The organism is Acidovorax sp. (genome assembly GCF_027492855.1).
GTDB lineage: Bacteria > Pseudomonadota > Gammaproteobacteria > Burkholderiales > Burkholderiaceae_C > Acidovorax.
This window is the reverse complement of the sequence record NZ_JAPUDY010000061.1, coordinates 1-57,069: the sequence shown is the minus strand read 5'-3', so window position 1 is coordinate 57,069 and position 57,069 is coordinate 1. Positions and strand designations below refer to the sequence as shown.

Below are 57,069 nucleotides of genomic sequence, written 5' to 3'. Positions count from 1 at the left end.
GGTGGAGGCCAGCGTCAGCGCAAACCCGGCCGCCAGCTGCTTGCGGTAGGGGCGGGCGAAGCGCCACAGGCGCAGCAGCACCCAGGTGGAGGTCTGCGGGGGCTGGGCACGGGCGCAGGCCGGGCATTCGTCGGTGTCGGGCGGCAGGGGCGTGTGGCAGGTGGGGCAGGCGGGCTCTTCGTCCTCCTCGTCGGCAGCAATCCCCCCACGGGCGCTTTGCTGCTCGAAACGCTGCACCAGGCGCAGGGCCTGTGCATGGTGCGCCAGCGTGAAGCGCCACTGCGCCAGGCGGGCATCCGGGCCGTGCAGCTCGAGCGAGCCCACGCCTCCATGGTCGTGCAGGCGCAAGGCCAGGCCGTCGCTCAGGGGCCAACTGTGCCAGGTGGTGGTGCCCGGCTCGCAGGCCAGCAGCCGCTCGGAAGTCACCACCACCCACCCGGTGGCAAACCGCAGTGCGGCGCTCAGGTCAACCTGCAGGGCAGCCAGCACGTTCTCTTTGGAAGCGAGCATGGCCCGCAAATCAGCCCCCACAGGGCCAGACAAGACACCCGAGGCGTCCACAGAATGGTGATGTTGCATTTTTGGTTGGTATTTCCGTCACCGGCGGCCTGCGGTGGCCAAACTCGCGAAAGCAAGAATTCTCACCGATACTGCACGCCACGGTGCGACGGCATCCTCCTGTAACGTCTGCGGCTGCCATTTGGCTGACACCGCGTACAGTGCATACAGGCCCCGGACTGGCGCACAATCATCGTCCAGCAAAATCCCCTTTCGACCCCTTTTCTCCAGCAAGGCCCTCACAAGGCCGCGAACACACCCGCTGCAATCCATGGCGAAACTCAACGACATCCAACTGCTTCGCATCAACTACCTGCGGGGCCCCAATATCTGGACCTACCGGCCGGTCCTGGAAGTCTGGCTGGACCTGGGCGAGCTGGAGGACTACCCCTCCAACACGATCCCCGGCTTCAATGACCGCCTCACCACCTGGCTGCCCGCGCTGATCGAGCACCACTGCGGCGTGGGCGAGCGCGGCGGTTTCCTGCAGCGCCTGCAGGAGGGCACCTGGTGCGGCCATGTGCTGGAGCACATCGTGATCGAGCTACTGAACCTGGCGGGCATGCCCACCGGCTTTGGCCAGACCCGCAGCACCAGCCAGCGCGGCGTGTACCGCATGGTGTTCCGCGCCCGCGACGAAAGCGTGGCGCGTGTGGCGCTGGCCCAGGGCCATGCGCTCATCATGGCCGCCATCAACGACGAACCCTTTGACGTGGCCGCCGCCGTGGCCCGTGTGCGCACCGAGGTGGACGACCAGTACCTCGGCCCCAGCACCGCCTGCATCGTCACCGCCGCCACCGACCGGGGCATCCCCCACATCCGCCTGAACGACGGCAACCTGGTGCAACTGGGCTACGGCGCCAGCCAGCGCCGCATCTGGACGGCCGAGACCGAATTCACCAGCGCCATCGCCGAAGGCATTGCCAGCGACAAAGACCTCACCAAGGGCCTGCTCAAGTCCTGCGGCGTGCCCATCCCTGAAGGCCAGGTGGTCAACAGCCCCGCCGAAGCCTGGGAAGCCGCCCAGGACATCGGCCTGCCCGTGGTGGTCAAGCCCTCAGACGGCAACCACGGCCGGGGCGTGACACTGGATTTGCGCAAACAGGAAGACATCGAAGCCGCCTACCACGTGGCCTACCCCGAGGGCAGCGACGTGATGGTCGAGCGCTTCATCCCCGGCGACGAACACCGACTGCTGGTGGTGGGCGGCAAGCTGGTGGCCGCCGCGCGCGGCGAGGTGGTCAGCATCACCGGCAACGGCCGCTCCACCGTCAAAGAGCTGATCGACAGCCAGCTCAACTCCGACCCCCGCCGGGGCTATGAAGAGGAATACCCGCTGGAGATCATCGACCTGGCCACCGACACCAAGGTGCTGCTCGAACTCAAGCGCCAGGACCTGGACGCCAGCTCCGTGCCCGCCGCCGGCCGCCAGGTGGTGGTGCAGCGCAACGGCAACGTGGCCGTGGACTGCACGGACGACGTGCACCCCGAGGTGGCCTACATCGCCCAGCTCGCCGCCAAGGTGGTGGGCCTCGATATCGCGGGCATCGACATGGTGGCGCGGGATATTTCCAAGCCCCTGCACACCCAGGGCGGCGCGATTGTGGAAGTGAACGCAGGCCCCGGCCTGCTCATGCACCTCAAGCCCGCCGTGGGCGCGCCGCGCCCCGTGGGCCAGGCCATTGCAGAGCACCTGTTCCCTCTGGAAGGCGACGACGAAGGCCCCGTGGGCCGCATCCCCCTGGTGGGCGTTGCGGGCACGCGCAATACATCGACCATTGCCCGCGTGGTGGCCTGGCTGCTGCACCTGAGCGGGCACCACACAGGCCTGGCCTGCCGCGACGGCCTGTTCCTGGACCGCCGCCGCGTGGAAGCCACCGACTGCGCCCACTGGGAGGCCGCACACCGCCTGCTCATGAACAAAACGGTGCAGGCCGCCGTGATCGAAAGCGACGCCCGCACCATCCTGCGCGACGGCCTCGCCTACGACCGCTGCCAGGTGGGCGTAGTGACCGACATGGACGGCGTGGAAACGCTGGCCGAGTTCGACGTGCACGAGCAGGACCAGATGACCAAGGTAATGCGCACCCAGGTGGACGTGGTGCTGGCCGAAGGCGCCGCCGTGCTCAATGCCGCCATTGCCCAGGTGGCCGACCTGGCGCCGCTGTCCGACGGCGACGTGGTGCTGTATGCGCAAGACGCCACACTGCCCGCCATTGTTGAGCACCGCGCCAAGGACAACGGCCGCGCCGTCTTCGTGAAGAACGGCCGCGTGGTGCTGGCCACGGGCAGCGCCGAGCATGTGCTGGGCGCCCTGGCGGACCTCACCTTCGGCCGCAACGCCGTGGTGCCCGACACCGAGGCCCTGCTGGCCGCCGTGGGCACCGCCTGGGCGCTGGACATTGCCCCCGATCTGATCGGCGCGGGCATCAAGACCTTCGAGCCCGAACTGGCTGCCTGACAACACAAGCCTTCGACTGGAACGCGGCCCACGAGCCCCGACGACGACTACTGAAAGAAATCCCATGGATGTATCCCGCACCCGGGCCCTGCGTGGCCCCAATCTCTGGAGCCGCCACATGGCCATCGAAGCCGTGGTGACCTGCTCGGAAGCCGAACGCGCTGTGGGCCAGATGCCCGGATTCGAAACCAGGCTGCGGGCCCTGTTCCCCGCCATCGGCACCCTGCACGCCGAAGGCGGGGACACCGATATCTCGCTGGCCCACGTGCTGCAAGCCGCCGCGCTGGCGCTGCAGGCGCAGGCAGGCTGCCCGGTGACCTTTGCGCGCACCACCGCCACCACCGACGCGGGCGTGTACCAGGTGGTGGTCGAGTACAGCGAAGAAGCCGTGGGCCGCAAGGCTTTCGAGGACGCACAGCAGCTCATCCAGGCCGCGCTGGGCAACGGCAGTTTCGACGCCGCCAAGGTGGTGGCCGACCTGCGCGAGCTGGACGAGGACGAACGCATGGGCCCCAGCACCGGCTCCATCGTCGAAGCCGCCGTGGCCCGTGGTATCCCCTTTCGCCGCCTCACACGCGGCAGCATGGTGCAGTTTGGCTGGGGCTCCAAGCAGCGCCGCATCCAGGCGGCCGAGGTCGATTCGACCAGCGCCGTGGCCGAATCCATCGGCCAAGACAAAGACCTGACCAAACGCCTGCTGCACGCCGCTGGCGTGCCTGTGCCCCTGGGCAAACCGGTCGAGACCGTGGACGAAGCCTGGGAAGTCGCCCTCAAGGTCGGCCTGCCCGTGGTGGTCAAGCCCCAGGACGGCAACCAAGGCAAGGGCGTCACCGTCAACATCACCGACCGCGCCCAGCTCGAAGAGGCCTACAAGAACGCTGCCGACTACGGCACCGTGATGGTCGAGCGCTTTTTGCCCGGCCACGACTTCCGCCTGCTGGTGGTGGGCGATCAACTGGTGGCCGCCGCCCGCCGCGAGCCGCCCCAGGTGCTGGGCGATGGCGAACACACCGTGCGCGAGCTGGTGGACGTAGTCAACCAGGACCCACGCCGTGGCGAAGGCCACGCCACCTCGCTGACCAAGATCCGCCTCGACGACATCGCCGTGGCCCGCCTGGCCATGCAGGGCCTCACGCCCGACTCCGTGCCGCCCAAGGGCCAGCGCGTGATCCTGCGCAACAACGCCAACCTATCCACCGGTGGCACCGCCACCGACGTGACCGATGACGTGCACCCCGAAGTGGCCGCGCGCGCCGTGGCCGCCGCCCAGATGGTGGGCCTGCACATCTGCGGCGTGGACATGGTGGCCGAAACCGTGCTGCGCCCGCTCGAAGAACAAGGCGGCGGTTTTGTCGAAGTGAACGCCGCCCCCGGCCTGCGCATGCACCTGGCGCCCAGCTACGGCAAGCCCCGCAACGTGGGCCAGGCCATGGTCGACAAGCTCTACGCCCATGGCGACGACGGCCGTATCCCCACCGTGGCCGTCACCGGCACCAACGGCAAGACCACCACGGCCCGCCTCATCGCCCATTTGTTCACCGCGCAAGGCCTGCGCGTGGGCATGACCAACACCGACGGCGTGTACGTGAACGGCCGCCAGATCGACAGCGGCGACTGCAGCGGCCCCAAAAGCGCCCGCAACGTGCTGCTGCACCCCGAGGTGGACGCCGCTGTGTTCGAGACCGCCCGTGGCGGCATCCTGCGCGAAGGCCTGGGTTTTGACCGCTGCCAGGTGGCCGTGGTCACCAACATCGGCGCGGGCGACCACCTGGGCCTGAACTACATCACCACGGTGGAAGACCTGGCCGTACTCAAGCGTGTGATCGTGCAGAACGTGGCCCCCACGGGCTACGCCGTACTCAACGCCGCCGACCCCATCGTGGCGGCCATGGCCTCGGCCTGCCCCGGCAAGGTGATCTACTTCGCCAGCGACCGCCATCACCCCGTGATGGTCACGCACCGCGCCCAGGGCCACCGCACCGTGTATGTGGATGGCGACTCCATCGTGGCCTCCGAAGGCTCGTGGCGCGAGACCATCCACCTGCGCGACGTGCCCATCACCCGCAACGGCAAGATCGGTTTCCAGGTCGAAAACGTCATGGCCTCCGTCGCCGCCGCCTGGGGCGTGGGCATGCCCTGGCAAACCATCCGCCGGGGCCTGTCGGGCTTTGTGAACGACAGCGACAACGCGCCCGGCCGCTTCAACATCATGGATTACCGCGGCGCCACCGTGATCGCCGACTACGGCCACAACCCCGACGCCATGCGCGCCCTGGTGGCCGCCGTGGACGCCCTGCCCGGCAACCGCCGCAGCGTGGTGATCAGCGGCGCAGGCGACCGCCGCGACGAAGACATTCGCGACCAAACCGTGATCCTGGGCGCTGCGTTCGACGACGTGATCCTGTACCAGGACGCCGCCCAGCGCGGCCGCGCCGATGGCGAAGTGATGACCCTGCTGCGCGAAGGCCTGGCCGGTGCTTCACGCACCAAACACATCGAAGAAATCCGCGGCGAGTTCGTCGCCATCGACACCGCGCTGGCCCGCCTGCAACCCGGCGACCTGTGCCTGGTGCTGGTGGACCAGGTCGAAGAAGCCCTGGCCCACCTCGCCCAGCGCTGCACCGAAACCGGAGCCACCGCATGATGATGATGATCGCCGCCACAACAGGCACAAAAAAGGCCGCACGCATTGCGGCCACCGCGCTGCTCGCCTTCGCGGGCGTGGTCGGCACGGCCCATGCAGCATCGGGCGAAAAGGTCGGCACCGTGGACACCGCCTTCCAGTGGATCGGCCGCGATCACGACATCATCGTGGAAGCCTATGACGACCCCGGCGTGCTAGGTGTCACCTGCTACGTCTCGCGGGCGCGCGTCGGCGGCATCAAAGGCACCCTGGGCCTGGCCGAAGACCGCGCCGAGGCATCGATCGCCTGCCGCCAAGTGGGTCCCATCAGCATTCCAACGCCGCTAAAACAGCAAGAAGAAGTGTTCAGCGAGCGCATGTCCATTTTGTTCAAACGCCTGCGCATCGTGCGCATGGTGGACCCAGCGCGCAACACGCTGGTCTACCTCACCTACTCCGAAAAGCTCATCGACGGCTCCCCCCAGAACAGCGTGACCGCCGTGCCGGTAGACCGCGCCACGGCCATTCCGCTGCGCAAGTGATAGGGATGGATTCACGTTCGATCCGCCCAAACTCAACCCAACAACCCGTTCGGGCTGAGCCAGTCGAAGCCTTGCGCGGCGCTTCGACTGGCTCAGTCGTGAACGGATGGGTCGATATTTTTGAATGCATCCGGGTAAGAAGCGGCGAAAAGACTCTCCATAAAAAAAGGGGCTATCGGCCCCTTTTTTATGATCAAAACAGCCTCCACCGCCCTAATATAAAGCGCTGAAAGCTATCAAAATAATAGCAAAATTACCCCTGCACAGCAATCTGCCGCAGCGCCTGCTCGAACACCTCCACCGGCTGACCGCCCTGAATCAAATGGCGCTCGTTGACGATGATGGCGGGCACCGAATGGATGCCGTTTTGCAGATAGAACTGCTCACGCTCGCGCACCACGTCGGCATAGCGGTCTGATGCCAGCAATGCACGCGCTTCCGCTACATCCAGCCCCACCTCGCCCGCCACGCGTACCAGCACTTCGTGGTTGCTAGGGTCCTGCCCATCGGTGAAGTAGGCCTTGAACAGCGCATGCTTGAGCTGGGGCTGCAGGCCCTTTTCTTCGGCCCAGTGCAACAGCCGGTGCGCGTCAAAGGTGTTGTAGACGCGGCTGCGTTTGCCCTTGCCGAAGGTGAACCCCAGGTCCGCTCCACGCGCTGCAATGGCTTCGCGGTTGCGCTCCAGCTGCTCCAGCGTGGAGCCATACTTTTCCTGCAGATGCTCGTTGATCTCCTGGCCCTCAAGGCCCATCTGCGGGTTTAGCTCAAACGGCTGAAAATGCAGGTCCAGCGCCACCTCGCCTTGGAGCCGATCAGCAGCCTGCTCCAGCGCTTTGAGGCCGATGACGCACCAGGGGCAGGAGACATCGGAGACGAAATCGATTTTGAGGGTGGTGGGCATGGGCGGGGCTCCGGCGGACAAAGATGAGAATGGTAGGCCAGGTGGTTTAACCGTGGGGGTAGCGGGTTTACTGCCGTAGAGATTGGGTAAGTTTGGCTCGGAGGGACAGCGCATCAAAGCGCGCCCGCAGCCCCATTCATGACCATTGAAAAGCTATAGTTTGTCTGATTGAGGCCCGACAGATTTCACGAGCCTGTCAGATCATTTGAGTTCCCGACCTCTATCATCAAACTCCTCCAGCAATTCTCGCGGAGTTCCTACTTTAGACGACGCCAAATGCTCATTCGAAATTTCAGTCTTCCTATAGTCGTTGCTGCACTACTTACCACGGGATGCTCAACAAATCCGCCATCTGCATTTCCCCCTCATCCCGGTACTAGAGCGAATGGGTATGAGGGCGAGACCCGACCAGAGGACGAGGTTGCGACTGTGTTCATTCTTGACGGGCGCCCAAAAAGCGAGTCGGGATACATTTGCGCCGTAAACGGCAGGCCTGCAACGATCCAGGGCGGATGCGCCTCAGTCATCTACCTGCTGCCCGGAGCATACACACTCAACATTCGCTATCAGAGTCATTTCGAGCAAGGTTCAGGCGACTTCCCAATGGGTGTAGAAGCCGGCAAGCTGTATCAGCTAAACGCAACATCGTTTCGAAGGCAAGGCCGATGGATGATCGACGTTCTTTCAGTACAGGATCGTGGGCGCGTCACCCATCGAAACGTGGCGCCAGGTCTGTTCGTCGGCCCGCTTCTGGATCAACCTATGCCGTATGGCCCATCTCAGTAACCACGGACCAAAGGCTTCGTTCAACACGATACGCTGCAGCCTCCCCGGACTGCGTACGCTCTTGGCTCAATGCATCAGTCAACTTTACGCAAGCAATATCCGTCCCCTCAACTCCGTCTTCAACACCTTCCCATAACTGTTCTTCGGCAGCGCCTCCACCCACCGGTATTCCTTCGGCCGCTTGAACCGCGCAATGTGCTCCAGACACAGAGCATCCAGCACCACATCAGCCACCGCCCCACTCTCACTCGCCACCAGGAAGGCCACCACCACCTCACCCCACTCCGCATCCCGCTGCCCCACCACCGCAACCTCGCGCACCTGGGGGTGGAGCAGCAGCACCTCTTCCACCTCGCGCGGGTAGATGTTGGAGCCGCCGGAGATGATCACGTCCTTGGATCGGTCCTTCAATGTGAGAAAGCCATCGGCATCCAGCGCACCCATGTCGCCGGTGTAGAGCCATCCATCGCGCAAGGTCTGCGCCGTGGCGGTGGGGTTGTTCCAGTAGCCGGGCATCACGGTGTCGCCACGCACCACCACCTCGCCGGTTTCGCCCGGGGGCAGGGGCTGGCCTGCGGCATCGACCACACGCACCTCCACCAGCGACTGCGCCACGCCCACCGACACCATGCGTTCGGCCCAACGCGGATGGTTGCGGTCGGCCAGTTGCGCGCGTGAGAGGGCGGTGATGGTCATGGGGCTTTCGCCCTGGCCGTAGATCTGTGCGAAGCGGTTGCCCATCACGGCCAGGGCGCTGCGCAAATCATCCGCATACATAGGGCCACCGCCGTAGACGATGGTCTTGAAGCCCGATACGTCAGCGCCCGTGGCACGCACATGGTCTACCAGGCGGTGGACCATGGTGGGTGCGGCAAACAGGGTGAGCTGGCCTACGCTGGCCGCGAGCTGCACCAGCTCGGCGGGCTCAAACCCGCCTGACACCGGCACCACATGCCGCCCGCCACGCAGCACCTGGGCGTAGTTGTACAGGCCCGCGCCGTGCGACATGGGCGCGGCGTAGACCATGGCATCGCCGGGCAGCATGTCGTCCACATCGGTGAAGTAGCAGGCCGTCATGGCCAAGAGGTTGCGGTGGGTCTGCATCACACCCTTGGGGCGGCCGGTGGTGCCCGAGGTGTAGAACAGCGAGGCCAGGTCTCCCGGCGCGCGGTCGCACACCGGCATGGGTGCGTGCGACACGGCGGCTTGGTAGGCCATAGAGCCCAGCACCAGCGTGTGGACGGGGTCGGCACCCGCCTCTTGCGCGGCGGCCGTCAAAGCCTCGGACACCAGCACCACGCGAGCGCCGGAGTCGGCCAGCACATAGGCCAGCTCCTTGGCATGCAGCTTGTAGTTGACCGGCACCGACACGGCGCCCGCCCACAAAATGGCGTGCAGTGCCTCCAGGTATTCGGGCGCATTGGCGGCGTAGAGGGCCACGCAGTCGCCAGGCATCACGCCGTGGTGCTCTCGCAGGCAGGCGGCCAGCGCGGCGGTGCGTGCGCCCAGCGCCTGGTAGGTCCACAGCAGTTGGTCGCCGTGCAGCACAGCGGGTTGGCCGGGGTAAAGCTGTGCGCTGCGGCGCAGCAGGTGGGCGATGTTCATCGTGTGCCCTCCGCTGGATCTGGGTTGCCCGCACTGCCTTTGATCACTGCCACCCGCATGCTGTTGCTCCTTGTCGTCAGGCAATCACTGTAAGCAAACCCGGCAACGATGCACAGTCGCTCAACTACGCAAGGAAAAACCCGTATCGGTGGCAATCGGCCTTTCCGCCACCTGGGGATGCACCTGGTTACCAGATTCCGTCAATTCCCCACACTCCGTGGCGTTGAAAGCCTGCGGCCTAGACTGCATCTGGACACCAGCCCCGCAGTCGTTGTGCCACCGTTGCGCCTTCTGCGGAATCGCTCCTTCTATTTGGCCCCAGGCCCGCCCCGCATGAACACCGAACAGCAAAAATCCATCCTCACCATTGCCTTGCTGGCCGCCTTTGCGGACGGCACCAAGGACGATGCCGAGCGCGACGAAATCCGTCGCATCGCCCAATCACTGGCGGGCGACAGCGGCATGGCCGACCTGCCACACATTTACCAGGACGTGCTGCTCAAGCGCACCAGCGTGCAAGCCGCCGCTGCGGCGCTGAGCGACCCTGCGCACCGCCAACTGGCTTATGAGATGGCGGTGTGCGTGTGTGATGTGGATGGGCGGCAGACACCTGCAGAAGCGCAGTTTCTGGCCACGCTCAAGGCCGCACTGCAGTTGGGCGCCCAGCAGACGGCAGCGTTTGACCACGATGCCGATACATTGGTGGATGTGGCGGAGAAGTCCGCCCCCTCGGCTGCGCCCTGGGGCGTGGCAGGAACGGCTGCCGGTGCCGCTGCCTACGCTGCGGCCGCCACCCCAGCCCCTGCGGCAACCACCACAACATCCTTCGGCCCTGCCGATGCCGAACTCGACAAATCCATCCTCAACTACGCGCTGCTCAACGGTGCGCTGGAGCTGCTGCCCCAGTCCTGGGCGTCCATGGCCATCATCCCCATGCAGGTGAAGATGGTGTACGGCATTGGCAAGGCCCACGGCGTGGAGCTGGACCAGGGCCACATCAAGGAGTTCATCGCCGCTGCAGGCGTGGGCATGACCTCGCAATACCTCGAGCAGTTTGGCCGCAAGCTGCTCGGCGGCCTGCTGGGCAAGGCGGCGGGCCGGACCATCGGCGGCCTGGGCAGCGCGGCCACAGGCATGGCGTTTTCGTTTGCCACCACCTATGCACTGGGCCAGGTGGCCAAGCGCTACTACGCCGGGGGCCGCGTGATGAGCACGGCCATGCTGCGCGATACCTTCCAAAACCTGCTCGACCCCGCCAAGCAGATGCAGTCGCAGTACCTGCCACAAATCCAGCAGAAGGCCGCCACGCTGGACGCCGGCAAGATCATGGCCATGGTGCGCGGCGGCTGAGCAGGGGCAACATCCAAAGCACAAATGCTATATTTTTGATAGCTATTAGCGCTTATACATCAAGCGCTAGAGGCCAAAAATCATTCAAATTCATTCATCCACCCACCCGCTGCGCCCCAGCCACTGCACCAGCCGCCGGGCCACGGCGCCGGGCTGCTCCATGGTCAGCATGTGGCCGCAGCCGGGCAGCAGGTGGAGTTCAGCGCCCGGCACCAGCGCGGCGATCTCGGCGGAGCATTCGGGTGGCGTGAGCTGGTCGGCCTCGCCGCACAGCACCAGCACGGGGCAAGCCGCCTGGGGCAGGTGCAGGCGTGCATCGGGCCGGTGGATGACGGCGCGGTTCTGGCGCACCAGGTGGGCGGCACCCGCATCCAGCACAAAATCCAGGTAGGCCTGCACCAGCGCGGCGTTGGCGGCGTTGGCCGGGTGGAAGGCCAGGGCCACGTTGGGCTCGATCACTTCGCGCACACGGCCTTGCTCAAACAAGGTGATGGCGCCCTCGCGCAGGGCGCGCATGTCGGGCGTTTCGGGCCGTGCCGTGGTGCCCAGCAGCGCCAGGCCCGCCACGCGCCCGGGCGCCTGGCGCGCGGCCTCCATGGCGACCATGCCGCCCATCGATGCGCCCGCCAGCACCAGCGGCCCCGCGTGCTGCGCGAGCAGCCGGGCGGCGAAATCCTCGATGGTGTGCAGCGTCGCATTCTGGTGGGCCGTGGCCACCGTGGGGCGCAGCGCTGCAGGCAACAGCGGCAACACGCCGTGCCACATGCGTTCGTCGGCCGCCAGGCCGGGCAAAAGCAGAAGTTGGGGTGATACGGACATGGTGCAGAAGGTTATTACCCAATGGACGTGACAAGCGGCTAGTACAGCACCAGCCTCGGGAATTGTGCCCACTGTGGCTCGGGACTTGCTAGCATGGCCTGCATATGCCCATACACGCCGCACTCCACCACGTCACGCACTACCAATACGACCGGCTGGTTGCCCTGGGGCCGCAGACGGTGCGGTTGCGCCCTGCCCCCCATTGCCGCAGCAACGTGGTGTCGTATTCGCTCAAGGTCGAGCCTGCGCAGCACTTCATCAACTGGCAGCAAGACCCCTTCGCCAACTACCAGGCGCGGCTGGTCTTCCCCGAGAAGACGCGCAGCTTCAAGGTGACGGTGGACCTGGTGGTCGAGATGGCGGTGTACAACCCCTTCGACTTCTTCCTGGAGCCCGAGGCCGAGCACATCCCGTTCCAATACAGCAGCGATGTGCAGCAAGAGCTGACGCCCTACCTGGCCACCGAGCCGATGACGCCGCTGGTGAAGGCCTATCTCGGCAAGATCGACCGCAGCAAGCAACGCTCCATCGACTTCCTGGTCCAGCTCAACCAGCAGGTGGCGCAGGACGTGCGCTACCTCATCCGCCTGGAGCCCGGTGTGCAGACACCCGAGCAGACGCTGCAAAAGGCCAGCGGCTCGTGCCGCGACTCGGGCTGGCTGCTGGTGCAGCTGCTGCGTCACCTGGGGCTGGCGGCGCGTTTTGTGTCGGGCTATTTGATCCAGCTCACGCCCGACGTGAAGGCGCTCGACGGCCCGAGCGGCACCGACCACGACTTCACCGACCTGCACGCCTGGTGCGAGGTGTACCTGCCCGGCGCGGGCTGGATTGGCCTGGATGCCACCAGCGGCCTGCTCGCGGGCGAGGGCCACATCCCGCTGGCCTGCACGCCCCAGCCCTCGGGCGCCGCGCCCATCGAGGGGCTGATGGACGAGGCCGAGGTGGAGTTCGCCCACGAGATGCGCGTGACGCGCATCTACGAATCCCCCCGCGTGACCAAGCCCTACACCGAAGACCAGTGGCAGGCCGTGCTGGCCCTGGGCGACCAGGTAGACGCCGACCTGCAGGCGGGCGACGTGCGCCTGACCATGGGCGGCGAGCCCACCTTCGTGGCCGTGGGCGACCGCGATGCGGCCGAGTGGAACACCGACGCCCTGGGCCCCACCAAACGCGGCTACGCCACCGAGCTCACCCACAGGCTGCGCGCCGAATACGGCCAGGGCGGTTTTCTGCACTTTGGCCAGGGCAAGTGGTATCCGGGTGAACAATTGCCGCGCTGGGCGCTGTCGATCTGCTGGCGCGCCGACGGCCAACCGGCGTGGAACAACCCTGCGCTGTTCGCCGACGAGCGCGACCCCTCGCACTACACCAGCGACGACGCAGAGCGCTTTGTCCACCACCTTGCGCACACGCTGGGCATCACCGACCGCCACATCCAGCCCGGCTACGAGGACACCTTCTACTACCTGTGGCGCGAGCGGCGCCTGCCGGTCAACGTTGATCCGTTTGATGCGCGACTGGACGACGAGCTGGAGCGCGCCCGCCTGCGCCGCGTGTTCGAACAAAAGCTCGACAGCGTGGTGGGCTATGTGCTGCCGCTGCAGGCGGGTGAAGGGGCGGGCAGCGTGTGGAGCACCGGCCCCTGGTTCTTCCGCGACGACCGCATGCTGCTCATCCCCGGCGATTCGCCCATGGGCTACCGCCTGCCACTCGATGCGCTGCCCTGGGTGAGCGCGGCAGATGCCGACCACCTCATCCCGCCAGACCCCACCGCGCCCCAAGGCCCGCTGGCTGCGGCCCACACGCTGCGTGTGCGGTATGCCATGCCACAGGGCACAACAGGAACAGGTGGCGACCACGCACGCCAGCCGGGCCAGCCCGACCCGTTTGCAGGCCCCACGCAGCCGCCCGGCAAGTTCACATCGGCCGCAGGGCTGTCGCGCACGGCCCTGTGTGTGGAGGTGCGCGACCCGCGCCGTGCCAGCGGCCCCAAGGCCGAGAAGGTGGGCGAGAAGTACGGCGTTTTGTATGTCTTCATGCCCCCGCTGGCGCGCCTAGACGACTACCTGGACCTGCTGGCCGCCGTGGAGGCCACGGCCAAAGCGCTGGGCATGAAGATCGTGCTGGAAGGCTACCCGCCGCCACGCGACGCGCGCCTGAAGGTGCTCGCGGTGACGCCCGACCCCGGCGTGATCGAGGTGAACATCCACCCCACCAGCCACTGGCGCGAGCTGGTGGAGCACACCGAATTTCTGTACCACGCCGCGTGGGAGACGCGCCTGTCGGCCGAGAAGTTCATGACCGACGGCCGCCACACCGGCACCGGGGGTGGCAACCATTTTGTGATGGGCGGCGCCACCCCGGCCGACTCGCCGTTTTTGCGCCGCCCCGAGCTGCTGGCCAGCCTGCTGCTGTACTGGCACAACCACCCCAGCCTGAGCTATTTGTTCAGCGGCCTGTTCATCGGCCCCACCAGCCAGGCGCCGCGCGTGGACGAAGCGCGCAACGACCAGCTCTACGAGCTGGAAATCGCGCTGCGCGAGATCGAAGCCAACCGTGCCCGCTACGGCCAGGACATGCCGCCCTGGCTGGTGGACCGCACGCTGCGCAACATCCTGGTGGACGTGACAGGCAACACGCACCGCAGCGAGTTTTCCATCGACAAGATGTACTCGCCCGACAGCAGCACCGGTCGCCTGGGTCTTCTGGAGCTGCGCGCTTTCGAGATGCCGCCCCACGCCCGCATGAGCGTGGTGCAGCAGTTGCTGCTGCGCGCGCTGATCGCCCGCTTCTGGAAGACGCCCTACCGCGCCCCTGCCGCGCGCTGGGGCACCGAGCTGCACGACCGCTTCATGCTGCCCACCTTTATCCAGCAGGACATGCACGATGTAGTGGCCGAAATGGCCGAGGCGGGTTATGCCTTCGATGCCGCGTGGTTTGCGCCGCAGTTCGAGTTCCGCTTCCCCATGGTCGGCACGGTGCAATCGATGGGCGTGGAGCTCACCTTGCGCAGCGCGCTGGAGCCCTGGCATGTGATGGGCGAGGAAGGCTCCGCCGGGGGCACCGTGCGCTATGTGGACTCGTCGCTGGAACGCATCGAAGTGCGCGTAACCGGCCTCAACGAAAGCCGCCATGTGGTTACCGTCAACGGCCAGCCGCTGCCGCTGCAAACCACGGGCACCATGGGCGAGTTCGTGGCGGGCGTGCGCTACAAGGCCTGGAACCCGCCCTCGGCCCTGCACCCCACCATTGGCGCCCACGCGCCGCTCACGTTCGACATCGTCGACACCTGGATGAACCGATCGCTCGGCGGCTGCCAGTACCACGTGGCCCACCCCGGCGGGCGCAACTACACAACCTTCCCGGTCAACGCCTACGAGGCCGAAAGCCGCCGCCTGGCGCGCTTCTTCCGCATGGGGCACACGCCGGGGCCGCTGGCGGTGCCGCCCGCCACCATCGAGCTGCCGGGCAGCCGGGAGTTTCCGTTCACACTGGATCTGCGGCGCAAGATGAGGCCGTGACGTAGCGCCAGCAACCTCCCCACACGGGTTTTTGAAGCTGCGGGTTACCCGCAGCGCTCTCGGTGCCAAATGCCCGAAAATCCAGCGCAGTGAAAAACCCCAACGACAGCCTCTTGCCCACAGCCCTCACCGAAAGCGCGGCCCAGCTCGCAGCCGCGCTGGCGCCTGCCGCTGCGGCCGGGCACTTCGACGAGTTGCGCGGCACCCGCGCGGCCACGCCACCCGCCGCCAGCTTTGCCAGCGCCTCAAATGCTCCTGTTTCGATAGCTGGTAGCGCTTGTCTATCAAGCGCCTGGGCCGATTTCTTTGAACAATTGGGAACCGAGGGTTTTCAGGACCTGGACCGGCGCATGCAGAGCCTGCAGCGCCAGGTGCGCGACAACGGCGTCACCTACAACGTCTATGCCGATGCCGACGGCCCACAGCGGCCCTGGTCGGTCGACCTGTTCCCGCTCATCCTCCCGCAGGGCGACTGGGCGCACATCGAGCGCGGCGTGTTGCAGCGCACGCGCCTGCTCGACCGCGTGATGGCCGACGTGTACGGCCCACAAGAGCTGCTGCGCAAAGGCCTGCTGCCCAGTGCGCTGGTGCAGGGCCACCCTGGCTACCTGCGCGCCATGCACGGCGTGCAGCCCGTGGGCGGCACCCACCTGCACATTGCGGCGTTCGACCTGGCGCGCGACGCACAGGGCGACTGGTGGGTGGTCTCGCAGCGCACGCAGGCGCCGTCGGGCCTGGGCTATCTGCTGGAGAACCGGCTGCTCATCTCGCGCTTGTTCCCCGAGGCCTTTAGCCAGATGCATGTGCAGCGCCTGGCCGCCACCTACCGCGCCCTGCTCGACGGGCTGCGGCAGATGAGCCCGGCAGGGCCGGATGCACGCATCGTGCTGCTCACGCCCGGCCCGTACAACGAAACCTACTTCGAGCACGCCTACCTGGCGCGCTATCTGGGCCTGACGCTGGTGGAGGGCAACGACCTCACCGTGCGCGACGCCCACCTGTACCTCAAGACGCTGCACGGCCTGCAGCCGGTGCACGGTATCCTGAAACGCCTGGACGACGAGTTCCTGGACCCGCTGGAGCTGCGCAGCGACTCACGCCTGGGCGTGCCCGGCCTGCTGCAGGCGATCCGCGCGGGCAACGTCCTGGTGGCCAACGCGCCGGGCTCGGCGTTTCTCGAATCGTCGGCGCTGCTGGGTTTCATGCCCGCGCTGTCGCACCACCTGCTGGGCGAGGAACTCGCACTGCCGTCCCTGCCCACCTGGTGGTGCGGCGAGCGTGCTGCCATGCAAGCCGTGCTGCCGCAACTGGCGCACAGCGTGATCCGCCCCACCTGGCCGATGGCGCAGCAAGGCCCTGTGCTGGGCGGCGCGCTGCCACCGCAGGAGCTGGCCCAGTGGGCCGAGCGCGTGAAAGGCCACGGCGACGAATACACCGTGCAGGCCCACCTGCCGTTGTCGCAGATGCCCACGTGGCAGCCCGGTGCGCCAGGGCAGCCTGGCAGCCACATTGCCCCGCGCTCGGTGATGCTGCGGGTGTTTGCCGTGTGCGACGGCCCCGGCTCCTGGCGCGTGCTGCCCGGCGGGCTGGCGCGCATCGCCACCGGCGACAGCGAGATCACGTCCATGCAGCGCGGCGGCAGCAGCGCTGATGTGTGGGTGCAGACCGGCGGCACGGTGGACACCACCACGCTGCTGGCGCACAACCAGAGCGCCCCCGCCGTGGTGCACCGCAGCCGCCAGGTGACCAGCCGCGCCGCCGAAAACCTTTTCTGGCTGGGCCGCTATACCGAACGCACAGAAAACGTCACTCGCCTGGCGCGCGTTGCGCTGCAATGCCTGAACGGCGAAGACCAGTCGTCCCAGCCACTGCTGGCCTGGCTCAGCACCCTGGCCATGGGCCAAGGCCTGGTGCTGCCCACCGTGCCGCCCGCTACCCAGGCGCGGCGCGTGTTCGAGCGCTCGCTGATCGCGGGGCTCACCAACGCGGCGCAGGTCACCAGCGTGGGCTATAACCTGCGCGGCATCCTGGGCGCGGCCTCGGCCGTGCGCGACCGCCTGTCGCAAGAGCACTGGCACCTCATCGTGAGCACCGAGGCCGAGTTCTTCGCGCAGCGCCCGAACGACGACATCGAAGATGGCGACTATTCACCGCTGGAGGCGCTGCGCCAGCTGGAAACCCTGAGCGGCCGCACCGCCGCCATGACCGGCCAGCAGACCGACCGCATGACCCGCGACGACGGCTGGCGGCTGCTGTCCATCGGGCGGCACCTGGAGCGCCTGGGTTTTCTGGCCGCCGCGCTCGAAAGCGGCCTGCAGACCGGAGCGGTGTTCGACGAAAGCGGCTTCGAGGCCATGATCGCGCTGTTCGACAGCACCATCACCTTCCACGCCCAGTACCAGCAGCGGCGCGACATGCCCGCGCTGCTCGACCTCTTGGTGATCGACCGGGACAACCCCCGCTCGCTCGCCTGGGTGGCACAGACGCTGCGCGGGCGCATCGCCAAGATCGAGGCCGCCGCTGGAGCGCCAGGCGAGTCGGCGGGCCTGGGCATCCCCGATGCGTCCGACTTGTCGCTCGCGGACCTGTGCGCACAGGATGCCGAGGGCCGGTATGCCGCGCTGGAGCAATACCTGGGTCACTGCGTGCAGGGTGTGGCGGACCTGTCGGACGTGCTGGCCACGCGCTATTTCACCCATTCGGTGGACGCGCTCAGGCACAGCGTAGGAGCCTGAAATGGAACACCCCCTGAGTCGCCTTCGGCGCCTTCCCCCTCAAGGGGGACGCAGCCCTCGCTGCGGGGCGGCCCTTGCTCGGCTGCCCTGGCCTCGGGCGCGCCGGTTTCACACGCTGCCTTCGGTCTCAAAGCCTGGACTTCCATGAAGCTGCGCGTCATCCACGAAACGGTGTACCAGTACACCCCGGCGGTGCAGAACGCCCAGCACATGGCCCACCTGCGGCCACGCACCGGGCCGGCGCAGCGCGTGCTCACCCATGCGCTGCAGATCGACCCCGTACCTGCCCAGTGCGAAGCCACGCAGGACGTGTTTGGCAACACCCGCGCATTCTTCAGCCTGCCCTTCACCCACGAGGGGCTGCGCGTGCGCGCCGAAAGCCTGCTGGAAACCACCCCACAACCACCGGCACCGCCCGGCGAGCCCTGGGAGGCGGTGCGCGAACACCTGGCCTACCGGCGGGGCATGCCCTACCACCCTGCCGCCGAGTTCGGCTTTGCCTCGCCCTACATCCCCCGGCACGCCGACTTCGTGACCTATGCCAGCGAGAGCTTTGCGCCGGGGCGCCCGCTGATGGATGCGGCCCGCCACCTGATGTCGCGCATCCACGCCGATTTCAGCTACACAGCCCATGCCACGGATGCGGGCACGCCTGCGCTCGAATCGCTGCGGCTGCGCCGTGGCGTATGCCAGGACTTCGCCCACGTGATGATCGGCTGCCTGCGCAGCATGGGCCTGGCGGCACGTTATGTGAGCGGCTACCTGCTGACCGAGCCCCCACCGGGCCAGCCCCGGCTGGTGGGCGCCGATGCCTCGCACGCCTGGGTGTCGGTGTGGTCCCCCGCCGCCGTGGAGGGCGATGGCATGGACGACGATGCGGAGTGGTTCGACCTCGACCCCACCAACAACCGCGCTGCGGGCGAGGACTATGTGACCCTGGCCATCGGGCGCGACTACTCGGATGTCTCGCCGCTGCGGGGCGTGATCCACGGCGGCGACCACCATGTGTTGCAGGTGGCGGTGACGGTGGAACCCGTGGAGCAGCCCCTGGGCTTCAGCCCGGCGGCGGCGCCAGGCCAGCCCGGCTGATGGCGGGCGGTGGCGCGGCAACCGGGCGCTGCCCCGCAGTGCGCACCACGTCATGCACGAAACGCAGCTTGGCCAGCGCCTGTTCCGCCAGGGCGAAGGGGTAGGCGTCGGGCTGGCCCAGGCTGCGCGTGAGGCTGTTGAGCAGCAGCGTCAGGGGCACGAGGTGCTCCAGCATGGCGTCAAAACCGGGCGTCGGGGTGCCGAAGGGGTCGATGGCGCTGCTGCGCTGCGCACCATAGAGACCGGGGACCGTGACCTCGGTGGCGTAGCTGGCCGAGGTCTCCAGCAAGTCGATCATGTGCAGGTAGTGGGCCCAGGTCTCGGCCCAGTCCTCCCAGGGGTGGGCGGACGCATAGGCGCTCACATAGTGCGCGGCCCAGTCACCCAGATCATTGCCTTTGGCGTAGTGGGCCTCCAGCGCGGCGGCGTAGTCCTGGCGCTCGTCGCCGAACACGCGGCGGAAGTCGTCGATGCAGCCGCCGTCGCGCACCAGTTGGTCCCAGTAGAAGTGGCCGGACTCGTGGCGCAGGTGGCCGATCAGGGTACGGTAGGGTTCGCCCAGCGCGATGCGGCGGCGGGCACGTTCGTCATCGTCCGCCTCGGCCACGTTGAGCGTGATGGTGCCGCTGTGGTGGCCCGTCAGCACCGGCGGCCCGCCCGGCACTTCGGCTCGGAACTCGAACACCGGCCCGGCGCGCCCCGGCACGGGCTCCAGGCCCAGGCGGGCCAGGCTGTAGAACAAACGCCGCTTGGCGGCCTCGATCTGCATCCAGCGGCCCAGGTTGGCGGCTTCGGCCAGGTCGGGCATCACCCGCGTCTGTCGGCACGACACGCACAACTCGGCGTAATCGTTGGCGGGCACCGCGAAGTTGCAGGCCTGGTGCTCGGTGTGGTTGCGGCACATGCGGTACAGCCGCCCGCTGTAGTCCGCGCTGTCGCGCCCGCCCCTGCGCCGCCACAGGTCGGCGCCGTCCTGCGGCGCAGGCACCAGGGCCGCCATGGCCATCACATCGGGCAAAAAAGCCAGCGCGCTGCCGCAGTGCAGGCACTGCACGCTGTCGAAAAAGACCAGATGGCCGCAATGGTCGCAATTGAATACCCGCATGGTGTGTAGCTTATCCGGGGCGCGACAAGGGGCAAGGCACAGGGTGCGCCCGTTGCCGCGCCCGTGCAAAAGAAAGAGCAGGCACCAGGACACTGTGCCTGGAGCCTGCTCCACAAGTAGAGGCTGCACGCGGCGGGGCCATGGCCTCGCCGTGCACGGCGTCAAGTCATCCGTTCATCATCAGGGGCGCACCACAATGCTGTTGCGCACTTCGCGCACATGCTTGGTGTTGCGGGCAATGTTCTCTGCCTGGTTCTTTTCGGCCTGCGACTTGGCAAAGCCCGAAAGCTGCACCGTGCCGTTGAGCGTCTCCACGCTGATGGATGTGGCCGACACGTTCTTGTCTTCGGCCATCTTGGCCTTGACCGCGGTCGTGATGCCCGCGTCATCCACGTAGGAGCCCACGGTTTGTTGGTCGCGAGCCACCGAGCAGCCCGTGGCCGTGACGATGGTGATGCCAGCCACAGCGGCGAAAGCGAGGGCACGAGCGTATTTCATGGTGTTTTCCTTCATCATCAAAAATGGTTGGGAACGCGGTTGCTGGGACGGACAGTCTAGCGGTCCGTGCCCCCGCGTGGGCAGCGGACGGGAGGGAGACTCAATAAACGCCGCTGTTGCGACGGCGACGGGACAGCCACAGCACCAGGGTTGCCGCAGCCGCACCTGTGGCAGCGGCAATCACCAGCGACTTGCCGGGCTGCTCAGCCACATACTGGCCCGTGGCATGGGCAGCATGCTGGATCTGGCGGCGCGCACGGGCGCTGGTGTCGGCGCAATAGTCGATGCTGCGCGAGGCCAGCGCCTGGGCGCGGGCAGCCAGGTCGTCGATGGTAGGGTCGGCCCGGCGGCGCAGGTCGCGCACATGCCCTTCGGCCTGGTCCAGCGAATGGTCAGCCACCGCGCGGGTGGTTTGCAGGACGTCCTGCGCGCTTTGCAGGGCATCGTCGGCCAGGTGGCGGGCATTGCGGGTTGCGGTGTGGGCGGCGGTCTGAAGACTCATGAAGAAGCTCCTTGGTAGCGGGGGTAGTGAGGGCCGGAGGGGCGGTGCGCGCAGCGGCGCATGCGTCACCCCTTCTTGATCAGGCCGAGGACAAAGGTCACCACGGCCATGATCACGAACACGAAGAACAGGATCTTGGCGATGCCTACGGCCCCGGCGGCAATACCGCCAAAACCGAAGAGCGCGGCGATCAGCGCGATCACCAGAAAGACAACGGCGTAATGCAACATTTTTTCCATCTCCTTGCGGGGGCCGGAATGCCGGCCGACTGGCTGGCGCGATAGTCTCGGCGCCTGGATTCCACTGTAGGCAACAAGCCCCACGAGGGATGCCGGTGCCCTGCGCGCCCGCCTGTCGGCATCGCTGCGGCAGCGGTGTAGGACAGCGCGCCGCAGGCAGCGCCATGGCCCACAAGAGGCCATAGCGCATCAGTCGTCTCGGAAACGGAGTCAGCCGCCCTGGGCTGCAATCGCCGGCAGATCGACAGGCGCCCGCTGCAGCGGCAACACGGCCGACACCAGGGCGCCATCACCGGGGCGGGAGGTGAGCGAGAGGCGCCCCCCTGCCGCTTCGACACGGTGGCGCATGCCCGCCAGCCCGTGCGAGGTGGGGCGCACGGTGGCCGGGTCAAACCCCACGCCGTCGTCGCGCACCTGAACCGCCACATGGGTGGGATACGCATGCACCAGCACCAGCACCTTGGTGGCCTTGGCGTATTTGCCGATGTTGGTCAGGGCCTCTTGCACCATGCGGTACACCGTGAGCTGGGTTGCATCGGGTAGTTGCACGGCCTCCAGGCTGGTCTCGACCTCGATACCCGCACGCTCGGCGTATTCGCGCGTCAGGATTTCGAGCGCGGCCGTCAGCCCCAGATTGGACAAGGACGAGGGGCGCAGGTCTTCGATGATGCGGCGCTTGAGCGCAATGCCGCTGTTGAGGGTATCCGTGAGGTGCTTGAGGCGCTCGGCGATGTCAGGCGCCGAGGCGTTGATCTTGGATTTCAGGCGCGCCACATCGAGTTTGGCGGCCGTCAGCAAGGCGCCCAGCTCATCGTGCAGCTCGCGCGCCAGATGCCCTCGCTCTTCCTCACGCACCTGCTGCAGGTGGTTGGCCAGCTCCGACAACGTGGCGGTGCGCTCGCGCACCAGGCCCTCCAGGCGATCCCGCTCCTGCTCCAGCAGCACCTGTTCGCGCCTGCCCACCGCCTGCACGGCCTGTGTCTGGCGCAAATACATATAAAAGGCCAACAGGCCGATCACAGTGACCGTGGCAATGCCGATACGCGACAGCATCAGCGACTGCTCGATTTGCGCCCGCCCAACGGACAGCCGCTCGTCACTGCTTGTAATCAGCTTTTGCGCGTGTGTACGGATTGCCTCCATGTGCTCTTTGCCCACGTCGGTGCTCATGACGAACTTCCAGGCGTCCTCGTTGCCCTTGCGGCGCAATCGCAAGCTCAACTCCATCTCACCCAGCTTGCGCGATATTTGCCGCGATAGCAGCGCAAACTCCCGCATGTCGTCCGCATGCCCCATGAACTGCTGGCTCAACCGGTCCATGTTGGTCTGCACGGTGGCAACGGCCTTGTCGTAGGGCTCCAGATAGCTTTCGTTGCCGGTGAGCAGGTAGCCCCGTTGGCCGGTCTCCGCATCGAGCATGCTTTGCAGCAGCTTGTTGACATCCCCGCGGGTGGTCAGGCCCTCGGCCATTTGTTGCAGCGCGTCCAAAGAGCGCATGTGCCCCGTCTCGTTGATGCCGACCAGCACCAGCGCCGCCAGCAACGCCATGGGGAGGCTCAGCGCCATGGCGCGGGCCTTGGGCAACCAGCGCCGCGTACTTTCCTGAAGATTCATATACTTACTCTGGATAATGAGCTATCGCCTGCCAGCGGCCCCAGCCATTCAGCGGCATGCAGGCCCTCAGGCCCCAAGTTACAGACGCACCGGCAGCACAGCTGCCACCCCACGAAAGCAATATCAATGATCAAGATCGGCATTGTGGATGACCACGCAATTGTTCGCGCCGGGTTGCGACAGTTTCTGTCGGAACATGTGGACCTGCGGGTCGAAGGCGAAGCCGCCAATGGCCGCGAAGCCATCGACCTGGTGCGCAACAAGGAAATCGACGTGCTGCTGATGGACCTGTCGATGCCCGGCCAAAGCGGCCTCGATGCGCTGGCCATGCTGCGCGCCAAGGCCCCCGACATGGGCATCCTGATCCTGAGCGGATACCCCGAAGAGCACTATGCGATCAACCTGATCCGCCAGGGCGCGAGCGGCTACCTGAACAAGGAGTGCGAGCCTGCGGAGATTGCGGAAGCCATCCGCACCATTGCGCTGGGCCGCCGCTACCTGACGCCTGCCGTGGCAGAACTGCTGGCGCAGCAACTCAACCGCAAGGACGATGCGCCGCCCCACGAACAGTTGTCCGAGCGCGAGTTTCAGGTGTTCCTCAAGCTGGCCAAGGGCGAGACGGCTGGAGACATCGCGAAGGATCTGTCGCTGAGCGTCAAAACCGTGAGCACCTACCGCACGCGGTTGATGGAAAAAATGAGCCTGTCGTCCAACAGCGATCTGACCTATTACGCGCTCAAGAACCGCCTGATTGATTGACATTGATTGAGTGAGCGAGCGGGGCAGCGCCAGGCGTCACGACGGCGTGTTGTCCGCTGCCGAATCGCTGCTACCGTGCAAGACGCAGTAGTCCACCAAGGCATCGATTTCGTTGGACTTGTCGAACACCGCATCCACCCCCAACTGCGCGCAGCGCATGCGCACATCGGGGGTTGCGTAGTTGCTGAGCACCACCATCTTCTGACCGGGTCGGCGTTTGCGGCAGGCTGCCAGCACACCCAGGCCGCTGCCTTGGCGCAAAAACAGATCGACGATGGCCAGATCCCACTGCTCGCCGTGGGTGGAAAGCCAATGTGTGCCTTCATTCTCGGTTTCTGCCATACCCACCGCTTGTACAGACGCCAACTCTTCCAGAGTACCGATCAGGTTCTCACGGATGGTTGCGTTGTCTTCAACAATGTAGGTGCGCAGCTTCACAATCGGGTCCACTTTGGCGGTCAGCGTGAGGGACACGCTGCCTGAGCCTTGAATTTATGCCTGACGGCGCCAGAATTCTGCCAGCGACAACAGGCTGACCCTGTAGGAGGAGTCCTACCGCGTTGCACACACCGGGCAGTGGGGGGCGCGCTGCACGCGCATGGTGCTCCACTCCATGGAGCGCCCGTCCAGCATCAGCAACCGGCCCGCCAGCGATGTGCCGACGCCCGCCAGCAGCTTGAGCGCCTCGGCGGCCTGCATGGCACCCACCACCCCGACCAGCGGCGCAAACACGCCCATCGTGGAGCAGCGCACCTCTTCAAACGCGGCGTCTGGCGGGAAGATGCAGGCATAGCAAGGCGACTGCGTATCGCGCGGGTCCACCACGGTGATCTGCCCATCGAACTGGATCACCGCACCGGCCACCAGGGGCGTGCCGTGGCGCACACAGGCAGCATTGACGGCGTGGCGCGTGGCGTAGTTGTCGCTGCAGTCCAGCACCACGGTGGCTTGGCGCACCAGGTCGTCCAGGGCGGCGGCATCCACCCGCGCCTTCAGCCGGGTCACCCGCACCTCGGGGTTGATGGCCGCCATGGCCTCAGCGGCCGAATCCACTTTCGGGAGCCCCACCCGCGCCGTGGTGTGGGCGATCTGGCGCTGCAGATTGGTAAGGTCCACCACATCGTCGTCCACCAGCGTGATGTGCCCCACGCCCGCCGATGCCAGGTACAGCGCCGCTGGCGAGCCCAGTCCGCCCGCGCCGATGATGAGGGCGTGCGCTGCCAACACGCGCTCCTGCCCCTCGATGCCCATCTCGTCGAGCAGGATGTGGCGGGAATAGCGCAGGAGCTGGTCGTCGGTCATGGGGCGTCAGGCAGAAAAGACAGCAGAAACAGGTGCAGATGCAAAAAGGCTGGATTTCTCGCGAAATCCAGCCTGCAGAGCGGAGCGCGAAAGGCTCAATTCTCTTTCTTTTCTTCCTTGCGTTCCGTCAGCGTCTTGCTGACCAGCACGGGGCGGCCCTTGAGCTGGTTAAGCGCCTGCACCAGTTGGAAGTCCTTGTCGGTGCCGAACTCGGGTGCCTTGCGCTCGGACTCGGGCTTCTTGGCTTCTGCCTCCAGGCGCTTGCGGGCTTCCTCGCGGGCCTTTTCACGGGCCTCGTCCTTCACCTCTTCGCCCTGGCCGCTCCCCAGGTGTTTGTCGAGGTCTGCCTCGCGCATGCGCAGGGCGGCAAAAAGGTTGCCTTCTTCCGATTCATCGATCATCACGTCGGGCACGATGCCCTTGGCCTGGATCGACTTGCCGCTCGGCGTGTAGTAGCGCGCCGTGGTCAGCTTGATGCCTGTGTCCGGCCCCAGAGGGCGCACCGTCTGCACCGAGCCCTTGCCAAAGGTCTGGCTGCCCATCACGGTAGCGCGTTTGTGGTCCTGCAGCGCGCCCGCCACGATTTCGCTGGCGGAAGCGGAGCCTTCGTTCACCAGAATCACCAACGGCACCGACTTGAGTGCGGCAGGCAGGCGCTTGAGCGGGTCGCCGCCGCCCCGGCGTTGGTAGTAGTCGGGCGATGCCTTGTAAGTGGCCTTGCTGTCGGCCAGTTGGCCGTTGGTGGAGACCACCGTGACGTTTTCTGGCAGGAAGGCCGCCGAGATCGCCACGGCCGCGTCCAGCAGGCCGCCGGGGTCGTTGCGCAGGTCCAGCACCATGCCCTTGAGGTGGGGCTCCTGCTTGTACACCTCTTCGACCTTGCGCACGAAGTCATCCACCGTGCGCTCCTGGAACTGCGACAGGCGGATCCAGGCGTAGCCGGGCTCGACCACCTTGCCTTTGACGGACTGGGTCTTGATCTCTTCGCGCGTGATGGTGACGGGGAAGGTGCGGCTTTCGTCCTTGCGGAAGATGGTGAGCGTGACCTTGGTGTTGGGCTCGCCGCGCATGCGTTTGACGGCGTCGTTGAGCGCCAGGCCCTTGACCGCCGTTTCGTCGATCTTGGTAATCAGGTCGTTGGTCTTGAGCCCTGCACGGAAGGCAGGCGAGCCCTCGATGGGAGAAACGATCTTGATCAGGCCGTCTTCCTGGGTGATCTCGATGCCCACGCCCACAAAACGGCCCGAGGTGCCTTCACGGAATTCCTTGAAGGACTTCTTGTCGAAATACTGCGAGTGCGGGTCGAGGCTGGACACCATGCCCGAGATCGCGTCGGTGATGAGCTTCTTGTCGTCCACCGGCTCCACGTAGTCGGTCTTGACCAGGCCGAACACGGCGGACAGCTGCTGGATTTCCTCCAGCGGAAGCGGCGTCATGGCGCCGCGCGCCACGGTTTGCAGCGACACCGTGGTGAGCGCACCCGCCACCACGCCGATCGATACCCATCCTGCAATCTTGAGTTTCTGGCCCATACAACACCTTTACCGCTTCAAAACCAATATACACCTTGGAAGGGCCAAACCCGCCGCAGTTCCGCATGGATGCTCACTTTGGCGGCAATCAGCGGGGTTTTCCCCCGCCTTTACCTGCGATTTACGCTTTGCCTTGCGAAGCCACGGCTGCTGCAGCCTTCGCGGCAGCCTCGGCATCACCCAGATAGTAGTGACGGATGGGCTTGAGGTCTGCGTCGAGCTCGTATACCAGCGGAATCCCGTTGGGAATGTTCAGGCCCACGATGTCGGACTCGGAAATGTTGTCCAGGTATTTCACCAGCGCGCGGATGGAGTTGCCATGCGCAGCCACCACCACACGCTTGCCCGAGCGGATGGCGGGGGCCATGGCTTCGTTCCAGAACGGCAGCACACGCTCCACGGTGTCTTTCAGGCACTCGGTCAGGGGCACGTCGCTGGCCGCCACGTTGGCGTAGCGGCGGTCGCCGCGCTCGCTGCGGGGGTCGGCGGCTTCCAGGGCCGGGGGCGGCGTGTCATAGCTGCGGCGCCACACCAGCACCTGCTCGTCGCCGTACTGCTTGGCGGTTTCGGCCTTGTTCAGGCCTTGCAGGGCGCCGTAGTGGCGCTCGTTCAGGCGCCAGTCCTTCACCACGGGCAGCCAGGTGGAGTCCATGCCGTCGAGCGTGTGCCACAGGGTGCGGATGGCGCGCTTGAGCACGCTGGTGAAGGCCAGGTCGAACTCGTAGCCCTCGGCCTTGAGCAGTTGGCCAGCCGACATGGCCTGGGAGACGCCGGTGGGCGTGAGATCGACATCGGTCCAGCCCGTGAATCGGTTTTCAAGATTCCAGGTGGATTCGCCGTGGCGGATCAAAACGAGCTTGTACATGGTTTCCCCAGGAAAGGCAGGTCAAAAGAAAGCGGGCCAAAACCCAGCATTCTAGAATTACGCTGTTCGCCAACCCAAGGAATCTTCGTGAAATTCATTATCGACAACTGGTATCTGTTCTTCGTCGCACTGGCTTCGGGCAGCTTGTTGCTGTGGCCGGTCCTCAAGAACGCCAGTGGCGGCTCGCTGACACCCGCGCGCGCCGTGCAGCTCATCAACCGCGAAAAAGCGGTGGTCATCGACGTGTCCGAGACCGAGGAATTCGCCGCAGGCCATGTGGGCGGCGCCAAAAACGTGCCGCTCGGCCAGCTCGATGAGCGCCTGCCCACGGTGGTCAAAAACAAAGCCCTGCCGCTGGTGCTGGTATGCGCCTCGGGGGCCCGTGCCAACCGCGCGGTCGCCATGGCCAAAAAACTGGGCTACGACAACGCCCAGGCCATGGCCGGTGGCCTCAAGGCCTGGCGCGAAGCCAGCCTGCCGGTGGAAAAAGCCTGACCTGCCCCCACGTTACTGCAACAGCGTTAGGCTTATTGCCGGTTTTGTTGCCCCCGTCAGAAAGAGGAAGGAAAGATCGCCATGCAACCCGTGAAGATGTACACCACCGCCGTCTGCCCCTATTGCATCCGTGCCAAGCAGATTCTCAAATCCAAAGGCGTGGAGAAAATCGAGGAGATCCGCATCGATACCGACCCCGCTGCGCTCAAGCAGATGATGGAAATCACCGGCCGCCGCACGGTGCCGCAGATCTACATCGGCACCACCCACGTGGGCGGCCACGATGACCTGGTGGCGCTGGACGGCCGTGGCGAGCTGATGCCCCTCTTGGGCGCTGCCTAAGAACGTGTCTACGAACTCCCAGAGGCCGCGCAGTTCGTAAACACGTTCTAAGCAGAACGCTTTGCCGGGCGCTGCATAATGCAGCCCCATGTGCCCGCTGCGGGAGCTGCTCCCCGGCGGGTTTTGTTTTGCCAAAACCCTTTCGCAGAGAGACTTGTCAACCATGGCCGACCAAGAAAACCCCGTGTTCCAGATTCAGCGCGTTTACCTCAAGGACATGTCGCTGGAGCAGCCCAATTCGCCCGCCATCCTGCTCGAACAAGAGCAGCCCAGCGTGGACATCCAGCTCGGCGTGGAAGCCACCCCTGTGGCCGAAGGCATCTTCGAAGTGGCCGTGACCGCCACGGTGCAGACCAAGATCAAGGACAAGACCGTGTTCCTGGTCGAAGCCAAACAAGCCGGTATCTTTGAAATCCGCAACGTGCCCGAAGACCAGATGGGCCCCATCATGGGCATCGCCTGTCCCCAGATCGTGTACCCCTACCTGCGTGGCAACGTGGCCGACGTGATCAACCGCGCTGGTTTCCCGCCCGTGCACCTGGCCGAAATCAACTTCCAGGGCATGTACGAGCAGCAGCAAGCCCAGGCCGCTGGCGAGCCCTCGCCCATCATCACTCAGTAAGCATATACAGGCCCTTTTGCCTGACTATGTACAAGCCTCAGACGTCTCTCCCCCATCCGTTCGGGCTCAGGGCGAACGGGTCTCTCTGAGATAAGTACCTAATCAGGCTTTTTTGGCCTGTAGCGCTTGATCCATAAGCGCAAGCAGCTATGAAAATCATAGTATTGGGCGCTGGCGCCTGGGGTTCAGCGGTCGCCATGAGCGCGGCCCAGCACCCGGCCGGGCACGCGGTCACCCTGTGGGCCCGCGACGCGGCCCAGGCGCAGGGCATGCGTGTAGAGGCGCAAAACGCCCGCTACCTGCCGGGCATCGCCTTCCCCCCTTCCCTGTCCATGGCCGATGGCGACTTCGGCCCGCTGCTGCCCGGTGCCGACCTCGTCATCGTGGCCACACCCATGGCAGCGCTGCGCGGCATGCTGCAGGCATTGCGCGGCTGCACGGCACCCGTGGCCTGGCTGTGCAAGGGCTTTGAAGCGGTGCCGCCGGGTGCCAATTCAGCATCTTTTGGGCTGCTAGCGCACGAAGTACAAGCGCTAATAGCTCCTGATTTGATAGCAGGCGTATTCAGCGGCCCCAGCTTTGCGCAAGAGGTGGCGCTGGGCCAGCCCACGGCCCTGGTCGCGGCCAGCGGCCATGCCCCGGTGCGCGATGCGCTGGTGGCGGCCTTCCACAGCAAAAGCGTGCGCGTGTATGCCAACGAGGACATCGTGGGCGTGGAAGTGGGCGGCGCGGTGAAAAACGTGCTGGCCATTGCCACCGGCCTGTGCGATGGGCTCGCGCTGGGCCTCAACGCCCGCGCCGCGCTCATCACGCGCGGCCTGGCCGAGATGACACGGCTCGGGCTGGCGCTGGGTGCGCGGCCCGACACCTTCATGGGCCTGTCGGGCCTGGGCGACCTGGTGCTGACCGCCACGGGCGACCTCTCACGCAACCGGCGCGTGGGCATGCTGCTGGCCAAAGGCCACAGCCTGCAGCAGGCCGTGGAATCGTTGGGCCATGTGGCCGAAGGCGTTTACAGCGCCCGCACCGTGGCGCAGCGTGCGGCCCTGGTGGGTGTGGACATGCCCATCACCCGCGCCGTGGTGGCTCTGCTCGACGGCCAACTCACCCCCGCCGCCGCCGTGGCGCTGCTGATGGGGCGGGGCCCGGCGTCCGAGCTGATCGAGCCCTGAGCGGCCTCTTATACGTTCTGCACTCAACCCATGTAGATCCGTTCACGCTGAGCCCGTCGAAGCGCCGCGCAAGGCTTCGACGGGCTCAGCCCGAAGGGTTCTGATGGATCGAACGCGAATCCGTATCAAAAATTACAAACCCAGTTCCAGCGCCAGCAGTTCATCCACCGTCTGGCGGCGGCGGATGAGGCGGGCCTGGCCGCCATCCACCAGCACCTCGGCAATCAGCGGGCGGGTGTTGTAGTTGGAGGACATGCTGGCCCCGTAAGCCCCCGTGTCGTGGATCACCAGCAGGTCGCCCACCTGCGCGGCGGGCAGATCGCGTGGCAGCACCACACCACCGTCGCCCTGGGTGAACACGTCGCCCGATTCGCACAGCGGGCCCGCCACCACGGTGGGCTGTTCTGCCGCCGTGACGCCGTCGCGGCGCAGCACGCTCATGGCGTGGTAGCTGCCGTACATGGACGGGCGCATGAGTTCGTTGAAACCGGTATCGACCAGCACGAAGTGGTTGTTGCCCGCGTTTTTGGTGGCACGCACCTCGCCCAGCAGCACGCCCGATTCGGCCACCAGGTAGCGGCCAGGCTCGATCTCCAGGCCCAGCTTGTGGCCCACGATGGCCTCGGCCTGCTGGCGCGCGGCGTCCCACAGGCCGTGGTAGTGCTGGGTATCAACCACCGGGTCGCCGCTGCGGTAGGGGATGGACAGGCCGCCGCCCGCCGAGATGGCGTGCAGGTCATGCCCCGCAGCGTGGGCCGTGCGCACCAGGTTGACCATGGCGCCGCAGACCTCCTGCAAATGGCTGTAATCGACGCCCGAGCCGATGTGCATGTGCAGGCCCACCAGCTTCAGTCCATGCTGCTTGATGGCGGCCAGTGCCGCAGGCAGGTCGGTGTGCCAGATGCCATGTTTGCTGTGCTCGCCACCCGTGTTCGTCTTGTTGCTGTGGCCGTGGCCAAAGCCGGGGTTGATGCGCAGCCACACCGCATGGCCGGGCGAGCGCGCGCCCAACTGGTGCAGCATGTCGATGGAACCTGCGTTGACGGGCACGCCCTGCTCCACCACGCAGTCGAGCGTGGCGGCGTCGAACAGGTCGGCGGTGAAGACGATCTCGGACGGCTCGCCACCGGCTTTGTAGCCCGCCGCCAGCGCACGCAAAATCTCGCCGCGCGAGACGGCATCCACCTTCACGCCCTCTTCGCGCATGAGCTTCAGGATGTGGATGTTGGAGCAGGCCTTCTGCGCAAAGCGGATGGTCTCGAAGTTGGACACCTGCGCGATGCGCTGGCGGATGGTGGCCGCGTCATACACCCACAGCGGGGTGCCGAACTGGTCGGCCAGGGCCCAGAGCTGGGCGGCGGAAAAGGGGTTGGACATGCGGGCTCCGAAGGCAAAAAGGCTCGATAGAAGCCGGGATGATGCCTTCTTCCGAGTATTTGATCGAATACTTATATTTCCACCACCTATTCATTATGGATATGCTTTGGGCATGACCGACGCCCCCTTGGCCCACCGCATCACCCACCGCCATATCGAAGTCTTCCGCGCCGTGATGACGGCAGGCAGCGCCACCGGTGCGGCCGGCCTGCTGCACAGCTCGCAACCCACGGTGAGCCGCGAGCTGGCGCGGCTCGAATCGCTGCTGGGCTATGCGCTGTTCGAGCGCGCACAGGGCCGCCTGCGCCCCAACGCGCGGGCGCTGGCGCTATGGGACGAGGTGCGGCGCTCCTGGCAAGGCCTGGAACACGTGGTGGACCGCGCGGTGGCGCTGGGGCGGGATGCGGCCGCGCAGCTCTCGGTGCTGTGCCTGCCCGCGCTTGCGCACGCACTGCTGCCCGGCGCCACGGCCCGGCTGGCGCAGGGCCATGCACACCTGCGCCTGTCGGTCACGCCGCAGGAATCACCACTGCTGGAAGAATGGATGAGCGCCCAGCGCTTTGACCTGGGCCTGTGCGAGCAGACCACCGCCCCGCCCGGCACACACGCCGAGCCGCTGCTCACGCTCGACGAAGTGGCTGTGCTGCCCGCCAACCACCCGCTGGCACGGCGCGCCGTGCTGGGGCTGGAAGACTTTGCCGACCAGCCCTTCGTCAGCCTGTCCGCCGACGACCCCTACCGGCGCCAAATCGACACCCGCTTTGCCGAGGCTGGCATCGCCCGCGACCTGCGCGTGGAAACCCACAGCGCCGCCGCCGTCTGCGCCATGGTGGCGCATGGCCTGGGCCTGGCCATCGTGAACCCACTGACGGCCCTGGCCGAAGCCAGCGACCACCTGGTGCTGCGGCGCCTGGCTTTCTCGATTCCGTTCAGCGTGACGGCCCTGCTGCCACTGCACCGCGCGCCACTGCCTGAGGTCGAGCCCATGCTGGAGGCCTTGCGTGCCGAGACTGAGGCGATCGCCCGGCGCCTGGTGCGGGGTGCAAATTGAACAGGTTCCAAAGGTCGGCCCGTCCCACAGAAAACTATGATTTTGATAGCTGCTTGCGCTTTACCATCAATAGAAACGCCATTTATGCTCAAAGAAATAGGGGCCAAATCCGCTCCATGCAACCGCAGGCAGCACTACACGCCTGTTGAAGCCGCCAGGAGATACGCTTGGCACACAGGGGGTGACGTTGCACTACACCAGTGGGGATATCCGCTGAGAGGGTGAGCGAGGGGAACAGCCAGTGCCAAGCCCAGCTTTGTCCGGCCCGTGGATATTTGCGCTCCAGCGCATGGGGCAGATAGATAGACACCCGCCACTTCTGTGGCCCGATCACGGGTCCAAAGCGCCTTGGAGCAAGCCAACTGCTCGCGCAGCGACGCAACCAGCCATCGCGGCAGCATGACCACCCGGCCCCTGTCCAACCCTTTTCCGCTGCGCACCTCCGTGGTGACGCCTGCCGCCCAGGGGGCCAGACCAGCGCACACAAAGAAGCAAACCCAGTAGATATAGGCCTACTCGGTCTGAAGGCTATAGTGCATAGAGCGAAATGCGCTCGCGCAGTTGATCGAGTAACCGCTTGGAAGCAAGAGGCGGTGCGGCGGATTTGTCGGATTTGTTATACCTGTTTATTCATCCAGCATCTTGGCCTAACCTTATGATGTCAAATGTTTTTTTCGCAAACACGGCGCGATGTTATCCGCCGGAGACTTGGTCATATCCGGTGGTTTGCCGACTACATCAAAGTTAGGTCTCTCAATGCGCGCACTGCACATCTCAGAACTGCAGGGAAAAGTGGTCCTTGCATGGCACGGGACCGAGATGGCCCTTGGCGGGGGAGCAATGACCATGGCCGAAACTACGCCTGAGACTGGGGTGTGGGCTCAGACCCCGCTAGTCTGGGAGCATGACTCAATACCATTCCTTCAGCTTACGAACCTCGACGTGACTCTGGCTGGAGGCGAGGTGTACCGAGTGCTTTCCCAGCTTGATGACGGGCTGGGAAGGCATGGGATCTACCTAGTTCAGCTCCCGTTGGAGGCTGACGGAAGGGGTACCGAAATGTCGTCCGCATTTCGCACACGACAGCTCTCTGAATTTCCAACCGGGCGCGTTTCGGTCAACGTGGCGCCCGAGGACGGTCCGCGTGCAATCCTCGAGGTTCAACTCTCCGTTGGTGCCTCAGTGGTTCGCTTGGTTTCAGGCGAGGTTTACGAACGGGAGGCTGGCGTCTTTGAGATCTGCGGCCCAGATGAAACGCTACTGGTTCAGTTGGATGGGCAGAGACCTAACCAGTCGCTCGAGCCGACTCGCGTCGGCAGGCCGCCGCTCGCGGCTCAGCTTCAACGTTAGACCTCTATTGCACATGAGCTACGACGTATCCCTCTACGAGCCAAACTTCCTGCGTTCTGCGGTCGCATCGAGCCTTGGTGACTGGCGTGCGGCGCCTGCGTTAAACGCAAGAACGAAGGATGCAATTGTTCAGGCCGCCCAAAGCGAGGGGTTCGTCGCCACTCCACACCCTCCGGGGTTTGCTGAGTTCATGCGGTCGCAGGGCGCCGCGCCAAGCTCAGACTTTCGGCTCACCACACCTCAACTCAACCTCGCCCTGCAACTATTCGAAAACTCGGTCGTCTTGGCTGTGCAGCCATCGGAGGAGGCAAGCGCATCTGTATCCTTTGCGCGCGATTTCGGCCGGCGTCTCGCCAAAGAGCTTGGCCTCGGGTTTTTCGATCCTCAGGCGGGTGAAGTTTTACTCACCGAGGTCTAACATCTCATTGCAGCGGACGGCTTCGCCGCCCCCTGAACTCCTACAAGGGCTTCCCCATAAAAGTCAAACGGATTTCCAACCGTGATGCATCGCGCAGCGATGGATCACGGAATGTGTTCTTGACTTGATTTCATCGCCACCTTCTGCGCCAGCCCTGCGTTGCCCAATCGAGCAAAGGATGCGGACAGCGAAACTACAAACGGTCATTGATGCTGCTTGTCGCAGCGGACCCTGATGAAAGACGCGCGCGGGGGACCCATTCGTTAGCCGAGGATGGCCGCTGTTGCCAGCCGCCCTGATCTCCTTGAGTTAATCGGTCACGCCCCGCGCAGGTCCAACCTTGGCTCATCAACGTTGCTGGCTGCACGCGGTGGTGGAAATCGCAACAAACCTCTCCTGTGCCAGATGTATTTGGCGGTACTGCTCAAGTGCTCATGTCGGCAACCTGAATGCATCGCCTCGGCTGAGCACGGCCCAGCACATGCGAGCGTTCTTCGCGGCAATGGCCACAATGGCTTTCCAGTAACCGCGCCGCTGCGCCAGGCTCACGGCCCATCGGCTGAGCCGATCGCTCTTGTTCTTGGCCGCTGCCAGCACCGCTCGGGCACCGAGCACCAGCAGGCTACGCAGGTACGGATCACCTGCCTTGGTGATGCGCCCCAGACGCTGCTTGCCGCCCGAGCTGTATTGCCCGGGCACCAGGCCCAGCCAGGCGCACAGCTGTCTGCCGCACGTGAAGTCGCGCCCGTTGCCAATGATGCTCAGCAGCGCCGTGGCGGTGGTTGGCCCCACGCCGCTGAGCTGCATTAGGCGTTGCGCCTCAGTGTTCTGGCGCGCCATCAACTGGATGTGCTGGTCGTACTGAGCAATGCGTTCATCCAGATGGCTCACCTCGCTGAGCAGATCCCCGACGACGGTGTTGGCCCTGGCGGCCCTTGGGGGCATCTTCACGCGCCGCGCCCGCGGCACGGGGCACATGAAGAGCGCATGGCGAGGAGCCTCGCGCTAGAGCTCTTCAATTACTATCATTTCAATAGCTATTCGCGTTCATCCAGTCAGCGCAAAAAGCCTATTTGATACCAATTTCTAAAGCACTCAATCAGCCCGGCCCCGCCAGGCTGCTCACCTTCACGGCCAGCCGCTTCTCTACCGCTGGCGACACGAACTTGGTCACCTCGCCGCCCAACACCGCGATCTCGCGCACGAAGGTGCTGCTGATGAACTGGTATTTGTCGCTGGGCGTGAGGAACACCGTCTCCACCTGTGGCATCAGGCTGCGGTTCATGCCCGCGAGCTGGAACTCGTAATCAAAGTCGGTCACGGCGCGCAGGCCGCGCACCATGGCCTTGCCACCGCGCGACACCACAAAGTCGCGCAGCAAGCCCGAAAAACTCTCCACCTGCACTTGCGGGTAGTTCTTGACCGCCTCGCGGCACATGTCGATCCGCTCTTCCAGGCTGAACATCGTCTTCTTGTGGTGACCGGCCGCCACGGCCACGATCACCCGCTCGAACAACTGGGTGGCCCTGCGCACCACGTCTTCATGGCCCAGCGTGATGGGGTCAAAGGTTCCGGGGTAAACGGCGAGCACGTTCTGGGCCATGGCTGGTTGTCTCCTGGTATGGCGGAAGAGGCGTTGGCCCCAGGCCCTTTTAGACCATTGGGCCGCGTGCGGACATTATGCAGTGCAGTGCAACATGAGCACTTGGAGCAAAGGCTGCGCGACCGTTTGTAGCCCCAGTGCTACCACCGTCAAACACCATGGCCACAACAATTGCTGTTTGCCCAATTGCCAATAAAAATGATAGCAGCAAGCGCTTTATGAATAAGCGCAAAAGGTCAATTTGATTCAAATTACCAAGCGAGAAACAGGCCCATTGAGCACAGCGGCGTGCTCTCAAATCCACACAACCCCGGCAAAGCTACTGCGCACAGATGCCTGCCTGTCAGGGTTTTCCTGTCATCAGTTTTGAGGACATACAAAACCCGTCCCAAGTTCTAAAGTCGTCGCTGTTTTATGCGTCGCAGCACCCACTGACTTAAGAACGTGTTTGCGATCTTTGTGAAGCCGCGCACCAAGGACTCCATGACCCAAACTACCCTCTCTTTCAAGACTGGGCCTCGGCCCGGCCAATGCACCGACCAGGACACACGCCGCCGGTGGCTGGCAACGGGCATGCTCTGGCTCTTGCCCTTGGCCGGATTGCATGCCCAACCCGCCTGCGCGCCAGGAGAGACGGCGGCCAACTTCTCATTCACCGGCGCTGAGCAGAGCTTTGTCGTCCCCAGCGGCGTGAGCACCGCACGGTTTCATCTGCTGGGCGCACAAGGGGGCGACGGCATCGGCGGCGGCGGCGGCAACGGAACCGGCGGAACCGGCGGAACCGGTGGAGCCGGGGCCGCTGTGTCTGGCACCCACGCGGTGACTGTCGGAGAAACGTTGTCCATCTGGGTCGGCGGCCAAGGCTCGCAGGCCGTCAATCCCGGGGGGCTGGGCGGCCTCAACGCTTTGCCGGCTTCTTCCAGGGCTGGCAACGGTGGGGGGGCCACCGATGTTCGCCGGGGCGGCAATACCCAGGCCAACCGCATCGCCATTGCCGCAGGTGGTGGTGGCGGCGGCAACGGCGGCTGGGGAGGCACAGTCACCGTTGCGGGAGGTAACGGCGGCGCCAGCGCCAGTGCGGGCACCGCAGGAAACGATGTTGCATCCCCTTCCAACGACGGCCCCTACGGCGGCGGTGGTGGCGCTCCGGGCACGGGGGGCGCCCCAGGCGCGGGCTGTGCCACGTTCCCCGCAACCGCTGGCGCTGCCAGTGGCAATGGCGGAACCATCAATAACTTTCTCGGGAGTTTTTCAGGCGCCGGTGCTGGCGGCGGCGGTGGCGGCGGTGCCACAGTGGGCGGCGGCGGTGGTGGTAGTGGCGTCGGCTTCACAAGCTGTTCCACAAACTGGAATGGCGGTGGCGGTGGCGGCGCGGGGGGCGTGTCCGACGCGATGAGCCTGGGCAGCGCCACCATCACCCAAGGCAACAATATGGGCCACGGCAGCGTCCGCATCTGCTACATACCAGCACCAGCACCCGCGGCCATTCCGGCAGCGCAGCGCCAGTATCTGCTGGACCTGTACAACGCCACCACCGGAGCCGGATGGACGAATAGAACGGGCTGGCAGACGGCCATCCTCGGCTCCGAGTGCACCTGGTTTGGTGTGACCTGCGATGCGGGTGCCAACAACGTCACCCAGCTCAACCTGTCAGGCAACAACCTGGTCAGCTCTGCCCCCCTGCCCAACTGGGCGGCGCTGCCCAGTTTGCAAACACTGGACCTGGAGAACAACCGCCTGACAGGCTCGCCGCCCTCCATCGCCAGCCTGAGCGCGCTGCAGCGTTTCGAGATTTCCGACAACCAGTTCACGGGCAGCCTGCCCAACCCCGCGGGCCTTGCCGCCTTGACCCGCTATTCCGCCACCGACAACCAGTTCACGGGCACCATCCCGGCACTGGCGGGCCTGCCCGCGCTGCAGAGCTTCCACGTCCAAAACAATCAGTTGACGGGCCCCGTCCCTGCGCTGCCTTCCACGCTGCTGCGCATCACCGTGCAAGACAATCAACTCAGCGGCGCCGTGCCCGCACCGCCCGCCAGCCTGCTCGCCGGCCAATCCACCCTCTGCGCCAACCCCATCGCTCCATCCGTCAGCCTGGCCTGGGACACGGCCACCGGGCAGACGCCCTGGCACACGGGCTGCACCGGCGTGGCCAGCGCGACGGCCATCCCCACGCTCAACACGGTGGGGTTGCTGCTGACGGCGGCGCTGGTGGGGCTGGGCAGCGCGCTGCGCTTGCGCAAGCGGCGCTGAGAAAACTGCTGACGTGGCGCTACGCCGCCGCCAGCAGGTGCGCATGCACCGCGCCCGCCTTGAGGTGGCGGTGCACGCGCAGCGGCAGGCCGCTTTGGGCCAGTTCTTCATCCGTCCAGGCGCGGGGCGCCTCCAGGTAGATAAAACCCCCGGCCGCCACGGCCTTGGCGGCGGCTTGCAGGGCGGGTGCAAACAGGTCGCCGTCGAACGGCGGGTCGATCAGCACCAGGTCCAGGCTGGCGGGCGCGGCCTGCCGCAGGGCGGCCAGGCCGTCGCCGCGCTGCACACGCACGGCGCTGGCCTGCAGCTTGGCCTGCAAAACCTGCAATTGGGCCACCAAGGCGGCATCGCTTTCCACCAGTTGCACGGCTGCGGCACCGCGCGAGGCGGCCTCAAAACCCAGCGCGCCCGTGCCCGCAAACGCATCCAGGCAGCGCCAGCCCGCCAGGTCCTGCCCCAGCCAGTTGAACAGGGTCTCGCGCACGCGGTCGGGCGTGGGGCGCAGGCCGGGGCGTTGGGCCACGGGCAAGCGGGTGCGCCGCCATTGCCCGCCGATGATGCGGATCTCGCCCGCGCCTTTAGGGGCTACCGTGGGCTTGTCTTTAGGAGCGCCCTTCTTGGCCAACGGGGCAACTGGGGTGGCAGCGGCTGCCTGGGCCTTGCGGATTTCGGCGCTGATGGCGCTGCCGCGCAGGGTGGAGCGGCTCATGGCTGCTTGCCCCCCACCACCACGGTCACCATGCGCTCGGGCTGCAGTTTGCGGGCCATGGCGGCGCGCACGTCGGCCACGGTCAGGGCCTCGACCCGCTTCGTCCACTGGTCCAGGTAGTCGAGCGGCAGGTTGTTCCAGGCGATGTTGGCCACGTTGCCCAAAAGCTTCTTATTGCTGTCGATGCGCAGCGCAAAGCCGCCGATGAGGTTGTCCTTGGCGGCACGTAGCTCCGCCTCGGTGGGGCCTTCGGCCACGAAGCGGGCGATCACGTCGCGCGAGACTTTCACGGCCTCCGCCGCCTGGTCGGGGCGCGTTTGCAGTCCCACGGTGAAGGCGCCCGCATGCAGGCCCGACGCAAAGTAGCTGTACACGCTGTAGGAGAGGCCGCGCTGTTCACGCACCTCGTGGGTCAGGCGCGAGACAAAACCGCCGCCGCCCAGGATGTGGTTGCCCACCAGCAGTGCGACGAAGTCCGGGTCGCGGCGCTGGAAGCCTGGCTGGCCGATGAGCACATGGGCCTGGGCCGAGGCGAACGGGATGTTCTGCTCGGCGGACGCAGCCAGCGGCGCGATCTCGCCCACGGGCGGCAGCGGCGCGCAACCCGTGCTGGCGGGCAGGCGCGACAGCAGCGTGGCCACCAGGGTCTGCGCCTGGGCACGGGTGACGGCGCCCACGATGCTGACCTTGGCGCGGCAGGCGGCAATGGTCTGCTGGTGAAAGGCCTGCATGTCGGCCACGCCGATGCGCGCCAGCGTGGCCTCGGTGGTGCGCGCGCCATAGGGATGGCTGCCGTACACGGCGGTCGCGAACGCATGGTGGGCCACGGTGGCGGGGCGGGTGTCGGCCTCTTTCAGGCTGGCGCTCCAGCGGGCACGGTCGCGCTGCCAGACCGCATCGATCCAGCTGGGCTCGCCGATCTGGCGGGCCGCCAGACGGGCGGCCTTGTCGAGCAGTGGCGGGTCAGTGAGCGAGCGCAGCGAATAGTGCAGCGCGTCGTTGTCGGCCCCGGCCTCGAAGCTGGCGCCGAAGTCAGCCCAGGCTTCGCCCAGGCCGTTTTCGTCGAGCGCGGGCTCGGCACCCACGGCCTTCACGCCTTTGCTGGCCATGGCGGCCACGGCGCTGGCCAGGCCCGACTGGCCCGCCGGGTCGCGGCGGCTGCCCGCGTCAAAGTCGATCTGCACGTCCACCATGGGGATGGCAGGGCTTTCGACCAGATAGACCTTGGCGCCGCCCGGCTCCGTCCAGTGCTGGATGGGCAGGAGCGCCCAGGCTGAATTTGAATAAAAAACCACTCCAGCGCTTATTAATAAAGCGCGAGCAGCTATGTTTTTGATAGTAATCATGGAATGTGGCGCAAAGCGGGTTCAGTGGCGGGCCGCACCAGGCGCGGGCCGTGCGCGGGGGCGCGGGGCGTCCAGCGGCTGGGGCAGCAGCGTGGCCACGGTGAGCTGGTCGTCACCAAAATATTTGGCGGCCACGGCCTGTACCTCGGCGGGCGTCACGGTGCGCAGCAGGGCCAAAAGGCGCTCGTTGGCATCAAGCGGAAAGCCCTGCACCCAGTTGCCGCCCAGCTCCTGCGCCTGGTTCATCACCGAGTCGCGCTCGTACACGGTGGAGGCGATCCACTGCGTCTTGACGCGGGTCAGCTCGGCCTCGCTCACGCCATCACGCGCCACGCGGGCCACCTCGGCGCGCAGTGCGTCTTCCACCTGGGCTGCCGTTTTGCCCGCGGCGGGCACGCCGCTGAGCATGAACAGGCTGGGGCCGCGCCCCGTGACCATGGCAGAGCTGCTGGCGCTGTCGGCCACGCGGTTGTCGCCCTGGGTCAGTGCGCGGTCGAGCCGGGCGCCGTCGTAGCCGTTGAACACGGCCGACAGCACCATCAGCGCCAGCGCATCGCGGTCGCCAGCGGCAAGGTTCTCCACACGGTCCAGGCTGGGCGCACGGAAAGCCAGCGCCACATAGGCCTGCTCGGCCGGTGCCTTGACGGCGATGCGGCGCAGCCCCTGCTGCACGGGCTCGGTGCGCGGCTTGCGCGCGGGCAATGCGTGCACGGGCAGGCTGCCGTAGTATTTTTCTGCCAGCGTGCGCACCTGCGCCACGTCCACATCGCCCGCCACCACCACGGCGGCGTTGGTGGGCGTGTACCACTGGCGGTGGAAGGCGCGCACGTCATCGGGCGTCATCGCGTCCAGGTCGCTCATCCAGCCCACGATGGGGCGGCGGTAGGGCGCTGCATTGAAGGTGGCGGCAAAAAGCTGCTCGGCCAGCATGGCGCGGGGCTGGTCTTCGGTGCGCAGGCGGCGCTCTTCCTTCACCACCTCGATCTCTTTCTTGAACTCTTCGTCCGGCCACTGGTTGTGGGCAAAACGGCCGGATTCGAGTTTCATCACGTCTTCAAGCCGGTTGGACGGAATCTGCTGGTAATAACCGGTGTAGTCGCGGCTGGTGAAGGCGTTTTCGCGCCCGCCCAAGGCCGCCACGCGGCGCGAGAACTCGCCCGGTGGCAGCGTTTTGGTGCCCTTGAACATCATGTGCTCCAGCACATGGGCCACACCCGTGGTGCCATCGACTTCGTCCATGGAGCCCACACGCACCCACACCATGTGCACCGCCGTGGGGGCACGGCGGTCGGGCTGCACGATGAGCCGCATGCCGTTTTTAAGCGTGAACTCCTGTGCGCCAGAGGCGGTGGCGGGCGTTGCCGCGCCGGGTTGAATCAGCGGTGGCGATGCCGCAAAGGCAGCCCCGCACGAGAGGCAGGCCATGAGGCCCAGTAGGGTGAAAGCGCGTTTCATAGAATGGGGTGATTCTAAGAACCCTCCAATGTTCAGTTTTTTCAAGAAAAAACCCGCGCCCGTCCCCGTCGACGCACCCGCCGCCGCCTTGCCGGTGGATGCACCGCCGCCCGCCACCCCCACGGCCCCTCCCCTGGCCGCCCCTGAACCCACAGCCTCGCCTGCGCCTGCCGCACCAGCAGTCGCAGCGCCGGTGGCAGCCACCCCGGCCCCAGAAGCGGCGCCGGAGCCCCCCGCTGTGCCCGTGCCCATGCCTGCGCCTGCAGCTCCCGCACCCGCGCCTGCTCCAGCCGCTTCCAGCTTTGGCTGGCTGCGCAACCCGTTTGCGAGCAAGGCACCCGAAGTGGCCGCCCCGCCGCCCGCTGCGCCGGTGGCCCCTGTCACACCAGCTACGGAGCCCGTTGCAACACCCCCTGCCGCTACCGCACCGGTCGCGACACCGGTGGCCGCGCCTGTGGTGGAAACACCGCCGGTGGCGCCACCGGCACCCGTTGCCCCGCCACCAGCACCTGTCGCGCCGCCCATTCCGGCGCCCGCGCCTGTCGCCATCGCTCCCGCCCCTGAACCCGCAGCACCGGCCCCCGCTGAGCGCAAGGGTTGGCTCGACCGCCTCAAGGCCGGACTGCGCAAAACCGGCAGCAGCATCGCCACCGTCTTCACCGGCACGCAGATCGACGATGCGCTGTATGAAGAGCTGGAAGAGGCCTTGCTGATGGCCGACACCGGCGTCAAGGCCACCTCGCACCTGCTGGCCGACCTCAAGCGCCGCGTGAAAGAGGCCAAGGCCACCGACCCTGCCGCCGTCAAAGGCCTGCTGGCCGACGCGCTGGCCGACCTGCTGCGCCCGCTGGAGAAATCCCTCGTCATTGGCGAGCACACCCCCACCGTGATCATGGTGGCGGGCGTGAACGGCGCGGGCAAAACCACCTCCATCGGCAAACTCACCAAGCACCTGGCGGGCGAAGGCGCCGCCGTGCTGCTGGCTGCGGCCGACACCTTCCGCGCCGCCGCACGCGAGCAGCTCGGCGTATGGGCCGACCGCAACACCGTCGAGATCGTGAGCCAGGAGGGCGGCGACCCCGCCGCCGTGAGCTTTGATGCGGTGACCGCCGGCAAGGCGCGCGGCAAGGACGTGGTGCTGGTGGACACCGCCGGGCGTCTGCCCACGCAGTTGCACCTGATGGAAGAGCTCAAAAAGATCCGCCGCGTGGTCACCAAGGCCGACGCCACGGCCCCACACGAGGTACTGCTGGTCATCGACGGCAACACCGGCCAAAACGCGCTGGCCCAGGTGCGGTCATTTGACGACGCGCTGCAGCTCACCGGCCTCATCGTGACCAAACTCGACGGCACCGCCAAGGGCGGTGTGTTGGCCGCCATCGCGCAGGAGCGCCCCATCCCCGTCTATTTCATCGGCGTGGGCGAAAAGCTCGAAGACCTGGAAACCTTCAACGCCCGCGAGTTTGCCCAGGCCTTGTTGGCCTGATACCCGAAACACCAAGAGTTGCCATTTTGCTATTAAATATATAGCATTTAGCGCTTATAGAATAAGCGCCAGATCGCTATTTCATTCATATTCCTCCCCATACCCACAACGCCCAATCCCCTGGGAACTTTGGGCTTAGCACTCGATCAGACAGAGTGCTAATATCTTGGTTTAGAGGAAAGGATTCCTGGAATGAACATTCAATCTGGAACCGCGACGATGACCCTGGCCCCCACCAACCCCTGGGCGCTGGTGCCTGCGCTCGGTAATCTGGACGCCTACATTTCGGCAGTGAACCGCCTGCCCCTGCTCACGCACGAAGAAGAGCAGACCTACGCGCGCCAGCTCAAGGACAACAACGATGTGGACGCCGCCGGTCGGCTGGTGATGTCGCACCTGCGCCTTGTGGTGTCGATTGCGCGCCAGTACCTGGGCTACGGCCTGCCCCATGGCGACCTGATTCAGGAAGGCAATGTGGGTCTGATGAAGGCGGTCAAGCGTTTCGACCCCGATCAGGGCGTGCGCCTGGTGAGCTATGCCATGCACTGGATCAAGGCAGAGATCCATGAGTACATCCTGAAGAACTGGCGCATGGTCAAGGTGGCGACCACCAAGGCCCAGCGCAAGCTGTTCTTCAATCTGCGCTCCATGAAGCAGGGTTTCAAGGCCGATGCTGCAGCGGCAGATGCCGCCACGCACCGCGATACCCTGTCCGAGCACGAGATCAACGCCGTGGCCGAACAACTGAACGTGAAGCGCGAAGAGGTCATCGAGATGGAAACCCGCATGTCGGGTGGCGATGTGCTGCTGGACCCCAGCCCTTCGGACGATGGCGAGCAGGCCTTTGGCCCCATCGCCTACCTGGCCGATGCTTCGCACGAGCCCACGACGATGATCGAATCGCGCCAGCGTGATGCGCTGGCCTCCGATGGCATTGCCACCGCCCTGGCCAGCCTGGACGACCGCAGCCGCCGCATCGTGGAGGAGCGCTGGCTCAAGGTCAACGACGATGGCTCTGGCGGTATGACGCTGCACGAGCTGGCTGCCGTGTATGGCGTGAGCGCCGAGCGCATCCGCCAGATCGAAGTGGCTGCCATGAAGAAGATGAAGAAGGCCCTGGCCGAGTACGCCTGAGCCTGCGCAGAGGGGCGTTAATATTGCCCTCTGCAGAAGTTGCCTCGCGGGGCCCCAGTTCTGGGGCCCCGCGTCGTTTTGGCCCCTGATTGATTGTTTCTGAGGAGATCCCGTTTCATGTTGTCACGCCCCGTCGTTTTCCGCCGTGCCTCGTTGCTGATCGCTTTGGCTGCCGCCGCTTCCCCCTGGGCCATGGCCCAGAACACAGGCAAATCCACCGCAGCCGCCGCGGCGGCCCCTCTGGCATGGCCCACCAAGCCCATCAAGATCATCGTGGGCTTTCCGGCAGGCTCGTCGCCTGACCTCACGGCGCGCACGTTCTCGGAGCCCCTGTCCAAGGCCCTGGGACAGCCCGTGATCGTGGAAAACAAGGTAGGCGCAGGCGGCAACATCGGCGCCGATGCCGTGGCCAAGGCGCGCGACGACCACACCATCGGCCTGATGATCAATGGCAACCTGACCATTGCCAAGCTGCTCAACCCCGCCGTGCCTTACAACCCGACCAAGGACCTGGCGCCTCTGAGCCTCATCGGCACCTCGCCCCTGATCCTGACCGCGCCCGTGAGCCAGCCAGGGGTTCCCGCCACCGCCAACGCCCACGATTTCTTCGTGGCGGCGCGCAATGCGGGCGACAAGTGGAGCTATGGCACGCCTGGTGTGGGCACCGTGGGCCACATCGGCACCGAGCTGCTCAAGTCGCGCAGCAACATCAATCCGGTGCATGTGCCCTACCCCGGCTACTCGCAGGTGGCCACGGCCATGCTGGGCGAGCAGTTGCAGATGGCGCTGCTGCCCCCTGCCCTGGCACAAGCCCAGGTGCGTGCAGGCAAGCTGCGCGCGATTGGCGTGACCTCGGCCGGACGCAGCCCACTGGCTCCAGATGTACCAAGCCTGGCGGAAGCGGGCATCCGGGGCTTCAACCTGGAGATCTGGAACGCCTTTGCCGCGCCATCGACCATGCCCAAGCCCATCCAGGCCAAGCTGGCCGTGCTGATCAGCGAGATTGCCCGCAGCGAAGATGTGCGTGCCAAGCTCTTTCAGCAAGGCTGGCAAACCGTGGGCTCATCGCCCGAAGGGTTGGCCAACCGGATCAAGGCCGACACCAATCTGCTGGGTGGTGTGATCGCGATGCGGGGCATCAAAGTGGAGTGATTCAGCGCGGCTGAGCCTGCGGCATTCCATTTGTTGCCGCACATAACAAACCCGGGTAAGTTCTTAGAACCTGCCCGGGTTTTTGCGTTCCTGGGCGCCATGACTGTCTTCACTTTCCCGGCCAAATGTCCGTTGCCACCGCTCCATGAAACCCGAACCTCTGGCCCGAAGCAGCGGGTGTGCGCAGTGCGCGGGGCAGCAACAATGCATGCTGGGGCGGCAGAGCGAAGACCGCCGCAGCAGGTGGGCTCCCTTGTTGACCGAACGGCCCATGGGCAAGGGCGAGCTGCTGCTACAGCAAGGGGAGATGCCCCTCACTTTCAGGATCGTGAAAACAGGCATGGTCATGCTGCTGTGTGGTGGCGAAGACCGCGTGGATCGGCCTATCGGGCTGTTTGGCCCCGGGCAGCCGCTGGGCACCACGGTGCTGGTCCAGCAGCCCGCCGCAGTGTCTTGCCGCGCCTTGACGCAGGGGCGGTTGTGCGAAGTGCAGGTGGCGGCTGCCGGCCAACAAGGCCTTTTCGATGAAGTGTTTCTGTGGACGCTGGCGCAGAGCTATGCGCAAACGATTGCGGGTGTGGCTGAATGGGCCCGCATCGTTCGCATCCGGGGCGTGCCGGGCCAATTGGCGGCCACCTTGCTGCAACTGGCCCGCCTGCAGCGCAGCACGCTGGTGCGGCTGCCCAGCCATGTGGTGCTGGCCGATCTGCTTTCGACCACGCGGGAAAGCATTGCACGCGCGCTGCGCCAGTTGGTGCTGCACAAAGGGCTGGTGCGCCGCGACCGCTGGCATTGCGAGATTGAGCGGGATGCTTTGCTCGCTCTTGCCTGCGGTCAAAAATCCGTCAAAAAAACCAAGCGGCGCACCCCGGCGGCACTACACCAACCCATCGTCGGCTGAAGGGGTTTTGCCCTGCAGCAATTGCACCACCTGCGCGGGCGCCACTGCGCGGGAAAACAGCCATCCCTGGTAGGCATCGCACCGAAAACCCGTCAGCAGGCGCAACTGTTCTGCGGATTCCACGCCCTCGGCCACCACATGCAGGCCCAATGTTTGCGCCAGCACGATGATGGCCTGCACAAGGGTGGCGTCGGCGGTGGTCTCCAGCAAGGGGAGCACGAACTCGCGGTCGATCTTGATGCGGGAGATTGGCAACTGCTTCAGGTAGGCCAACGAAGAATGCCCCGTGCCAAAGTCGTCGAGCGCGATGCCAACGCCCAGCGCCTGAAGGCGACTGAGCACGCGCCGGGCCTGCTCGGGGTCTGCCATGGCTTCCGACTCGGTCACTTCGACCTCAAGCAGATGGGGCTGGGTCCCGTGCAATGACAGGCTGCGCTCGATCTGCTCGACCAGGTCCGTCTGGCGCAGCTGCTGCACGGACAGGTTGACGGCCACCCGCAGCGGCATCCCGGCCTCAGACCAGGTGGCGATCTGCTGGCAAGCCGTATCGAATACCCAGGCCCCCATCGCCAAGATGAGGCCCGTGGCCTCGGCCACAGGGATAAAGCGGTCTGGCGGTATTTCTCCGAGCAAGGGGTCGGTCCAGCGCAGCAACGCCTCGACCCCTTGTATACGGCCCGTGGCCACCTCGATCTGGGGCTGGTAGTGCAAGGACAGCCCGCCACAGGTCAGCGCCATTTTGAGACGCTCATACAGCTGCAGCTTCTCGGCCATGCGAAGCCCCAGGTTCGGCGCATAGAAGGCGTAGCGGGCGCGGCCCGACTCCTTGGCGTGGTACATGGCCATATCGGCATAGCGCATGAGCGTTTGTGCATCCTGCGCATCGGCGGGGTACAGGGCGATCCCCAGACTGGCGCCAAAATCCAGCTCGAAGCCATGCATCTGGTAAGGCTGGCACAAGGTGTCGAGCAGCTTGGCCGCTACCTGCTCTGCCTCTTGCGGCCGGTTGATTTGGGGGAGCAGCGCGGTGAACTCGTCCCCACCCAGCCGGGCCAACGCATCGCCCGCACGCAGCACGCTCTTGAGTCTGCGCGCTACCTCCAGCAGCAACTGGTCGCCTGCGGCATGGCCATAGCCGTCATTCACGGCCTTGAAGTCGTCCAGGTCCAGCAGCAGCAATGCAAAGGACTGGCCCGAGCGTGCCGATTCGGCAATGGCCTGTTCGAGCCGCAGGCTGAATTGCCAGCGGTTGATCAGGCCCGTCAATGTGTCATGGGTGGCCTGGAAGTGCATCTGTGCCTCCAGCCGCCGCATGTCGGTGATGTCGCGCACGAAGGCTACCGCCGTGCCGCCATGGACCTCGGTGTGCCCCAGTGCGATGTCCACGGGCACGGAGCTGCCGTCCTTGCGCACGAGCCAAAGGTCGCGCCCCATCCCCATGGGGCGGCGCGAGGGCGTGCAAAAGTAGCTCTCCAGATACTGGGAATGGGCACTGCGCATGGCCGCAGGCAAAAAGATGTTGACTGAATTGCCGCACAGCTCATCGGCCGAATAGCCGGAGATGGACTCCATCGCGGCATTGACCATCACGATGCGGCCGCTGCGGTCCACCAGCAGGATGCCGTCGGGGGCCGCACTCATGGCCGCCAGGATCAGGGAGCCATTGCCCCCCGCCGACCACGGACGGTCGCCCTGGGCTGCATATACGTTCGAACGCATGAAAGCGCGGGCCTTTCGCGGAGCGGGAGATGATCGGGCGCGGGAGCCGCTTGCGAATGCCGCACCCAGCGCATGGGCAAGCCATCTGCCCAAAGCTCCGGGTCGGACGGCTGAAACCAATCCCGATGATCAGACCAGAATCGCCGTGAAGAAAACCTGACAAGCACTGGCGACTTGCGGCCAATGTGACGCGCATCGCATTCTTGCGCCTCTGCATGCGGCAAATCCGCGACAAGCGCTGTGGCGCGCCTGCCTGCACAGGCAAGCGCCCAGGCGCCCTGGGCTCAGCCCGCTTCGCCGAGCAGCGCCTTGACGTCAGCGCCCAGGGCCTGCGCGCCGCTGCCGTAGCGGGTGTAAACGCGCAGGCGCCCCGCCGTGTCGTACACGTAGCTGCCGGCCGAATGGTCCATGGTGTAGCTGGTAGGCGTCTTGCCATCGACCTTCTTGAAATAGATCTTGAAGTCCTTGGCAACGGCCGCGAGCTGCTGGGGCGTGCCGCTGAGCGCCAGAAAGCTGGGATCGAAATTGGCCATGTAGGCCTTGAGCACTTCAGGCGTGTCGCGCTCGGGGTCCACGGTGACGAAGATGCCTTGCAGGCGGTCGCCGTCCTTGCCCAGCATTTGCTTGACCTCGGCCAGCTCCTGCATGGATGTTGGGCACACGTCCGGGCACTGTGTGTAGCCAAAGAACACCACCACCACCTTGCCCGCAAAGTCCGTGAGATGGCGCGCCTGGCCGTTGTGGTCGGTCAGGGGGATGTCGCGGGCGTAGTCCGCCCCGGTGACGTCCACGCCGCGAAACTCGGTCTTCTTTTCAGAACATGCACTAAAAAGGCCAGCAGCGCTTATAGATAAAGCGCTAATAGCTATTATTTTGATAGCATTTCGTTTGAACATGGTGTTTACAGCACGTAGTGATCCACCAGCAGGGCGGCAAAAAGCACGCTCAGGTGGATGAGGGAAAAGCGGAAGGTCTTGCGCGCCAGCGCATCCGAATAATTGCGCCACAGCGCAAAGCCGTAGCCGCAGAAGCCCGCAGAGAGCAGCACGGCGGCCGCCAGGTAGATCCACGAGCTCATGCCGTAGATGAAGGGCATCAGGCAGCCCGCGAACAGGATCAGGGTGTACAAAAACACCTGCAGCCGCGTGAACTCGTTGCCGTGTGTCACCGGCAGCATGGGCAGGCCGGATTTGCGGTAGTCCTCCACCCGGTACAGCGCCAGCGCCCAGAAGTGCGGCGGCGTCCACAGAAAGATGATGAGGAACAGAATGAGCGCCTCGGGGCCCACATCGTTCGTCATGGCTGCCCAGCCCAGCACCGGCGGCATGGCGCCCGATGCGCCGCCGATCACGATGTTCTGCGGCGTCAGCGGCTTCAAGATCACGGTATAGACCACCGCATAACCCACGAAAGTGGCAAAGGTAAGCCACATGGTCAGCGGGTTCACCCAAAAGTACAGCAGGGCCGAGCCCGCGCCGCACAACACGGCCGAGAACAGCAGCGTCTGCGCATTGGACAGCTCGCCCTTGGCCGTGGGGCGCCAGGCCGTGCGCTTCATCTTGGCGTCAATGCCCTGCTCCACGATGCAGTTGAAGGCGGCTGCCGCGCCAGCCACCAGCCACACGCCCAGGCAGGCCAGCGCCATCAGCCCGAGTTGTGCTGCGCTGGGCAGGCCGGGCACGGCCAGCACCATGCCGATCAGGGCACAAAAAACGATGAGCTGCACCACGCGGGGCTTGGTCAGCGCATAGAACTGCCGCAGGCGCGATGGCGCAACGGCAACGGCGGGGGGAGCAACACTCATGCAGATACTCTCGATGCGCCCGATGGCGCAGAAAACTCTTGGCGCGCGGGCGCCGCGCGGCTGGACACCAGGGCCCAGGTCAATACCACCACCAGGGCCGCAGCACCGCCGGTGTGCAACACGGCGGCCACCAAGGGCCAGTCCAGCACCACGTTCGATAGCCCTGTGACCAATTGCAAAGCTGACAGGCCCGCCAGCCACCGCGCCTGTGCGGGCAGCGCGCCGCTACGGTGCAAGCGCCAGGCCAGCCAGCCCAGCGCCGCCAGCACCACATAGGCCATCAGGCGGTGCACGTAATGGATGGCTGTGAGGCCTGCAAAACTGATGTGGCTGCCGTCCTGCAGCATGCCCAGCTTGCGCCAGACCTGAAACCCCTGGGCAAAGTCCATGGCAGGCCACCAACTGCCCTGGCAGGTAGGGAAGGTGGTGCAGGCCAGCACGGCGTAGTTGGTGCTGACCCAGCCACCCAACACCACCTGCAGCGCCAGCAGCAGCCCCGTCAGAACCACGCCCCAGCGCAAGGCGGACGAAATCACCGTGGACGAGCGGCCTTGTGCCGCATGCGCATGGCGCACCGCCTGCACGCACAACAGCGCCAGCAGCACGAGTCCGCCAATTAAATGCAAGGTGACGATGGCGGGAAACAGCTTCATCGTCACGGTGAGCGCGCCAAACGCCCCTTGCAGGCACACCCACAGCAGCGTCACCGTGGGCCACCAGGGGCTCAGGGGCGGCGCCTCGGCAGCGCCCCGCAGGGCTCGGCGCTGTTGCACCCAGGACGACACCGTGATCACGATGATGAGCACGCCCACGCCCGTGGCCAGGTAGCGGTGGATCATCTCGACCCAGGCCTTGCCGTGCGTGACCGGGCCGGTGGGCATGGCCTCTTGCGCCGCCGCAATTTCTGCCCGCGCGCCCACCGGGCTGGCGCTGCCGTAGCAGCCAGGCCAGTCGGGGCAGCCCAGGCCCGAATCCGTGAGCCGGGTAAAAGCGCCGAACAGCACCAGGTCAAAGGTCAGGAACAGGGTCAGCACCGTGAGTGCCTGCAGGCGCCGCATGGACGAACTGCGGCGGTTGCGCACCCACACCCAGGTCAGCGGGCCCAACGCAATCACCAGGCCCAGGAGCATGAGCTCCAGCACGGGCGCCAGGTCGTAAAGCGGCTGCGTATCGCTCATGCTCATGGCTTGGCGGGCCGCCCCGCCTCATCCCACGACGAGGACGCGCGCAGCAGGCGCTCCAGGTCGCGCTTGGCTTTGGCGGCCCCGCTAGCATCCATGCCGGCAGGAAAACGCATCATCCAGTTGCCCATGGGGTCCACCACATACAGGTGGTCGGCCAACTGCTGGCCTGCAGCAGGTGCCAGCCAGGCATTGAGCGCAGCGCCATCCACGCGCAGCACCGTGGCTTTTTGCAGCGCGGGCGCCAGTGCATCGGCCACCGGAGCGTTGTCGTTGACCAGCCAGACCCAGTCCACACGGTCTTTCTCCTTGCCCAGGCTTTCGCGCAACTGGCGCTGCAGGTACAGGTGCTTCTGGCAGGCCGCATCACAATCGCCGCCCGCCACGCTCACCAGCAGCCATTGGCCCTTGAGCGATTCCAGGGGCACCGGGGCACCACCCAGCGTGGTGGCCGTGAGCGCGGGCGCGGTGCGCTGGGGGTCGATCAGCTCCCCATGGTTGCGGCGGCCTTCGGGCCGGATCACGTAGTAGGTGAAATACGAGGCAATGACCGGCGCCGCACAGATCATCAGCACGCCCAGCATCTTCCAGCGGCCATGGCGTGCGCGCTGAGCGGTGGCCACGGCGTCGCCCGCTTCGGGCAGCGTGTGCACGGTCAGCCCGAGCGGGTGCTCGGCATGGGCACGGGCCTGCGAGTCAGGCGGCAGGCTGGCTGCGCGGGCGAATGAACCGTCGGACGATTTGGAACCAGACATAAAGAATTGCCATCAGGCCACAGAGCCCGAACCATTGAAATGCGTAACCGTAGTGTTTATCGACGCCTGCGCCCACCACGGGCCAATCGCGTTGCAGGCCTTCGCCAGCTTCGCCCGTCTGCAGCACCGTGAGAGGGGCGAGCGCCAGGCCGGTTTCGGTGCGAAACGCGGCCAGGTCGAGATTTTGCCGGATGCGGGAAGACCCCTCGGCACTATCGCCCCGCTCAAACTCGTACAGGCGTGACGGCGCGGCCGCCACACGGCCCTGCACCCGCACCACGGCGTCCTGCGGCGTCTGCACCTGGGGCAGTTGCGTGCGGTCCTGAAAATTGCGTGGCGCCCAGCCGCGCTGCACCAGCACCACACCGGGGCTGGTGCCGTTCAATTGCAAGGGCGTCAACACAAAAAAACCAGGCCGTCCCTGCATCTGGCGGTTGTCGAGGTAGACCGTGTGCTCTGGCAACCAGCGGCCTTCCAGAACCACTTGGCGGTGCACCTGGGCCTGGGCTTCGTCTGCAGGGCCTGCGGCCAGGGACAGCAGCGCACGGCCATCCATAGCAGGCATCTGGCCGCGTGCATCCAGCGTGGCCTGCAAGGTCTCTTTTTCCGCGGCGCGCGACAGTTGCCAACGCCCGAGCGACGCCGTGACCAGCATGCCCGCCACGGTCGCCAGCGTGATCAGCCAGAAGCGCAGGCCCACAGGACGGCGGAAAGTGGTCACGGGATAATGTGCTCCATGAAATACCTCGTAGTGCTGGCGTTCATCGCCATTTTGGCCAGTCTGGCGTCGGCCCTGTTCTTCATGATGCGCAATGGCCGTGACGACAAAGGCAAAGGCAACCACATGGCCAAAGCGCTGGCCGTGCGGGTGGGGCTTTCCATCGTGCTGTTCCTGTGTATTTTGATCGCCTGGCAACTGGGCTACATCCAGCCGACCGGACTGCCTGCAACATCCCGCTGAACCCTCTTACGCCGTACCGCCCAACAAAAAAAGCGCCTCGCGGCGCTTTTTTCATGGTGCCGTGCCCTGCTTACATCCAGTAAACCAGCACGTACAGGCCCAGCCACACCACGTCCACGAAGTGCCAGTACCAGGCGGCGCCTTCGAAGCCGAAATGCTTGTCGGCCGTGAAATGGCCTTTTTGCAGGCGCAGCGTGATCACCAGCAGCATCAGCATGCCCAGGAACACGTGGAAGCCGTGGAAGCCCGTCAGCATGAAGAAGGTGGAGCCAAACACGCCCGAGTTGAGCTTGAGGTTCAGGTCGGTGTAGAGGTGATAGTACTCATAGCCCTGTACCAGCAGGAAGACGAAGCCCAGCAGCACCGTGGCCCACATGAAGGCAATAGTCTTGCCGCGATGGTTTTCGCGCAGTGCATGGTGGGCGATGGTCAGCGTCACGCCCGAGGTCAGCAGCAGCGCCGTGTTGATGGTGGGCAGCCAGAAGGGGCCCACGGTCTGGAAGGGCTCCACGATGCCTGCGGGCGAAGCCGTGGCGCCGGCAGCGATGCTGGGCCAGACGGCCTTGAAATCGGGCCAGAGCAGTGCGTTGTCCAGGCTGCCCAGCGCAGGCACCGAGTGCGCGCGTGCCCACCACAGGGCTGTGAAGAACGCGCCGAAGAACATCACCTCCGAGAAGATGAACCAGCTCATGCTCCAACGGTATGAGAGGTCGATCTTGTGGCCGTACAGGCCGCCCTGGCTCTCGCGGATGGCATCACCGAACCACTGGTACAGCGTGAACAACCACCACACCAGGCCCAGGGCCAGGGAATACTTGCCCCAGTCATGCCCATTGATCCACTGGCCTGCGCCAAGGATGACAAAGAACAGACCAATGGCCGCCATCACCGGGTGACGCGACTCGGCAGGCACATAGTAGTACGGGGTTCCGCCGTGGGTTGATGCACTCATTTCAGCTCCTGACTCTCAAAATCTTTGTTTTTCAGCTTTGTTGTCGATACGGTTCCAACGACCCATTCATACCGGCTCAGACCACCCAGTTCACCACCGCGATCAACCCGACCACGATGAGAACCACGGCCATCAACCCCACCGCGATGATGTGCAGCGGGTTGATTTTCTCGACATCCTTCTGGTACTCGCTGCCCTTGCGCAAACCGATCAGCGACCAGGCCACGGCACGCACAGTGCGCAGCAGCGAGCCCTTGCGCTCCAGCGGCGTCGCCGCCACGGGTTGCTGCTCCACAGGGGTTTTCATGATCCGGCTCCCAGCTGGGCGGAGGAAGGCAGCACAACGGCCGCAGTGGATTCGGGGGCTGCGGGGGTCTTACCCCCTACCTCGAAAAATGTATAGGACAGCGTGATGGTCGTTACGTCCTTGGACAAGCGCGGGTCGATCACGAAGGCCACGGGCCATTCCTTCTTCTCGCCAGGCTCCAGCACATACTGGTTGAAGCAGAAGCACTCCAGCTTGTTGAAGTGGGCGGCTGCCTGGCGCGGCGCGTAGCTTGGAATGGCCTGCGCAGCCATGCGGCGGTTCTGCACGTTCTGGAACTCGTACATCACCGTGGTCAGCTCGCCAGGGTGCACCTGCACCGAGCGCTGCGCGGGCTTGAAGTCCCACGGGCCACGCGCATTCGCGTCAAACTCGACCGTGATGGTGCGGGTCTTGTCCACCTGCGTGTTCGCGGGCACCTTCACGTCTTTGCCTGCCACGCCGTTGCCCGGCACCTGCCGCTCGGACAGCGACAGGATGTTGATGCCCGTCAACTCGCAGATGTGCTTGTAGATGGGGATCAGCGCATAGCCGAAGGCGAACATACCAGCCGCAATCACGACCAGCTTGCCGACCATCTTGACGTTTTCGCGGTACAGGCTCATGGCGGTGGCGGGCTCAGCGAGACAGGAAAACCACCTTGACCATGAACCCGACAAAGAACACCACCGCGATGGACGCCAGGATCAGCGCCATCCGCAGGTTGCTCTTCTTTTGCTCGGGGGTCATGGACATGGCCATCAACCAATCACGCGGGTAGCGGTAGCGTCCAGCTTGGGCGGGTTCTCAAAGGTGTGGAACGGTGCGGGCGAAGGCACTTCCCATTCCAGGCCCTCAGCGCCATCCCAGGGCTTTTGCGGGGCTTTTTCACCCTTGCCACGCATGGCGGGCACAACCACAGCCAGGAAGAAGTACACCTGTGCCAAGCCAAAGCCCAGCGCGCCCACCGAAGCGATCGCGTTGAAGTCAGCGAACTGCATCGGGTAGTCAGCGTAGCGGCGGGGCATGCCGGCCAGGCCCAGGAAGTGCATCGGGAAGAAAGTGATGTTGAAGAAGATCAGCGACGACCAGAAGTGGATCTGGCCACGCGTTTCGGAGTACATCACGCCCGTCCACTTGGGCAGCCAGTAGTACACGCCCGCGAACATGGAGAACAGCGAACCTGCCACCAGCACGTAGTGGAAGTGGGCCACCACGTAATAGGTGTCTTGCAACTGGATGTCGATGGGCGCCATGGCCAGGATCAGGCCGGTGAAGCCGCCCATCGTGAACACGAAGATGAAGCCCACTGCGAACAGCATGGGGGTTTCAAACGTCATGGAGCCGCGCCACATGGTGGCGATCCAGTTGAAGATCTTCACGGCCGTGGGCACGGAGATCAGCATGGTGGCGTACATGAAGAACAGCTGGCCGGTCACGGGCATGCCGGTCGTGAACATGTGGTGGGCCCACACGATGAACGACAAGATGGCGATAGACGAGGTGGCGTACACCATGGAGGCATAGCCGAACAGCTTCTTGCGGGAGAACGCGGGCACGATCTGGCTGATGATGCCGAAGGCCGGCAAGATCATGATGTACACCTCGGGGTGGCCGAAGAACCAGAAGATGTGTTGGTACATCACCGGGTCACCGCCGCCAGCGGGATTGAAGAAGCTGGTGCCGAAGTGGCGGTCCGTCAGCGTCATGGTGATGGCGCCAGCCAGCACGGGCATCACGGCGATCAGCAGGTACGCGGTGATGAGCCAGGTCCAGGCGAACATGGGCATCTTCATCAGCGTCATGCCGGGGGCGCGCATGTTCAGGATGGTCACGATGATGTTGATCGAGCCCATGATGGACGAAGCACCCAGGATGTGCATCGCGAAGATGCCGGCGTCCATGGAGGGGCCCATCTGCAGCGTCAGCGGCGCATACAGCGTCCAGCCTGCGGCAGGCGCGCCACCGGGCATGAAGAACGATGCCACGAGCATGATGGCCGCAGGAATCATCAGCCAGAAGCTGAAGTTGTTCATGCGTGCGAAGGCCATGTCGGATGCGCCGATTTGCAGCGGGATCATCCAGTTCGCAAAGCCCACGAAGGCCGGCATGATGGCGCCGAACACCATGATCAGGCCGTGCATGGTGGTGAGCTGGTTGAACAGCTCGGGGTTGACCAGTTGCAGGCCGGGCTGGAACAGCTCGGCGCGGATCAGCAGCGCCAGGACGCCGCCCACCATGAGCATGGTGAAGGCGAACAGCAGGTACAGCGTACCGATGTCCTTGTGGTTGGTGGCGTACACCCAGCGGCGCCAGCCGGTGGGGCCGTGGTGGCCATGGTCGTCGTGTGCGTGGTCGCCAGCATGCCCATGGTTGTCGAGAACTGCGCTCATTTTGGATTCCTCAATACGATGGGGCGATGATTACTTGCCGCGCTGGGCCACGATTTCAGCCGGTTGCACCAATTGACCGGTCTTGTTGGACCAGGTGTTCTTGGTATAGGTGACCACGGCAGCGATATCGGTGTCGCTCAGTTGCGCCCATGCGGGCATCGCGCCATTGGCAGCGCCCTTGAGCACAACCTGGATCTGCTTGGCATGGTCGGCATCGACCACGATGGCCGAACCGTCCAGTGGCTTGATCGGGCCTGCACCCTTGCCGTTGGCCTGGTGGCAGGCCGCGCAGTTGGCGGCATAGACCTTCTCGCCACGCTTCATGATGTCGTCCAGTGTCCAGACCTTGGAGGGGTCGTCCAACTTGGCGGCAGCCTTCTTCTTCTGGTCAGCCACCCAGGCGGAATAGTCCTCGGCGGACACCACCTTCACGTGGATGGGCATGTAGGCGTGTTCCTTGCCACACAACTCGGCGCACTGGCCGTAGTAGTCGCCGATCTTCTCGGCACGGAACCAGGTGTCGCGCACAAAACCGGGGATCGCATCCTGCTTGATGCCGAAGGCAGGCACCATGAAGGCATGGATCACGTCATTGGCCGTGGTGATGATGCGGATCTTCTTGTTGACCGGCACAACCATCGGGTTGTCCACCTTGAGCAGGTAGTCGGCAGGCGCGTCCTTGACGTTGCCGCTGTCGGACATCACGCGGTGGCTGCTGTCCAGCGTGG

The 57,069-nt window shown here is 65.3% G+C and carries 50 protein-coding genes and 1 pseudogene (1 of these 51 only partly in view); 20 read left to right on the top strand and 31 right to left on the bottom strand.

The features are described from left to right. On the bottom strand, positions 1–579 hold the start of the coding sequence (locus tag Q0105_RS11945) for an ABC transporter ATP-binding protein (RefSeq protein WP_298212010.1). 1,728 nt of this gene lie to the left of the window's left edge; only the first 579 of its 2,307 coding nucleotides appear in the window; it begins with the start codon at positions 577–579; its stop codon lies off the left edge, out of view. Positions 580–829: 250 nt separating this feature from the next. Here Q0105_RS11945 and cphA (Q0105_RS11940) point away from each other — a divergent pair, with 250 nt between their 5' ends. The 3 genes from cphA (Q0105_RS11940) to Q0105_RS11930 all read left to right on the top strand — a co-directional run bounded on the left by cphA (Q0105_RS11940) (position 830) and on the right by Q0105_RS11930 (position 6,184). Then, on the top strand, positions 830–3,019 hold the full coding sequence (cphA, locus tag Q0105_RS11940; RefSeq protein WP_298212008.1) for a cyanophycin synthetase: 2,190 nt from the start codon (positions 830–832) through the stop codon (positions 3,017–3,019). A 64-nt stretch (positions 3,020–3,083) separates the two neighbouring features. Continuing rightward, positions 3,084–5,663, top strand: coding sequence for a cyanophycin synthetase (cphA, locus tag Q0105_RS11935; RefSeq protein WP_298212006.1), 2,580 nt, complete (start codon positions 3,084–3,086; stop codon positions 5,661–5,663). Further along, positions 5,663–6,184, top strand: coding sequence for a CreA family protein (locus Q0105_RS11930; protein WP_298212038.1), 522 nt, complete (start codon positions 5,663–5,665; stop codon positions 6,182–6,184). The genes cphA (Q0105_RS11935) and Q0105_RS11930 overlap by 1 nt, the downstream gene beginning before the upstream one ends. A 253-nt stretch (positions 6,185–6,437) precedes the next feature. Here Q0105_RS11930 and Q0105_RS11925 read toward each other — a convergent pair whose 3' ends face one another. Both Q0105_RS11925 and Q0105_RS11920 read right to left on the bottom strand, forming a co-directional pair. Beyond that, positions 6,438–7,085, bottom strand: a complete 648-nt coding sequence (locus Q0105_RS11925; RefSeq protein WP_298212004.1) for a DsbA family oxidoreductase — start codon at positions 7,083–7,085, stop codon at positions 6,438–6,440. An 870-nt stretch (positions 7,086–7,955) separates the two neighbouring features. Next, complete coding sequence (locus Q0105_RS11920) at positions 7,956–9,476, bottom strand: AMP-binding protein (protein WP_298212002.1); 1,521 nt, start codon at positions 9,474–9,476, stop codon at positions 7,956–7,958. 333 nt (positions 9,477–9,809) lie between these two features. On the opposite strand from Q0105_RS11920, the gene Q0105_RS11915 reads away from it, so the two are divergent. Beyond that, positions 9,810–10,826 carry a DUF533 domain-containing protein gene (locus Q0105_RS11915; protein WP_298212000.1) on the top strand — a complete coding sequence of 339 codons (1,017 nt, stop codon included), beginning with the start codon at positions 9,810–9,812 and terminating at the stop codon, positions 10,824–10,826. A 90-nt stretch (positions 10,827–10,916) separates the two neighbouring features. Here the strand turns inward: Q0105_RS11915 and Q0105_RS11910 are convergent, their stop codons facing one another. Then, entirely contained in the window at positions 10,917–11,645 is a 729-nt protein-coding gene (locus tag Q0105_RS11910) for an alpha/beta fold hydrolase (RefSeq protein ID WP_298211998.1), read from the bottom strand. 104 nt (positions 11,646–11,749) lie between these two features. On the opposite strand from Q0105_RS11910, the gene Q0105_RS11905 reads away from it, so the two are divergent. From Q0105_RS11905 to Q0105_RS11895, 3 genes are all read left to right on the top strand, one after another. Then, positions 11,750–15,166, top strand: a complete 3,417-nt coding sequence (locus Q0105_RS11905) for a transglutaminase family protein (RefSeq protein ID WP_298211996.1) — start codon at positions 11,750–11,752, stop codon at positions 15,164–15,166. 89 nt (positions 15,167–15,255) lie between these two features. Then, the gene (locus Q0105_RS11900; protein ID WP_298211994.1) at positions 15,256–17,901 is read left to right on the top strand and encodes a circularly permuted type 2 ATP-grasp protein; all 2,646 of its coding nucleotides are present in this window, start codon (positions 15,256–15,258) and stop codon (positions 17,899–17,901) included. Positions 17,902–18,045: 144 nt separating this feature from the next. Beyond that, positions 18,046–18,990, top strand: coding sequence for a transglutaminase family protein (locus Q0105_RS11895; RefSeq protein ID WP_298211992.1), 945 nt, complete (start codon positions 18,046–18,048; stop codon positions 18,988–18,990). On the opposite strand, the gene Q0105_RS11890 is transcribed toward Q0105_RS11895, so the two are convergent. The 5 genes from Q0105_RS11890 to Q0105_RS11870 form a co-directional block, all read right to left on the bottom strand. Next, complete coding sequence (locus tag Q0105_RS11890; protein WP_298211990.1) at positions 18,956–20,095, bottom strand: putative zinc-binding peptidase; 1,140 nt, start codon at positions 20,093–20,095, stop codon at positions 18,956–18,958. The genes Q0105_RS11895 and Q0105_RS11890 overlap by 35 nt on opposite strands. A 180-nt stretch (positions 20,096–20,275) precedes the next feature. After that, complete coding sequence (locus tag Q0105_RS11885) at positions 20,276–20,593, bottom strand: BON domain-containing protein (RefSeq protein WP_298211988.1); 318 nt, start codon at positions 20,591–20,593, stop codon at positions 20,276–20,278. Positions 20,594–20,693: 100 nt separating this feature from the next. Then, entirely contained in the window at positions 20,694–21,095 is a 402-nt protein-coding gene (locus tag Q0105_RS11880; protein ID WP_298211986.1) for a hypothetical protein, read from the bottom strand. Positions 21,096–21,160: 65 nt separating this feature from the next. Next, on the bottom strand, positions 21,161–21,325 hold the full coding sequence (locus Q0105_RS11875; protein WP_298211984.1) for a DUF1328 domain-containing protein: 165 nt from the start codon (positions 21,323–21,325) through the stop codon (positions 21,161–21,163). Between the two features lie 219 nt (positions 21,326–21,544). Beyond that, on the bottom strand, positions 21,545–22,948 hold the full coding sequence (locus Q0105_RS11870; RefSeq protein ID WP_298211981.1) for a CHASE3 domain-containing protein: 1,404 nt from the start codon (positions 22,946–22,948) through the stop codon (positions 21,545–21,547). A gap of 126 nt (positions 22,949–23,074) precedes the next feature. Here Q0105_RS11870 and Q0105_RS11865 point away from each other — a divergent pair, with 126 nt between their 5' ends. Next, entirely contained in the window at positions 23,075–23,707 is a 633-nt protein-coding gene (locus Q0105_RS11865) for a response regulator transcription factor (RefSeq protein WP_298211980.1), read from the top strand. Positions 23,708–23,743: 36 nt separating this feature from the next. On the opposite strand, the gene Q0105_RS11860 is transcribed toward Q0105_RS11865, so the two are convergent. The 4 genes from Q0105_RS11860 to gpmA form a co-directional block, all read right to left on the bottom strand. Continuing rightward, positions 23,744–24,145 carry a response regulator gene (locus tag Q0105_RS11860; RefSeq protein WP_298212036.1) on the bottom strand — a complete coding sequence of 134 codons (402 nt, stop codon included), beginning with the start codon at positions 24,143–24,145 and terminating at the stop codon, positions 23,744–23,746. 114 nt (positions 24,146–24,259) lie between these two features. After that, positions 24,260–25,009, bottom strand: a complete 750-nt coding sequence (locus Q0105_RS11855) for a HesA/MoeB/ThiF family protein (RefSeq protein ID WP_298211978.1) — start codon at positions 25,007–25,009, stop codon at positions 24,260–24,262. A 95-nt stretch (positions 25,010–25,104) separates the two neighbouring features. After that, positions 25,105–26,541, bottom strand: coding sequence for a S41 family peptidase (locus Q0105_RS11850; RefSeq protein ID WP_298211976.1), 1,437 nt, complete (start codon positions 26,539–26,541; stop codon positions 25,105–25,107). 121 nt (positions 26,542–26,662) lie between these two features. Beyond that, positions 26,663–27,406, bottom strand: coding sequence for a 2,3-diphosphoglycerate-dependent phosphoglycerate mutase (gene gpmA / locus Q0105_RS11845; protein WP_298211974.1), 744 nt, complete (start codon positions 27,404–27,406; stop codon positions 26,663–26,665). Between the two features lie 87 nt (positions 27,407–27,493). Here gpmA and Q0105_RS11840 point away from each other — a divergent pair, with 87 nt between their 5' ends. The 4 genes from Q0105_RS11840 to Q0105_RS11825 all read left to right on the top strand — a co-directional run bounded on the left by Q0105_RS11840 (position 27,494) and on the right by Q0105_RS11825 (position 30,037). After that, positions 27,494–27,901: a rhodanese-like domain-containing protein gene (locus Q0105_RS11840; RefSeq protein ID WP_298211972.1), complete on the top strand. Its 408-nt coding sequence runs from the start codon at positions 27,494–27,496 to the stop codon at positions 27,899–27,901. Positions 27,902–27,982: 81 nt separating this feature from the next. After that, on the top strand, positions 27,983–28,243 hold the full coding sequence (gene grxC / locus Q0105_RS11835; protein WP_298211971.1) for a glutaredoxin 3: 261 nt from the start codon (positions 27,983–27,985) through the stop codon (positions 28,241–28,243). A gap of 163 nt (positions 28,244–28,406) precedes the next feature. Beyond that, positions 28,407–28,865 carry a protein-export chaperone SecB gene (secB, locus tag Q0105_RS11830; RefSeq protein WP_298211969.1) on the top strand — a complete coding sequence of 153 codons (459 nt, stop codon included), beginning with the start codon at positions 28,407–28,409 and terminating at the stop codon, positions 28,863–28,865. 149 nt (positions 28,866–29,014) lie between these two features. Then, entirely contained in the window at positions 29,015–30,037 is a 1,023-nt protein-coding gene (locus tag Q0105_RS11825; RefSeq protein ID WP_298211967.1) for an NAD(P)H-dependent glycerol-3-phosphate dehydrogenase, read from the top strand. A gap of 132 nt (positions 30,038–30,169) precedes the next feature. On the opposite strand, the gene lysA is transcribed toward Q0105_RS11825, so the two are convergent. Next, positions 30,170–31,414: a diaminopimelate decarboxylase gene (gene lysA / locus Q0105_RS11820; RefSeq protein WP_298211965.1), complete on the bottom strand. Its 1,245-nt coding sequence runs from the start codon at positions 31,412–31,414 to the stop codon at positions 30,170–30,172. Positions 31,415–31,526: 112 nt separating this feature from the next. Here lysA and Q0105_RS11815 point away from each other — a divergent pair, with 112 nt between their 5' ends. Both Q0105_RS11815 and Q0105_RS11810 read left to right on the top strand, forming a co-directional pair. Continuing rightward, positions 31,527–32,465, top strand: coding sequence for a LysR family transcriptional regulator (locus Q0105_RS11815; protein WP_298211964.1), 939 nt, complete (start codon positions 31,527–31,529; stop codon positions 32,463–32,465). 1,363 nt (positions 32,466–33,828) lie between these two features. Next, entirely contained in the window at positions 33,829–34,233 is a 405-nt protein-coding gene (locus Q0105_RS11810; RefSeq protein ID WP_298211962.1) for a hypothetical protein, read from the top strand. Between the two features lie 432 nt (positions 34,234–34,665). Here the strand turns inward: Q0105_RS11810 and Q0105_RS11805 are convergent. Beyond that, positions 34,666–35,154 (bottom strand): annotated as a pseudogene (locus Q0105_RS11805) (IS110 family transposase); the annotation flags it as partial. Between the two features lie 178 nt (positions 35,155–35,332). Next, complete coding sequence (coaD, locus tag Q0105_RS11800) at positions 35,333–35,836, bottom strand: pantetheine-phosphate adenylyltransferase (RefSeq protein WP_298211960.1); 504 nt, start codon at positions 35,834–35,836, stop codon at positions 35,333–35,335. 483 nt (positions 35,837–36,319) lie between these two features. Here coaD and Q0105_RS11795 point away from each other — a divergent pair, with 483 nt between their 5' ends. Then, a complete protein-coding gene (locus Q0105_RS11795; protein ID WP_298211959.1) occupies positions 36,320–38,089 on the top strand; it encodes a leucine-rich repeat domain-containing protein in 1,770 nt (589 codons plus the stop codon). Positions 38,090–38,108: 19 nt separating this feature from the next. Here the strand turns inward: Q0105_RS11795 and rsmD are convergent, their stop codons facing one another. From rsmD to Q0105_RS11780, 3 genes are read right to left on the bottom strand one after another with little or no spacing between them, the layout of a single operon-like run. Next, entirely contained in the window at positions 38,109–38,798 is a 690-nt protein-coding gene (gene rsmD / locus Q0105_RS11790; protein ID WP_298211956.1) for a 16S rRNA (guanine(966)-N(2))-methyltransferase RsmD, read from the bottom strand. Next, the gene (locus Q0105_RS11785; protein ID WP_298211954.1) at positions 38,795–40,144 is read right to left on the bottom strand and encodes a pitrilysin family protein; all 1,350 of its coding nucleotides are present in this window, start codon (positions 40,142–40,144) and stop codon (positions 38,795–38,797) included. Before Q0105_RS11785 ends, rsmD begins: the two co-directional genes overlap by 4 nt. 21 nt (positions 40,145–40,165) lie before the next feature. Continuing rightward, positions 40,166–41,599 carry a pitrilysin family protein gene (locus Q0105_RS11780; protein ID WP_298211952.1) on the bottom strand — a complete coding sequence of 478 codons (1,434 nt, stop codon included), beginning with the start codon at positions 41,597–41,599 and terminating at the stop codon, positions 40,166–40,168. A gap of 250 nt (positions 41,600–41,849) precedes the next feature. Here Q0105_RS11780 and ftsY point away from each other — a divergent pair, with 250 nt between their 5' ends. From ftsY to Q0105_RS11760, 4 genes are all read left to right on the top strand, one after another. Further along, entirely contained in the window at positions 41,850–43,085 is a 1,236-nt protein-coding gene (ftsY, locus tag Q0105_RS11775) for a signal recognition particle-docking protein FtsY (RefSeq protein WP_366145925.1), read from the top strand. A 192-nt stretch (positions 43,086–43,277) separates the two neighbouring features. Then, positions 43,278–44,219 (top strand): RNA polymerase sigma factor RpoH, encoded by a 942-nt coding sequence (gene rpoH, locus Q0105_RS11770; protein WP_298211949.1) that lies wholly within the window; start codon positions 43,278–43,280, stop codon positions 44,217–44,219. Positions 44,220–44,336: 117 nt separating this feature from the next. Beyond that, on the top strand, positions 44,337–45,371 hold the full coding sequence (locus Q0105_RS11765) for a tripartite tricarboxylate transporter substrate-binding protein (protein WP_298211947.1): 1,035 nt from the start codon (positions 44,337–44,339) through the stop codon (positions 45,369–45,371). 145 nt (positions 45,372–45,516) lie between these two features. Continuing rightward, on the top strand, positions 45,517–46,272 hold the full coding sequence (locus Q0105_RS11760; protein WP_298211945.1) for a Crp/Fnr family transcriptional regulator: 756 nt from the start codon (positions 45,517–45,519) through the stop codon (positions 46,270–46,272). Here Q0105_RS11760 and Q0105_RS11755 read toward each other — a convergent pair. The 6 genes from Q0105_RS11755 to Q0105_RS11730 form a co-directional block, all read right to left on the bottom strand. Beyond that, complete coding sequence (locus Q0105_RS11755; protein ID WP_298211943.1) at positions 46,249–47,991, bottom strand: EAL domain-containing protein; 1,743 nt, start codon at positions 47,989–47,991, stop codon at positions 46,249–46,251. The two genes, Q0105_RS11760 and Q0105_RS11755, sit on opposite strands and share 24 nt — an antisense overlap. Positions 47,992–48,275: 284 nt before the next feature. Next, on the bottom strand, positions 48,276–48,887 hold the full coding sequence (locus Q0105_RS11750; protein WP_298211941.1) for an SCO family protein: 612 nt from the start codon (positions 48,885–48,887) through the stop codon (positions 48,276–48,278). 5 nt (positions 48,888–48,892) lie between these two features. Beyond that, entirely contained in the window at positions 48,893–49,795 is a 903-nt protein-coding gene (cyoE, locus tag Q0105_RS11745; RefSeq protein WP_298211939.1) for a heme o synthase, read from the bottom strand. After that, on the bottom strand, positions 49,792–50,973 hold the full coding sequence (locus tag Q0105_RS11740; protein ID WP_298211937.1) for a COX15/CtaA family protein: 1,182 nt from the start codon (positions 50,971–50,973) through the stop codon (positions 49,792–49,794). Before Q0105_RS11740 ends, cyoE begins: the two co-directional genes overlap by 4 nt. A 2-nt stretch (positions 50,974–50,975) precedes the next feature. Next, positions 50,976–51,731 (bottom strand): hypothetical protein, encoded by a 756-nt coding sequence (locus Q0105_RS11735; protein ID WP_298211935.1) that lies wholly within the window; start codon positions 51,729–51,731, stop codon positions 50,976–50,978. Continuing rightward, positions 51,673–52,452 (bottom strand): SURF1 family protein, encoded by a 780-nt coding sequence (locus Q0105_RS11730; protein WP_298211933.1) that lies wholly within the window; start codon positions 52,450–52,452, stop codon positions 51,673–51,675. Before Q0105_RS11730 ends, Q0105_RS11735 begins: the two co-directional genes overlap by 59 nt. Before the next feature lie 15 nt (positions 52,453–52,467). Between Q0105_RS11730 and Q0105_RS11725 the strand changes: the two genes are divergently transcribed. Continuing rightward, a complete protein-coding gene (locus tag Q0105_RS11725) occupies positions 52,468–52,692 on the top strand; it encodes a twin transmembrane helix small protein (protein WP_298211931.1) in 225 nt (74 codons plus the stop codon). A 70-nt stretch (positions 52,693–52,762) separates the two neighbouring features. Here the strand turns inward: Q0105_RS11725 and Q0105_RS11720 are convergent, their stop codons facing one another. The 6 genes from Q0105_RS11720 to Q0105_RS11695 form a co-directional block, all read right to left on the bottom strand. After that, positions 52,763–53,644 (bottom strand): cytochrome c oxidase subunit 3, encoded by an 882-nt coding sequence (locus Q0105_RS11720; protein ID WP_298211928.1) that lies wholly within the window; start codon positions 53,642–53,644, stop codon positions 52,763–52,765. A gap of 76 nt (positions 53,645–53,720) precedes the next feature. Further along, positions 53,721–53,951: a DUF2970 domain-containing protein gene (locus Q0105_RS11715; RefSeq protein ID WP_298211926.1), complete on the bottom strand. Its 231-nt coding sequence runs from the start codon at positions 53,949–53,951 to the stop codon at positions 53,721–53,723. Then, the gene (locus Q0105_RS11710; RefSeq protein WP_298211924.1) at positions 53,948–54,574 is read right to left on the bottom strand and encodes a cytochrome c oxidase assembly protein; all 627 of its coding nucleotides are present in this window, start codon (positions 54,572–54,574) and stop codon (positions 53,948–53,950) included. The genes Q0105_RS11715 and Q0105_RS11710 overlap by 4 nt, the downstream gene beginning before the upstream one ends. 13 nt (positions 54,575–54,587) lie before the next feature. Beyond that, on the bottom strand, positions 54,588–54,698 hold the full coding sequence (locus Q0105_RS11705; RefSeq protein ID WP_298212035.1) for a cytochrome oxidase small assembly protein: 111 nt from the start codon (positions 54,696–54,698) through the stop codon (positions 54,588–54,590). Between the two features lie 11 nt (positions 54,699–54,709). Next, on the bottom strand, positions 54,710–56,341 hold the full coding sequence (ctaD, locus tag Q0105_RS11700; protein ID WP_298211923.1) for a cytochrome c oxidase subunit I: 1,632 nt from the start codon (positions 56,339–56,341) through the stop codon (positions 54,710–54,712). Between the two features lie 30 nt (positions 56,342–56,371). Beyond that, on the bottom strand, positions 56,372–57,069 hold a 698-nt coding region (locus Q0105_RS11695; protein WP_298211920.1), incomplete at its 5' end, for a c-type cytochrome.

What these genes read in the sequence shown, in the direction of transcription:
- Q0105_RS11890 (WP_298211990.1), bottom strand. Translation starts at nt 20,095, where the DNA reads ATGCGGGTATTCAATTGCGACCATTGCGGCCATCTGGTCTTTTTCGAC.
- Q0105_RS11755 (WP_298211943.1), bottom strand. Translation starts at nt 47,991, where the DNA reads ATGCGTTCGAACGTATATGCAGCCCAGGGCGACCGTCCGTGGTCGGCG.
- grxC (WP_298211971.1), top strand. Translation starts at nt 27,983, where the DNA reads ATGCAACCCGTGAAGATGTACACCACCGCCGTCTGCCCCTATTGCATC.
- cphA (WP_298212006.1), top strand. Translation starts at nt 3,084, where the DNA reads ATGGATGTATCCCGCACCCGGGCCCTGCGTGGCCCCAATCTCTGGAGC.
- Q0105_RS11870 (WP_298211981.1), bottom strand. Translation starts at nt 22,948, where the DNA reads ATGAATCTTCAGGAAAGTACGCGGCGCTGGTTGCCCAAGGCCCGCGCC.
- ctaD (WP_298211923.1), bottom strand. Translation starts at nt 56,341, where the DNA reads ATGAGCGCAGTTCTCGACAACCATGGGCATGCTGGCGACCACGCACAC.
- Q0105_RS11880 (WP_298211986.1), bottom strand. Translation starts at nt 21,095, where the DNA reads ATGAGTCTTCAGACCGCCGCCCACACCGCAACCCGCAATGCCCGCCAC.
- Q0105_RS11710 (WP_298211924.1), bottom strand. Translation starts at nt 54,574, where the DNA reads ATGAGCCTGTACCGCGAAAACGTCAAGATGGTCGGCAAGCTGGTCGTG.
- gpmA (WP_298211974.1), bottom strand. Translation starts at nt 27,406, where the DNA reads ATGTACAAGCTCGTTTTGATCCGCCACGGCGAATCCACCTGGAATCTT.
- Q0105_RS11920 (WP_298212002.1), bottom strand. Translation starts at nt 9,476, where the DNA reads ATGAACATCGCCCACCTGCTGCGCCGCAGCGCACAGCTTTACCCCGGC.
- Q0105_RS11760 (WP_298211945.1), top strand. Translation starts at nt 45,517, where the DNA reads ATGAAACCCGAACCTCTGGCCCGAAGCAGCGGGTGTGCGCAGTGCGCG.
- Q0105_RS11795 (WP_298211959.1), top strand. Translation starts at nt 36,320, where the DNA reads ATGACCCAAACTACCCTCTCTTTCAAGACTGGGCCTCGGCCCGGCCAA.
- Q0105_RS11850 (WP_298211976.1), bottom strand. Translation starts at nt 26,541, where the DNA reads ATGGGCCAGAAACTCAAGATTGCAGGATGGGTATCGATCGGCGTGGTG.
- Q0105_RS11885 (WP_298211988.1), bottom strand. Translation starts at nt 20,593, where the DNA reads ATGAAATACGCTCGTGCCCTCGCTTTCGCCGCTGTGGCTGGCATCACC.
- cyoE (WP_298211939.1), bottom strand. Translation starts at nt 49,795, where the DNA reads ATGAGTGTTGCTCCCCCCGCCGTTGCCGTTGCGCCATCGCGCCTGCGG.
- Q0105_RS11875 (WP_298211984.1), bottom strand. Translation starts at nt 21,325, where the DNA reads ATGTTGCATTACGCCGTTGTCTTTCTGGTGATCGCGCTGATCGCCGCG.
- Q0105_RS11715 (WP_298211926.1), bottom strand. Translation starts at nt 53,951, where the DNA reads ATGAAAACCCCTGTGGAGCAGCAACCCGTGGCGGCGACGCCGCTGGAG.
- ftsY (WP_366145925.1), top strand. Translation starts at nt 41,850, where the DNA reads ATGCCTGCGCCTGCAGCTCCCGCACCCGCGCCTGCTCCAGCCGCTTCC.
- secB (WP_298211969.1), top strand. Translation starts at nt 28,407, where the DNA reads ATGGCCGACCAAGAAAACCCCGTGTTCCAGATTCAGCGCGTTTACCTC.
- Q0105_RS11705 (WP_298212035.1), bottom strand. Translation starts at nt 54,698, where the DNA reads ATGACCCCCGAGCAAAAGAAGAGCAACCTGCGGATGGCGCTGATCCTG.
- Q0105_RS11725 (WP_298211931.1), top strand. Translation starts at nt 52,468, where the DNA reads ATGAAATACCTCGTAGTGCTGGCGTTCATCGCCATTTTGGCCAGTCTG.
- Q0105_RS11765 (WP_298211947.1), top strand. Translation starts at nt 44,337, where the DNA reads ATGTTGTCACGCCCCGTCGTTTTCCGCCGTGCCTCGTTGCTGATCGCT.
- Q0105_RS11735 (WP_298211935.1), bottom strand. Translation starts at nt 51,731, where the DNA reads ATGTCTGGTTCCAAATCGTCCGACGGTTCATTCGCCCGCGCAGCCAGC.
- coaD (WP_298211960.1), bottom strand. Translation starts at nt 35,836, where the DNA reads ATGGCCCAGAACGTGCTCGCCGTTTACCCCGGAACCTTTGACCCCATC.
- Q0105_RS11810 (WP_298211962.1), top strand. Translation starts at nt 33,829, where the DNA reads ATGAGCTACGACGTATCCCTCTACGAGCCAAACTTCCTGCGTTCTGCG.
- Q0105_RS11865 (WP_298211980.1), top strand. Translation starts at nt 23,075, where the DNA reads ATGATCAAGATCGGCATTGTGGATGACCACGCAATTGTTCGCGCCGGG.
- rsmD (WP_298211956.1), bottom strand. Translation starts at nt 38,798, where the DNA reads ATGAGCCGCTCCACCCTGCGCGGCAGCGCCATCAGCGCCGAAATCCGC.
- Q0105_RS11825 (WP_298211967.1), top strand. Translation starts at nt 29,015, where the DNA reads ATGAAAATCATAGTATTGGGCGCTGGCGCCTGGGGTTCAGCGGTCGCC.
- Q0105_RS11915 (WP_298212000.1), top strand. Translation starts at nt 9,810, where the DNA reads ATGAACACCGAACAGCAAAAATCCATCCTCACCATTGCCTTGCTGGCC.
- rpoH (WP_298211949.1), top strand. Translation starts at nt 43,278, where the DNA reads ATGAACATTCAATCTGGAACCGCGACGATGACCCTGGCCCCCACCAAC.
- Q0105_RS11855 (WP_298211978.1), bottom strand. Translation starts at nt 25,009, where the DNA reads ATGACCGACGACCAGCTCCTGCGCTATTCCCGCCACATCCTGCTCGAC.
- Q0105_RS11785 (WP_298211954.1), bottom strand. Translation starts at nt 40,144, where the DNA reads ATGATTACTATCAAAAACATAGCTGCTCGCGCTTTATTAATAAGCGCT.
- Q0105_RS11780 (WP_298211952.1), bottom strand. Translation starts at nt 41,599, where the DNA reads ATGAAACGCGCTTTCACCCTACTGGGCCTCATGGCCTGCCTCTCGTGC.
- Q0105_RS11720 (WP_298211928.1), bottom strand. Translation starts at nt 53,644, where the DNA reads ATGAGTGCATCAACCCACGGCGGAACCCCGTACTACTATGTGCCTGCC.
- lysA (WP_298211965.1), bottom strand. Translation starts at nt 31,414, where the DNA reads ATGTCCAACCCCTTTTCCGCCGCCCAGCTCTGGGCCCTGGCCGACCAG.
- Q0105_RS11750 (WP_298211941.1), bottom strand. Translation starts at nt 48,887, where the DNA reads ATGTTCAAACGAAATGCTATCAAAATAATAGCTATTAGCGCTTTATCT.
- Q0105_RS11905 (WP_298211996.1), top strand. Translation starts at nt 11,750, where the DNA reads ATGCCCATACACGCCGCACTCCACCACGTCACGCACTACCAATACGAC.
- cphA (WP_298212008.1), top strand. Translation starts at nt 830, where the DNA reads ATGGCGAAACTCAACGACATCCAACTGCTTCGCATCAACTACCTGCGG.
- Q0105_RS11925 (WP_298212004.1), bottom strand. Translation starts at nt 7,085, where the DNA reads ATGCCCACCACCCTCAAAATCGATTTCGTCTCCGATGTCTCCTGCCCC.
- Q0105_RS11930 (WP_298212038.1), top strand. Translation starts at nt 5,663, where the DNA reads ATGATGATGATCGCCGCCACAACAGGCACAAAAAAGGCCGCACGCATT.
- Q0105_RS11740 (WP_298211937.1), bottom strand. Translation starts at nt 50,973, where the DNA reads ATGAGCGATACGCAGCCGCTTTACGACCTGGCGCCCGTGCTGGAGCTC.
- Q0105_RS11895 (WP_298211992.1), top strand. Translation starts at nt 18,046, where the DNA reads ATGAAGCTGCGCGTCATCCACGAAACGGTGTACCAGTACACCCCGGCG.
- Q0105_RS11910 (WP_298211998.1), bottom strand. Translation starts at nt 11,645, where the DNA reads ATGTCCGTATCACCCCAACTTCTGCTTTTGCCCGGCCTGGCGGCCGAC.
- Q0105_RS11815 (WP_298211964.1), top strand. Translation starts at nt 31,527, where the DNA reads ATGACCGACGCCCCCTTGGCCCACCGCATCACCCACCGCCATATCGAA.